The following is a 54,245-nucleotide window of genomic DNA, read 5'->3' on the forward strand; positions in this document are numbered from 1 at the left end:
GCGGATACCGGAGCCCGATCGACTACGAACACGACCACCGAGCCAACTCCGCCCTGGGGCTGGCCGCATAGAAGATCTCCACAGTTCGAGGGGATTGACATTCGGCTTGGCGATGATCGGCGGTGGCGTACGGATGCTGCCGGAGAACACCCTCCTGTTCGAGCGGCTGGTCAACGTCCTCACCGAGGCGGCGCCCGGGATCCGGCTGTGCTTCAACACGAGGCCGGAGGACACGGTCGAGGCGCTGAGGCGGTGGATCCAGGCGTAGGCGACGTGGCCGACGGGGAAGCGTCGGCGGTGGGAACATCGGCTCGCTCGAGTTGGGCTGTGAGTCCCCTGAGGTGGGCTGTGAGTCCACGATTTCCTGAATTCAGGATTTCATGTACTGTCGTGCTGTGCTGACTGTTGCCTCCGACATCGACGTGCTGGCCCGCTTCGGGCGCGCGCTCGCCGACCCGATTCGCTGCCGTGTCCTGCTCGCCCTGCGCGATGCCCCGGCCTACCCCGCAGACCTCGCCGACGCCCTGGGCATCTCGCGGACCCGGCTGTCCAACCACCTCGCGTGCCTGCGCGACTGCGGTCTGGTCGTCGCCGTGCCCGACGGCCGCCGCACCCGCTACGAGCTCGCCGACGAGCGCCTCGGTCACGCGCTCGACGACCTGCGCACCGCCGTGGTGGCCGTCGAGACCGACCGCACCTGCGTCGACGCCGACGAAAAGGGGTGCTGCTGATGACCGCGATATCCCTCGGCCCACCCCCGGCCCGCCGTGACGTGCTCGCCCGTCGGATACGTCTGCTGGTGGCGACGACCATCGCCTACAACGTGATCGAGGCGATCGTCGCCATCACCGCCGGCACCCTCGCCTCGTCCACCGCCCTGGTCGGCTTCGGCCTGGACTCCGTCATCGAGGTCTCCTCGGCCGCCGCCGTCGCCTGGCAGTTCTCCGCCCGCGAGCACGCCGTGCTCGAGGCCCGGGAGAGGACGACCCTGCGAGTCATCGCGGTGTCGTTCTTCGCGCTAGCCGCCTACGTCACCCTTGACGCCGTACGCGCCCTGGCAGGCACCGGCGAGGCCGAACGCTCCATCCCCGGCATCGTGCTGGCCGCTCTCTCCCTCGCGGTCATGCCGTTCCTGTCCGCCGCCCAGCGCCGCGCGGGCCGCGAACTGGGCTCCGCCAGCGCGGTCGCCGACTCCAAGCAGACGCTGCTGTGTACGTACCTTTCGGCTGTGCTCCTGGTCGGCCTGGTCCTCAACGCCACGCTCGGCTGGTCCTGGGCCGACCCCATCGCCGCCCTCGTCATAGCCGCCATAGCCACCAAGGAAGGCCGCGACGCCTGGCGGGGCAAGGGCTGCTGCGCCCCCTCCACCGCAACGGTCCCGGCCGCCAACACGGAGACGAGCGACGCGTGCGGCTGCCGTCCCGGCTGTGACTGCTGCAACTGACCGAACCTCAGTCGACGGACAGGAAGTAGCGCCGTTTCTCCTTCGCTTGGGCACCCAGCCGGTCGTAGAACCTGATCGCGTCCTTGTCCCAAGGTGGCGGAAGCATGAGCGCGAACCTTCCTACTTGTCGGGCTGTCGACGCACCATCTCGGTGATCCAGATGGGCGCGAACGGAGACGTGCAGCCCGCCGGAGTCGGGTAGTCCTTGAGCACCTCCAGGCGCTCACCGATGTCGATTGCACGGGTGCGGTGCTCGGCGTGCTCGATCCCGATCTGAGCAAGGCAGTGGTTCATCGCCCACTGCAGGCGATCCGGGGCGTCTTTCATCTCCGCCTCGATGACGTCGAGCAGGCCGGCGAGGTCGAGGTCCTCGGGCTTCTTCGTCACGCGTTCGGTGGTCAGTGCCCAGCCGGCACTCGCGACCACTGGATCCCGATCCGCGGACCAGGCCAGGCGCAGCTCTTCGGAGTGCGGGTTCTTCTTCACCACGTAGTTCACGAGCCAGTCGTGCACCTTGGGTGTGCGCGCCCCGCGCAACATGACGTCCAACTCGTCACGCTCGAACGCCTTCGGGCGGCAGATCAGGATCGCCAGCAGTCTCGCCGCGGTGTCATCCGTCGCCCAGAGCCGGCACGCGAGTTCCTGCTGCGTCTTCAGCCGCTTCGCGAGCGCGCGCAGCTTGCTTAGGTTCACGCCGTGATCGTCACCGTGTTTCTCGTTCACCGCGCGTGTCTTCGGGTCCTCGAGCTCGGCCAGCTCGGCCATCACCTCGGCGACCGCCGTCTCGGCCGGCGTCGTCTCGGTCACCTCAGCCTCCTGTCCATCACGTGCGAGATGCAGCCTACGAGGGGAGTCGGCCTCCTGTCGTACACGCCGGTCCGGCGGCGGCCAGCGGCACGAAATCCCGCGCTTTTACAAATCTGTGTCAGTTCTTGTCGGCGCTGACGCCCACCGACGGCGGTGTGACTGAGCGCTTTGGCGGGTGATTGCTTGAGCTGGTGGGGCTGAGCGTTTCAGCCGGCGGGCAGGTGCGTCTGAGCGCTTCAATCGGCCAACTTGTCGCTCAGACCATCCTTGATGTGCTTGGCAAGTTGGCGGCAGTACGCCAGGAGCGGATCCTACGCCCCCGTGTAGAACCCGATCGTGGCCGCTGTGGTGGCTGCTACGACCTCCGTGTCCGCGCCTGAGGCGGCATACGCGGCGCCCCACGCCTCGGCCGACCGCGTGATGAACTCCTTCCCTTCGGGTGACGTCTGCCAGGCCTCGGCGTCCTCCTTGCTGATCTTGCCGCCCGCGAGGTGCTTGCCCAGCCCGAGGAACATCAGGTCCCAGCCGACCCCGACCGCCCCCGGCCCGAACGGCCCCCAGAACTCCTCCGGCACCACGGCCACGTGTTCCAGCTCGAATACCGTCCGCGCCTCGCCCTCCGGCGCGAGGCGCACCTCGACCTCGCTGAACCCCGGATCCGGTCCCATCAGCCAGCTCACTCGCAGCCGTGTCGGCTCCACGCACTCGAGGATCTCGCCTCCGGCGTTCCCCTCCAGCTGGTACCGCCCGCCGACCTTGAACTCCCCGCTGACCGGCAGGAACCACCGCCCAATCCGCTCGGGCGAGGTCACGGCGTCCCATACGTCGGCGACCTCGGCGTCATAGCTACGCCGCATCAGCAGCGTACGAGCCTCACTTGCCTCGACCTGCCGCACTCCGACTTCCCGGTGCAGACGGTTGATCTCATCGACGATCTCGCTCATTGCCGCTTGTTTCCTCTCTCAGTCTGCGCTCGCGCTTTCCCCGCGCGAGCTCCGTCCCAAGTGCGTCGAGCCGCTGCTCCCAGAACCCTCGGAACCTCTCCAACCACGCGTCCACCTCCCGCAGTGGCCCGGCCTCGACGACATACAGCCGTCGGGTCCCCTCCGCCCGCACGGACGCGAAGCCGCTCTCCCGCAACACCCGAAGGTGCTGCGACACGGCCGGCTGAGAGATCCCGAACTCGTCCCGGATCACGGAACTGATCTCCCCCGACGCCTGCTCGCCCGATGCGAGTAGCTCCAATATCCGGCGCCTGACCGGATCCCCTAGAACGTCGAAGGCGTGCACGCATCGGACTATGCCAGCACCCAGTTATATAAGGCAAGTCTTAAACATGGCGGCTATGCCTACCGGACACGCGGCCCCCCGGGGGGCGATCACGTCGGGATTGAACGCCAACTGAGTCGCTCAGCCCCGCCAACTCAAGTCTCACTCGCCCGGTGAAGCGCTCAGTCACAGCCGGGGTCCCACTGGCGCGGGTGCGGGAACTTCGGCTGCAGATCAGGAATCGGTGACGGTCACGCCTGGTGCAACGGATCACGCATCATCGCGGCGAACACGGGTGAGTCGGAGAACGGCTGCTGCTCACCGATCTTCTCGTAGCCCCAACGCTCGTATACGGCCTGGACCTTGCCGTCTCCTGCCTTCGGGTTGACCAGCAGCGTGACCCGCTCTTCGCCTCTGCCCACCAGGAGTTCTTCGTGGATTCGGTGAGCGAGGCCGGTCCCGCGCCACGGGCGTCGGACGACGATCTCGTTCAGCGCAAGCGTGCGCTTGCCCGTCTCGGCCGTGTATCCGTCGGGCAGCAGGGTGGCCATGGCCTTCCACCAGCGGGTGTCGGGGCCGAGCGGGGTGGCGTACGCGAAGCCGGCGGGCTCGGTCCCGTCGTAGGCGATGACGGATTCCCAGCCGGGTGCCGAACGGTGGCTTGTCAAGCGCTCGTTGAAGCGTTCGGCGGTGTAGAAGGGCCCGGTGAGGCCCAAGTCGCGCTGACGGACCTCGACATGGATGTCCACGATCATCTGCCGTACGGGCTCGATGTTGGTGTAGTGCCGCAGATCAAGGCTCACAGAAGCTCCCTTTCCAAAGATCCCGCTCGTCGGCCGGGAAGTCACCCCACATTCACCGACTCTGCTCAGCGGCTCGGCACCGCAATCCGGCCCGTCATCAGAACGTCGTGATTCGCGAAGAGCGCGTCGAGTTTGAAGCGTCGGCGAATGTGCGCCGTCCACCTGGCAACCCACAAGTCCTCGTACGCATTGACCATTCGGGCGCGGCTTGCCTGGGTGAGGATCCATCGGGCCAGGTCTCCGTCGTTGGTGCGGCCACCGACGTCTCGCGCCAGGCGCCACAGCTCGTCACCGTCGCTTCGCTCGTCGACGACGGCGACGAGCCCGGCCGGGAGAGCGGGCCGACCCAGGGGTAGGCTGGCCCGCCCTGTCGGGGGCGGACTTCAGGGAGGTGTTGTGATGCCGTCGAACGTGCCAACGGCGTTCACTGACCTGCTCGCCGGCTGCACACGCTCCGCCGTCCACCTGGAGATGCGCGACTCCTACGCGGTCGACTAGATGTACACGGAGTGGCGCCACAAGATCCGCAGTGGTCTGAAGCAACTACAGTACAGCGCCGCCCAGTTTGGGCTGCGGAGGAAGCTGCCTTGATCGCCGCCCACGGTGAGCCGATGCAGGCGAGCGCGCCGCCAGACATCGCCGAAGAGTTCCGCACGGTGCTCAAGGCGATCGATACCTCGGTGAGCAATCTGAAACCGGGCGCCAACGCGAATGATGTCCTGGATCCGGTGTACGGCGAGCGCAACCGTCCCGCCTTCGACGCCGTGGAGAACTATGACTGCGGGGGCGGGGACGGGTGACCCTTGTTGGCAGCGTGGCGTACATGCGTGCCAGGCCGCTCGCGGTGCAGAGACGAATGTATACCCGCAGTCATAATTCCAGCATTTTGCGCAGATCCTCGGCGAATACGGCACATCTAAAACCGGTGTCATCGTCGAGCATTTCCGCGGAGGCGTCGTTAAAAACAGCGGGAGTCACCCGAGGGAATGGACTTGTCCAAGCTCCTGCCTTGAGTTCATGCCGGCCCGACTCGGAGAGCGTCGAAGTCCACTCCCACGCATTACCGCACATGTCATAGACGCCATATGGGCTGACTCCGCTGTGATACCTGGTCACCGGGGTGGTCGAGCCAATGCCGCTCTCGCGAGTATTGCATTTGGCCGGAGTCTGCTGACTGCCCCATGGGTAGGTATCGCCCCGGGTTCCTCGGGCCGCTTTCTCCCACTGTTGTGAGTTCGGCAGTTCCTTGCCAGCCCAGGAGGCGTAAGCGACAGCATCGCCCCAAGTGACGAATGCCACAGGGTGATCGAATATGTTTTCCGGACATCGGCCCTTGGGCCAGTGCTGGGGTGATGCGTGTCCCGTTGCGGCGACAAATCGCTCATAGTCCGAGTTCGTTACGGGGTAGACGTCGATATAGAAGGCTGGCAGCCAGACAGGATTGTTGCCAGCTCCCGACAAGTACACGCCCGCGTCGACGAGCGCCATCTTCTTGCCGTCGTTGGGGTGCCTGACCTGATGCTGCCTCGGAAGGGCCGAGCCTTCCTCTGCCCGCTGGTCGGCGAGCACCGAATCTAACGAGCTTGTGAGTTTCACGAACCTGGCATGTACCTCCGGCGAGGATGCCGCCAGAGCTGTGTCCAGCGCCGCTTGATTCACCGGACGGATCTTGATCGTCTCACCGCGGGCCTCCCACTTGGAGACCATGCGATCACTTACTCCAAGGTGCGCAGCAAACGCCTCGATGCTCATCCTTTGTGCCTCACGCAGCGCCCGGACCTCCAGCCCGGTCCACCTCTCAACTGTGGCCACCCGAGACTCCTTTGGTGAATCAACGGAGCCCAGCGTAGTCACGTGATCGGCAGTCCGTGTTCGCTACAGCGGATCTGATGGCACCTCCATGTACGCCTTGCGGAGAGTGTCAATGATTGGGTGGGTATCGGTCAGGGCGATGTCGTCGACCCCGCTCACCGCGCGAACCCCGATCGCTGCGTTGGTTGCGAAGACGGCCTGCATGTCTGCGATGTCCGCAAGCCTGATCGGAATCTCGTCGTAGGTGTGGGCGTCCTTGAGGAGTTGCATCGTCACGCCCACAAGACAGTCCGCCTCCGGCCAGATCACCCGATCCTGGTCGAAGAATCCGATGTTCCAGGTGCCGCCTTCCGAGACGAGTGACTGCTCGTCGACGAACAGCGCATCGTCGAAGCCGTCAAGTTGGGCAGCCCGTCGATGCAGGAGCGTGCCGAACAGTCCGACGCTCTTCACACCCGGCAGGTCTCGGACGTACTTCCTGGCCTGCACGCGGAGCGGTGGCAGCGGGAGGTTCCCCGTCGGCCTCGTAGTCACCAGAACTTGTGGGTCCGCCTTGGCGCCTGGGTGGCCCATGTCGAACTTCGGGTCGAAGATCGTCACCCGCACGACACACGCACCCGCAGTCGGGGCTACGCGCCGCACCAGGTCCCGCACGCGCTCCGGGTCCAGTTCGGCGTCGAAGAGAGCTCGGCAGTCCCTTACGAGTCGGTCCTGATGTAGCGACAGCCCACGAACACGACCGTCCTCCACACGCATGGATGTGAAGTGTCCGTAGCCGGTGAGGGCCAGGGTTTTGAGCTGATCCACGCTGATTGGTTCGCCATTCAATTCAGCCATGTCACCAGCATGGCACCGCCATCACGAGCGCTGACGACAAAGGCCCTGGTAGGCGCTCTAAGTTCGGTGAAAGTTCGGTGCCAAGGCAGTGGGAGGACGTTCCGATCCCCTTGTGCCCTGGGCGAATCTTGTCCTGTCACCGTGGCCCGCTAGCACCGCGACGACCACCCACCTTTTCTTCCCTGCCGGGCTCACCGACGCCTGCGCTGGGCCTCCCTGCCGTCCCTGAGATGGGAGTTCGCCATGCCCCGAACGAGCATGACTTTCGGCAAGAGTCACTTGGTCATCGAGACCGGAACCCACGAACACTCTGGAACAACCATCGTCGAACGCAAGGGACTTGGGCACCCCGATACCCTCGCCGACCACCTCGCCGAAAGGCTGTCGCGAGCGTACAGCCAGTACACCGTGCAGCACTTCGGCGCCGTGCTGCACCACAACTTCGACAAGCTCGCCCTCCTGGGCGGGGCGAGCGAAGTCCGTTACGGCGGCGGCAAGATGACGGCCCCTGTGCGGGTTCTGGTCAACGGGCGGGCCGCACCGATCTGCGGCGGAGCGCGCATACCCGTCCTGGAGATCGTCGAGGCGGAGGTCCGGGAGTTCTTCGCCGAGCGCCTTCCTGAGGTCCTGGGTCACCTCGACATCTCGTTCAACATCACGAGCAATTCGAGCCCCGGCGCCGTGCTGACCGGCGATGCGGTTCCGGACCGGACCCGATGGTTCAACCCCCGGTCCGTCGACGACCTTCGGGAGCGCCTGGTGCGGTTCTCGAACGACACATCACTCGGCACGGGCTGGGCGCCGGAAAACTCCTTCGAATCGTTCGTCCGCGAGCTGGTGAACCACTTCTCCGGACAGAGTGACTTCACCCAGTCCCATGCCTGGTGCGGCTCGGACGTCAAGCTCATGGGCTACTGGGACGGTGAGAGCGCGGACATCGTGCTGTGCGTGCCGCAGAAGTCGCGGCACGTCGGCAGCAGGGCGGACTACATCCGCAACACCGAGACCGTCCTTGCCGAGTGCCATCGGCTCGCCGGCCTTCGGTTGCCCGGCGCCGAGGCCCGATTCCGGCTCAACGCTCGCGACATGCCGGAGAAGGACGAGCTCTACCTCACCTACACGGGCAGCTCGATCGAGTCGGGTGACGAGGGAGTCGTGGGCCGGGGCAACCGCATCAACGGCCTCATTACGCCCCTGCGCCCGATGAACCTGGAGGGCGCCAACGGGAAGAACCCCGTCTACCACGTCGGCAAGCTTTACAACATCGCGGCACAGCGCCTCGCGGAACGCCTGCACGAGACGACCGACGGGCACGCGGAGGTCCACCTCGTCAGCACCACGGGGCAGCGGCTCGACCAGCCCTGGCGCATCCTGGTCCGGCTGTCCTCGCCGGACGTGGAGGTCGACAAGGTTCTAGCGCTCGTCTCCGAGGCCCTCGACGGGTTCCCGGCCCTCACCGATGAGCTGGTCTCGGACGGGATGGTGCTGAGCTGATGACCGCGCAGACGCTCGGAGAAGTGCCGCCGGGTTGCCGACGGCGCCTCCTCGACCACTACGGCCCGTCGGCGGAAGCATGGCTGAGTGCCACCCCCTCCCTTCTGGACGAGGCAGCAGCTCGCTGGAAGCTCTCGCTGAAGGGCTACCACGACGCGGGGCATTCCTCTGCAGTCGCGTGGGCTGCCACGCCGGACGGGACTCCCGTGATCCTCAAGGCCTGGTACGAACCGCTCCGCTACCGACACGAGACGGCCGCGCTGCGCATGTGGGCAGGCGGGCCGACCGCCGACCTGATCGAGGCAGCGGACGACCTGTCAGTGGCCGCCCTGGAACTGGTGGGCGGCCGACCTGGCGGCGCCGCCTCCACCGGATGCGAGAGACAGATGGTGGCCGCCGCAATCCACGGACTGCACTCTTTGGGCCAGAGCAGGCTCCGGCCGGATGTGCCGAGCCTGGACCACTTCCGCCAGGAAGTGATGATGCCGCGCATCCGTCAGCGAGCAGAGAACCTCGGTCTTGGCGCTCGCAGGTCGCTCGTGGAGGAGGCCTGCGCAGGACTCCCCTTTCTACGGGAAGACGCCACTCGTACCACGGTCCTGCACGCCGATCTGTACCGGGAGAACGTGATCTTCGACAGTGCAGGGCATCCCCGCCTGATCGATCCGCACCCCTTGGTTGGAGACGCAGCATTCGACTGGGCCTTCTGGACGGTCTACTACGACCTCGAATACGAGGTGCGCGACCGATTGGCCACGGCCGCGCGCATCTCCCGCATTCCCCTGCCGGAGATCACCCCGTGGTGCAGGGCACTCGCACTCGACGGGTTCCTCTACTACATGGAGATCGACGATCCAGCGAAGCCCAAGATCGAGAAGGTCCTGTCCTCGTTCATGACCTCCGACCTGGAGGTCGACCGATGACGACGTACATCCTCCGCCACGGCCAAACCGACTACAGCAAGCAGCACCTCGTCAACGGAGACCCGTCTCATGCCGTCCTACTGAACGAAGAGGGCGTGCGCTCATGCGGACAGCCGTGGGCCGTGCTCCCACTCCACAGCGTGCGCACCTGGCTGGCGAGCGAGTTCCCCCGCGCCCGGCAGACGGCTTCCCTGCTCATGGGAGTGCCGGCGCCGGAGGAACTCGTCGTGGACGGACGCCTCAATGAACTCGACTACGGGAAATTCGAGGGTGGACCGTTCTTGGAGTACGCCTCATGGCTCGACGCACACGAGGGATCGCAACGCCCGCCTGACGCCCGGGAGTCTCAGCGAGACGGCATCCGGAGGATGCTCTCGGGCGTACGCGCGGCACTGGCATACCCGGGGCCCCGCGTCCTGGTCGGGCATGGCCTGCTCGTGTCGGTCCTCCTCTGGCACCGAGACCGCTCCCCAGACGAGGCCATGCCTTTGTTCTTTCCGGAAGCGCCCTGCATCGAGCCCCTCATGGTTCCCGATGAGGTACTCCCCGACTGGATTGGAACCCTTCTGACCGATCTCGACGCGGACGAACCACTAGATCCTGAGGCACGTGGCAGCGCCGTGATATTGGAGATCGGACAGGCCACGGCGGTTGCTACCTTCGACGCTGTAGTCCACTCGCCGGAGAAAAAGGACCCTCCTCATGCATGATGCCCGCGCCCTACTCGAAATGGGTGCCGAAGCGGTTCGTCGCCTCGCTCGCCGCGGATACTCGCTGGACCTGTCCGCGCTGGAGAGTCTCCAGTCTCGGCGCAACCAGAACATCCGCTCGGCCGACGAGCTGCGGGCAGAGTCCAAGCGGGTGGCAAGCGAGGTCCAGCAGACCGCGAAGCAGGGCGGGGACATCTCCAAGCTGAAGGAGCGGGCTCGCGAGATCAAGGAACAGATCCGCGAGATCGAGGCTGATCAGGAGAAGGTGCAGGAGGAGCTGCGTACGCTCCTTCTCACCATCCCGAACCTTCCTGACGACAGGTCGCCCGATGGCGACTCCGAGGAATTCGCGGTTGAGGTCCGCCGGGTAGGGACACCGCCCTCGTTCTCGTTCACCCCGAAAGATCACGTCGATCTCGGCGAGGCCACCGGCATCCTCGACTTCGCTCGGGCCACGAAACTGTCGGGCCCCCGCTTCGCCGTCTCACGAGGAGCAGGCGCCGCCCTTGAGCGCGCGCTCACTACCCTCTTCCTCGACCTTCACACGCGCCGACACGACTACGTCGAGCACTCGGTGCCGTTCCTGGTCACGCGCAAGACGATGACCGGCACGGGCCAACTGCCCAAGTTCGAGGAGGACTTGTTCAAGACCGGCGTCGCGGACCGCGAGCTGTTCCTGATCCCGACGGCCGAGGTCCCGCTCACCAACCTCTACGCCGACGAGATCATCCCGCCCGCGGAGCTGCCGCTCGCGCTCACCGCGCAGACCCCGTGCTTCCGCTCCGAGGCCGGATCGTACGGCCGCGACACCCGCGGTCTGATCCGCCAACACCAATTCACCAAGGTGGAGATGGTGCGGATCTGCGACCCCGAGGCGGCCGACGCCGAGCTGGAGAAGATGATCGGCCACGCCGAAGCATGCCTGAGGGAGCTGGGCCTCGCCTATCGCGTGGTCACCCTCGCCGCAGGTGACACGGGCTTCTCCGCCCAGCTCACCTACGACCTGGAGGTGTGGATCCCGAGCCAGAACACCTACCGCGAGATTTCGTCGGTCTCGAACTTCGGCACTTTCCAGGCACGACGCGCGAACATCCGCACCCGCGGTGCGGACGGAAAGCCCAAGCTCGTCGCCACGCTCAACGGCTCGGGTCTCCCGGTCGGACGCACCCTGGCCGCGCTGCTCGAACAGGGCCAGCAAGAGGACGGCTCGATCGTCCTGCCTGAACCACTCGTCCCGTACCTCGGCTTCCGCCGTATCTCGGCGGACGGAACACCGGAGGCATAGTGCTCGTCGGCGTCTGCGACTTTCCCGGCAGCTACGCTTTCCCCCCTGCCGGATACGGCGGAATCGAACGATGGCTTTGGGCGGTCGCAGTGGGCGCCCGCGCCGCAGGCGCCGACGTACACCTCTTGGGTCCGGGATGGCTCCCGGACCTGGAACCTGAATGGGTCCGCAAGCCCGTCCGTCTCGAAGAGGTCACCGCGGGCTCGCCGGCCGAGCGTGAGCTCAAAGCCGCTGGCTACGACCTGTTGGTCGTCGGCCACGAGTACCCGTCGTTACCTGCCTGGGTACGAACCTGGAGTGAGCTGGAGTGCGAGGTGGCGACGTTCCAGCACTCCCCGGTGTTCCGGCACACCGACTCCGCATTCGACGGCAAGCGGTCACGGCTCTACTGCTACTCGCCCGAGATGATCGCGCGATACGCCGCCCACCAGCCCATCCCGGAACTGGCCGTTCACCTCGGCCTCAACGAGAAAGAGCCCCCGGCCACCCAGGGGCGTGACCTGGTGTGGCTCGGCCGCATAGACGAGGAGAAGGCCCCTCACCTCGCGGCACGAGCGGCTCAACTCCTCGGTTGCCGCATCCGCTTCGTCGGCCCCGTCTTCAGCGAGGACTACGTACGGCACCACGAAAAGCTCTTCTCCGCAGACCACGTGGAGTGGGTCGGCGAACTCGGCGGACCAGCCAAGACGGCCGCCATCCGGGACGCCTCGGTATTCGTCTACACCTACGCGCGTACCTACGTGGAAGCCGGTGCCGCCGTCTTCGGGGAGTCCGTACGGGCGGGAACCCCCATGGCCGCGCTGACCTGGCGTGATGGAACCTGCGCCCAAGCGGCGCTCTGCGACCGCACGGGCGTGACGGCCGTCGTGCCGCCCGAGGCGGACGACGAGACTGCAGCACAGGTCCTCGCGGAATCGATCGAGCGCGCTGCCGACCTCGATCACACCGAAGTCCAAGCCATTGGCCAGCATCGCTTCGACCCGACGCGGCACTTCGAAGCCATGGCAGCCCCGTCATGCTGACCGGATCGCCCGCGCTTCGGGCGTCAACCGCCCTGCGTCAAGTACTCGGGCGAAGCTGGGAGTTCACGATCGAGGGCGCGAATCTGGAGATCCGCCACCGCGACCGGGGTTCGCCATATGCCCCGCCGCGTCGGCCGCCTTCGTGGGCAGAGCTCCTGAGGACGTTGGAGGACGCCTTCGCCGCTCGCGGTGTTCCTCGCGACGCGTGCATTCCACTTCGGTGGGGGCGCGAAACCGATCTGGCCATCTCGGCGGTTCAGGCGCTCGATCCGTTCCTGAAGGACGGTCGCTCGGTGACGTACCGCAGCGGGTTCCTGCCCCAGCCGGTGGTCCGGTTCACTGGCGAGCGGGACAGCAACGGGGAGCTCCTCGACGGTTTCCTGACGTCCTTCGTCAACGTGTCGCGTGTCCAGCCGATCCAGAGCATCGACGAGTACGCCGCCGTCCTGGATGACTGGCTCTACGTCCTTTCCAGGCTCGGCTTCCACGCCCGACACATAAGTGTCTACGGTCAGTTGAAGGTCTGGCACCGCCGAGAGGTGGCTGGAGTGACCCTGATGTTCCGCCACCTGGACCTCACGCTCGGCGACATCGTGCTCCTGTGGAACGTCGAGAACCCTCAGCGCATGGCCGTTGATCTCGGCACGGGCCTTGAACGCTTGGCTTGGGCCCGGACACTCCGAAACTGGAACGACCTCATCTTTGGACCTTTGGCCGGAGCGGCCCCGAGTTCCGCCTTGGACGCTATCCGCACGGCAACACTCCTACTCGGCAACGGCATCACCCCCGCAGGGCGAGGTGCAGGTGGCATAACCCGCAGGGTGCTTGGCACGCTTGCGCCCGAGTCTGTGGGCCTTGGAGCGAGCGCCGCGGTCCGAGCGTCGCATCGGTACTGGTCGACGATCGCAGCGCTTCGCACGCCATGGCCCGTCATTGCCACTGGCATCGAGCAGGAGCTCACCCGTCGATAGCCGCCTCGATCTTCGGTGGCGACTGAAGTTCGCCCGTCATCCCGCGAGATGTTCCACGTCTACGACGACAAGCTCGTATCGGTAGAACTCGTCTCCGCACAGGTAAGGATCACTCAGCCGTCCGAGATCGCGCTGTACCTGAAGGCGTTCGAGCAGCTGAGGAGCATGGCGATTTACGGGGCGGATGCGCGGGCCTTGACCCTCAGGGCGATCGAGGCGTTGAGCTGACCAGGCGTTGCCGTCAGCCTTCCCGCTCCGCCGCGCTCAGCGCCCGTACGAAGACCTCCCACGCGCCCGCACGGATGGCGACCACAGGTCCACCGGCGTTCTTGGAATCCCGCACGAGGGCGCCGTCCACGCTGTGGGCGCACTCGACGCATTCGCCCCCCGCACCGTTGCTGTAGGAGGACTTGAACCACGGAAAGGTGTGGTCGGGAGTGGGCTCTGAAGCGTTCATGTTGCGTATTCCTTCACGATGGACTTGATCAGTTGGGCGGAACGCTGCGGGCTCAACGCGGCTGCCCGCAACCCGTCGAAGGCCCTCGTGTACTCGCGCACATGATGCTCGCCTTCGAGATAGACGGCGTCGGTGATGCCGTCCCGGTACACGATGTCCGGGTCCTCGGGATCGGGGAAGCCGAGCATGGTGAACGACCCCGTGGTCGGGTAGGTGCCGGAGTCGAATGGGAGGACCTGCACGGTGACGCTCGGCAACTCCGATGATTCCAGGACCCGTTCGAGCTGCTCCCTCATCAACGGCCGATCTCCGATGACGTTGTGGAGAGCAGCTTCGTTGACGACGAACCAGGCGTCCGGGGCCTGGGGCCCCGTCAGCATGGCCTGGCGTTCCACGCGGACATTTACAGCCCGGTCGATGTCCTTGGCGGGTACGTGCGCGCCCGTCTTGTGAAGTTCGCGGGCGTACGCCGGGGTCTGCATGAGGCCGGGAAGTACCTCGCACTGGTACTGGCGGAAGGTGGAGGCGTCCTGCTCCAGACCGATGTAGATGGAGAACCACGTCGGCACCGCATTCGAGCCGTGCACCTGCCACCAGCCGCGTGTCTTGGCCTGCCTGGCAAGGGACTTGAGGAACTCGCGTAGCTCATCGCCTGTGTCGTAGAAGCGACACAGGGCGTCGATGTCGGACGGCTGGACTCTGCCGGTGCCCGTCTCCATCCGGTTGACCTTGGAGCCGCTCCAGTCCAGCGCCGCACCGACCTGGGCACAGGTCAGGGCATTCGCCTCGCGCAGCTTCTTCAGTTCGATCGAGAGGCGACGACGGCGTGCCGTCGGTGAACCTGCCATCCCCAAACACCCTTCTCGTAACCAGGGTTCAGTCTCCGCGCCAAGGGGCGTGCTTGCCAATCACTCGATAGTGGGAATCCCGCTGTGCACATTGCACGACAGGATGCGCCGCCTCCATTCTTACGAGCATCGCCACTCTGCGTGTGGCGTGGATAACTCCGTGAGAGGGGCGAGTGTGATCCAGACAATGTGCATGCCGCGAAAGCCGTGGGACCTCCACTTCACGGCCGAGCCCGAGGAAGTGGCCGCCCTGCGCCGGATCATGCGTCTGCACCTGGGGACTTGGGGACTGCACGAGATCGTCGACGTCGCCCAACTCTGCGTCAGCGAGCTCGTCGCCAACGTCATCACGCACGTCGGCCTCGGCACTCCGACCTCGCTCGCGGTGTCGATGAGCGGTACGTACCTGCGTATCGAGGTCCACGACCCCGATACGCGCGCATTGCCCACCCTCGTCCACGCGGGCTCCGACTCCGAGGGCGGACGAGGCATGGCCCTCGTCGACGCCATCGCCGACCGCTGGGGTGTTCAACTCCATGGCGATCGGAAGGTGACCTGGTGCGAGCTGGCGACCGGGCTGTCATCCGCTGACGGGCATTGCGGCGGTGCGCGTGTGACGAGAGCCGAAGCCATGCTCGGGCTCTACGGCGCCGCTCGACTCCCGCGCACGGCAGCCCCGAGCACGTTGAGCGTGGCTGTGGCGGAGGAGGCCGCAATCGATGTGATCGCAGATGTCCTCCACTGGTTGCGCGCGCATGGCTGTGATCCGGACGAGGCGCTGGACCGGGCTCAGGTGCACTACGAGGCCGACGCATTGGGCGTGCAGGCGTAAAGGGAGTTATACCCGGCCCTGAGCGATGAACAATTACCCAGTCGCGATAGCGGAGTACGTCCACACGCCCGCGGGGATTTCGTGCGCCAGCTTCCACGTAATCGCCATTGGGTTGCTCCCCTTGTGCTCCACGTACTCGGCCGGGCCAAGCAGCATCCACGGTTGAGCTCCACCGATGTCAGTGGTCTTGAAGCGGCGGACGAAGAGCAGGATGTGGCTGCCCCCAGCCGCATGGTGCTGGTAGCGCTGGCCGGTGGCAGACGTATCTGAGGTCTGGTTCTGGGACTCCCAGTGGAAGAGGGTCTCGCTCAAGGCGTAGTCGTGGTAGCGAGTCTGGGGGGAAAAGTCCTTCTCATCCTTGTTCAGAGTGATCAGTAGGGCATCGGTCTTCACTGATTCGCACCACCTCACGCCCTCGCGGAAATCACCAGGCATGAAGCCACCGATGTACGACTGGCCGAGCGCGGGGAGGATTTCCTCTCTGCTGTAGGAGGCGTGGACAGTCAGTGGGGCACCGGCTTGCTCCCCGATTCCCGACAAGGGGATCGGGATGTGTTCGGTATGGGCGAGGTTGTACTTCAGTACCTGGCGAATCTCGCTGCGTACGGCGTCCTGGTTTCGAAGTGTTGTGAACCCAGCGTCGTAATCTTTGAAACCCTTGCGGATACTGCCTCCTAGTGGCCAGATCTGGAAGAAGAGCATCCGGGCGTATGCTTGTCCCTGCTCATCGAGCTCACCGTAGGAAGGGGCGTCATCCTCCAACATGCGGGTATACGCCTCGACTCGCAGCGGATCGTCGACATGGAGGAAGGCCGGCACACGCTTGAGAAGGGCTGCTTCGCCCTCCGGAGGCTCTTTCTTGAGGAGCCCCGCACGTCGTAGCAGTCCCGTCCAGGAGTTGCCATTGCCACGGTACAGCTCCTTCAACTCCCGACCGCTCTCATAGAGATAGGAGCTCAGCCGAGGTTCGGCATAGGCCGCGACCTCGCGGGCTAGCGCGGTGACATTGACACCGATCTGTTCCTTGATGTTGTCGATGACCGCCTTCTTGGCCTTCTCCTCAAGCATGATCTGGCAGCCGGAGGGAAGCTGTGGGAAGCCATGCTCAATATTGTCCAGGAGCCGTTTGCGGGTGAGGTTCGTCAGGGCCCTGAACTGGTTCTCGAAGCGGAACTCCTTGCGGTGCTGCCCGATGAAATCGAGCACGGTGAGCACCGCTTTGTTCTCGTTCCGACGTAGGCCTCGACCGAGTTGTTGGAGGAATACGGTTGCACTGGACGTAGGCCGCAGCAGTAGGAGGGTGTCTACGTCGGGGACGTCGAGTCCCTCATTGAAGAGGTCTACAGAGAAGATCACTTGCAGAGCACCGGATTTGAGATCAGCGAGGGCTTGCCTACGTTGCTCAGCGCCCGTCTCTCCTGAGAGGGCGAGGGCGTTCAGACCGGCGGCGCGGAAGTACCTGGCCATGAAGTGGGCATGCGCGACCGAGACACAGAAACCCAACGCCCGCATCGCACCCGGATCGAGGATCTTCTCCTTGATGGCCTTCACAATGAGCCGTGCCCGCGCGTCGTTGCCGGTCAGCACGTTACTCAGGGCGGTCTCGTCGTAGGCCCCGCGCTTCCACTCCACCGTGCTCAAGTCGGTGTTGTCGCTAATCCCGAAGTAGTGGAAGGGGCTGAGTAGTTCGTTCTCCAGCGCCTCCCACAGTCGCATCTCGGCAGAAATGCGTCCGCCGAAGAATTCGTCCTGGACGTTCCGGCCGTCCATGCGCTCAGGTGTTGCCGTCAGCCCCAGCAGCTCCAGCGGCCGGAAGTGCTCGACGATCTTTCGGTACGTTGGTGACGTGCCGTGGTGGAATTCGTCGATCACGATCACGTCGAAGTGATCAGCGTCGAGCTGATCTAGCGCTCGAGCGTTGAGCGACTGCACGCTGGCAAAGACGTGGGTCCAGCGCCCGGGAATCTCCCCGCTGTAGAGAGCCTCGCCGAAGTTTGCGTCTACCAGGACGTCTTGGTAGGTCCGCATTGACTGCTGAAGGATCTCTTTGCGGTGCGCGACGAACAGCAGTCGTAGATCACGACCGTGCTTCTTGCGTAGATGCTTGTAGTCAAGGGCAGCCATCACGGTCTTCCCTGTCCCCGTCGCGGCAACAAGAAGGTTCCGGTGCCGGTCATGGACGTCGCGTTCCACTTCCAGCCGCTCAAGCATGTCGCGCTGGTGAGGGTACGGACGTACCTCAAGACCGGACAGGGTGATCCGACGATCCGAGGCTGCGATGGACGACGTCCCGCCCGCAATGGCCAACGCCTCCTGAAGCCGGGTGCCGTCGGCGTCAGGGTCGTACGTCTCGAATGACGGATCGTTCCAGTACGCATCGAAGGTCGCATCGAACTTCCGCAGCACGTCAGGGGTGGCTATGGAAGACAGCCGGACGTTCCACTCCAAGCCTTCGAGCAACGCGGCTTTGGAGAGGTTGGAGCTGCCGACGTAGGCCGTGTCGTATCCGCTGTTACGGCGGAAGAGCCATGCCTTGGCATGGAGACGTGTCGTCCGGGTCTCGTAGTTGACCTTCACCTTTGCGTTGAACTCTTGCACCAGTCGGTCAAGCGCCCGCCGCTCTGTTGCACCGATGTAGGTCGTCGTGATGACGCGTATGGGGACGCCTCGTTCATGAGCCGCTCTCAGGGACTGCTCGATGATCCGCAGCCCGTGCCACTTGACGAAGGCGCAAAGCAAGTCCACGCGGTCGGCTGTAGCGAGCTCGGCGCGAAGCTCGAAGCCGAGGCTGGGATCTTCTGGGGAGTTGGTGATTAGAGCTGTATCGGAGAGTGGGGTGACTGGGCGGACCGAGAAGACACCAGGCGCCTCTTGCCTTGTGAGAGCGAGGAGTTGGCGAGGTCCTGCGGCCACGAGATCCACCCACTCGCGCGCTCCATCGAGAGTGCTTATGGACTCAAGGATGTGATTCGCGGCGTACACCCGATCCTCGGCTGGCAGGCCTTGCAGCACACGCTTCACTGTGCTGGCGACATGGCTTGTCAGTACGTGTGGAACGGATTCGTCCCCCACCGCGTTGCTGATCGGATGCCAGCCTTGATCGGTGAGCACCTTGAGCTGCTGCTCGAAGCGCAGCGTGATGAGCTGCTCGTACAAGCCCGCGACAGGTTGTGACAGATCCGTCGGCTCGGACACGCAGTGGCTCCCTTGATCGCTCAGACGGCTGTGCCATGTCTAACAGAGGCCACTGACACGGATGCGGTGGGTGGTTTGATCTGGCAGCTCCATGCGCCATTATCGGTCAATTCTGAATACAGGTTTGACTTGAGTGATCGACTTTGCATCACTATGGATGCATGGAAATCGAACGAGTCATCGGTCATATCGAGGGTGTCACTCCGGGGGCGGTCTTCCATCGGCGGGCAGACGTGCTGCGAGCCAAGCTGCACCGAACCAACCAGAACGGCATCTCCTGGCTCATAGACGAGGACGGCAGCAAGGTCGGGGACGCCATCGTGCTGCACGGCGGGTACGAGGATGACGAGGACCACGGAACGTGGATCCGCTACACGGGTGCCTCGCCTGGCAAGGACAAGAGCGAGGACAAGAAGCTTCTGCGTAGCCAGTCGTGGACATATGAGGACAATGCGGCTCTCAAGCTCAGCTATGAGCGCAAGTACCCCATTCGTGTTATCCGTGGCTATAAAGGGGATCCGCGGTACTCACTGCCAAATGATTACAGGTATGACGGACTTTACGAGATCACGGCAATCCGTACAGCGGTTTCTAAGTCGCTCGCGCCAGATGGCTCGGAAATCAAGATTTGCCAGTTCGACCTCGAGCGCCTGCCTGACTCTTCCCAGGGGTAGACTCTGTAGAGCTCATCTAGAATATTTCCCTCTCTATGTGACGCCGAAACCATAGGATGATAGAAAACGCCGTGTTCGAAGACGAACAAGAGAAGGCGATCGATTTAGCGATGGCGGCATTCAAAGCGGGTTTGCTGCGCCATGCTAAACCTTTGTCGGTGGTGCGTGAGTTCATCACTCATGGCCCTTGTGTCGTAATCAGCCAAGAGCAGCATGCTGAACTCAGGGAACGGGTTGGTGTTGAACTTGGCATACATCCCAACCGTGATGTATATACGGTTGGCTCTGCCAAGCTCGGTTTCAGCATTAAGCCCGCACGCCGCTACGGACGTTTCAATGACCACTCGGACATTGATGTGGCTGTAGTATCCCCTGAGCTGTATAGTCAGATATGGCTCGAAGTGAGAGAGTTTGTTGCCTCGAAAGAGCCGTGGTCCGTAAGTAAAATGGAGGATTTTAAAAGGGAGCACTTGGCTGGTCGCATAAGCCCTAAGAATATCCACAAGGCTTCGCCTCTAATTCCAACTGCGACTCGACTGTGGGATATTGGTCGCCAGCTTCAGTTGGACCGGGTGGCCGGCCCTTATCAAGTAACCTTCGCGGTCTGGTATGACATGGATGCCCTGGAGGGCTACCAGTCCAATGCGGTCGCAGAATGTCAGAAGATTGAGGCCCTATGAAGACCACGGCAACAAACAAGAAGGTTCGCGAGCTTATGACGATGCTGGCCAATGAAACTCTCGTTGCGCAGCCTGAATTTCAGCGAAGGCTCGTATGGACGAACCGTCATAAGCAGTTGTTCATTGAGACTGTGTTGGATGGAATGCCTTTTCCGGAAATTTTCTTCTGTGACGGGTCTGTCGACCTAAATACGGGAGCCGGGACCACTTTGCTTGTCGACGGTCAGCAACGCGTGACGACCTTGTATCAGTACTTCACCGGCTCAGATCAGTTCAAGCCGGGCGAGTCCATCAGGCCTTATATGGACCTCGAACCAGAGGAGAAGGCTGCTTTTCTCAATTATGACGTGGTGGTGAGAGATCTCGGCTCACTAAGCATGGACCAGGTTCGGGAAGTATTTCGGCGCATGAATTCGACGAATTATAGCCTAAATGCGATGGAGGTGAATAATGCTAGATTCGATGGTGCCTTGAAGAAGGCTGCCGAGGAAATGAGCGGATGGAGCGTCTTCGAGGATCATCGCGTATTTACTGCGGTCGATGTGCGACGGATGGGTGATGTACGATGGTGCCTTGATGTAATGATCACTGTAATTTCGGGATATTTCAGTCGAAGTGATAGTCACGAGGACTATCTCGAGCGCTACAATGATGAATTCCCGGAAGGGGGGAAAGTTAGGGCTGAGCTCAATGATTGCTTGGCGCTCTTGTCTGGACTGAATGTGGACAGCAAAAGCAGAGTATGGCAGAAGAATGATCTCTTTACTCTGACCGTTGAAATATATCGACTCGGGTCAAAGAATTGCATCGATCCGGATGGTCTTGCCGCGACCTTGAAGGAATTTTTCGCCGATGTCGAGACTATAACTGCGGGTGGGTCCCCAGAGAAATATCCCAAGGCTATTCAGTACCGCGATGATGTAATCTCCGGTACGAATGAAAGGGCCCGTCGGGTTCGTCGTGGTGAGATGATCCGAAACCTCATCTCACCGTTCTTCGCGGGTTCGTGACTGGTTAGCACATGTCTGTCGGCCAGTCCTCCTGGCGTCGATCGGGCATCGCGGCCTGGCCCTGTGGTTCGGGGCGTCGTGCCTCTCGACGCGGTGGTGGTCACGGTGCTGCGTGCTGCTGAATGAGTGCCTTCACTGTGTGGTCGTCTGTAGCAGTCGGCCGTACGGGCTAGGTCTTCCGTGCGTCGGCAAGCCTGTCCAGCTCGCGCATTGCCTGGGCGTGGGCGCTGATTCGGAGGGACACGCTGCCGTTCGTGAAGAGCGCCACGCCGACTACCGACACCGGCACGGACAGGCCGAGTACGGCCAGGGCCTCGGGCCAGTCATGTTCGTTCTGACACGAATCCCCCTGAGCAGGCCCTCGTTGGCCGTACCGCGCTCCGTGAACAACCGTGACTCGCACTCCTGGGGGTATTGGTCGTCGGGCTCCTCGTCGACCTCGTACGGCGTGAGCAGCAACAGGAAACACCATGTCCACAGGAGCGCCGCGAGGGACAACAGGGCCGATACCCCAGGAGTGTATGCGACTAGCCCGGTCGCGAAAGTCGAGGTCGAACTCACGTGAGCGCATGGCGGACGAATCTAGCAGCGCCGATCACACGCTCAACGAGGCCTTGGCCCGTCTCGAGCTCCTCCCTGTCAGGCGCCGCCCCCATGACACCCCTCATAAACCCGCCCCGACCCACACCAACACTCCGCCCCCCGCTGAGGCGGCCAAGCCACAGCCCGCCCCCGCGCCGCCAACGTCGTCGCATACTGCGGCAACAGCGACGCCTCCGCAGGCGAAGCCAGCTCCGACGCCGCGAACGCCTCGTAAGACGGCACGGTCCCCGGCACGATCCCCAAGTTCCCCGTGCCCGAGGCTGCCAGCTCCCTCAGCGACGTCTCTATCGTCGCCAGGTGCTCCTCATGCGACGGGTACTCCGACTCCAACGACGGGTACGCGGCGACCAGTTCGGCCAGTTCGTCCGCCGGCCAGTGCAGTATCGCCACCGGGAAAGGGCGCGAGAGCGCCTCCCTCGCCGTCGTCAGTTCGGACTGGAGACGCGCGATCTCCGCCTGGAGTTCCGCCGGGTTGTCCGAGCCCAGGGACCACACCCGCTTCGGGTCGTGGAGTTCGTCCAAGGAGACCGGGGCCTTGTGCAGGGTGTCCGCGCGGGTGTCCCAGGAGTCGTGGGGCATGCCGAGCATGCGGCGGACTCGGTGGCGGCCGAAGAGCAGGGGATGGGTGGCGTACGGGGGGTCCGTTACGTCGGTCAGCAATAGCGTCGCGCCCTCCGTGAATGTCTCCTGCGCCGCCTCCAGCTCGTCGTGCGACTCCAGCGACTCCGCCACGATCACCCAGGGGGCCGGGTCGCGGGGGGACGCGGCTCGTACGCCGTCGATGATCGCTCTCGCTTCCGCCTCGTGGCCGTACTCCCAGAGGTTGGCCGCCTTGAGGGCCCGTACGAGATGGGGGTTCTCCAGCGAGGTCGACGACAGCAGGCGGTCGTAGAGGGTCGTGGCCCGGGGGCGGTCGTCGGCCAGTTCGAGGTGGGCCGCGGCCTGCAGCAGCAGGTGCTCGGCGTCCTCGGGGTGGAGGCCGGCGGTCCGCTCAAGGCGTGCTGCTTCGGCGTTGTGGTCGACGTGTTCGGCAGACGTATCGGGGCGCATGGGGGACACCGTACTGCCGTTCCCCTGGCGAGTTGCGGGGGTAGCCCCTATCGTGCGTCCGCGATGGCAGGGCAGGGCAGGACAGGGCAGGGCAGGAGGGCCGGGGCAGGGAGGCGTACGCATGCGGGTTCCCGTCACCAGTCGGCGGAGCCTGCGGCGGCGTGCTCTGGCGGCGCGCGTCCTCTGGAACGGTGCCGAGCTTCTCGTCACCCTCGGTGTCGTCCTCATGCTCCTCGTCGTCCATCAGCTGTGGTGGACCAATCGGCAGGCCCGGGAGGGCGCCGAGAGGAAGGTCCAGGCCCTGGAGAGGGAGTGGGAGGGCAGCCGCCATACCGGGGTCGGTGGCGGTGATCCTCCCGACGCGGGCGGCGGCTCCAGCGCTCCCGGCAGTTCCAGTGGCTCAAGCGGCTCAAGCGGTGGCGGCGGGTCCTCCCGCTCCGGCCAGCGACCGGGCTCTCCAGCCAGTTCCACCACGCCCGTTCAGCAACCCCGCTGGGATCAGGCGTACGCCATCCTCACCATCCCCCGCCTCGGGCTCCGCGTCCCCGTCGCGGAAGGCATCAGCAAGCCGAACGTCCTCAACAAGGGTTACGTCGGCCACTACCCGGACACCGCTCAGCCGGGCCAGGCCGGGAACTTCGCGGTCGCGGGGCACCGGAACACGCACGGCGAGCCCTTCCGGTACATCAACCGGCTGCGGGAAGGGGACCGGATCGAGGTCGAGACCCGTACGGCCGGATATATGTACGTCGTCGACCGGACCCTGCCGCAGACCGCCCCGCGCGACGGCGGGGTGATTCGCGAGGTCCCGCGCAGCCTCGTCCACCCGCGGTACGGCTACTCCGACCCCGGCTACTACCTCACCCTCACCACTTGCACCCCGGAGTACACCTCCAAGTACCGCCTGGTCGTCTGGGGGAAGCTCGCCTCCATGCGGCCTCGTTGACCGGATCAACCCGATTCGGCGGCCCGGTTAGGATGAGGCAGTACGCGCGACGACGCGAGGAAGGAAGGGAGGACAGCTGATGGGCACGCCCGTCGCCGCCAAGCCGCGGCCCCTCGCCTTCCTCTTCCTGTTCCTCATCCTCGTCGAGGTGGCGCTCCTCGACTCCGGCAGCCTCGTCGGCGCCGTCGCCTTCGCCGCGACCGCCGCGGCCGGGTCCGCGCTCGCCGCCTGTTCCGTCATCGCCTCGCGGCTCGCGCCCGCCGTGCCCCGTACACGGGTGCGTACGGCCATCCGCGACCGTGAGCGACGTACGGCGTTCCTGCCGCAGCGCGATCCAGACGCCTCCGGGCGTACGCGTCCTCGAGCACCCGGCCGTCTCCTCCTGACGGCCGCGTAGGGGAATCGCAGCAGCACCTGACAGCAGCAGCCCCTCGCGGGTCGTCATGCCGACGTAGATCTCTCATCTCCCGGTACGACGAGACCCCCGGAGGGCTCACCCATGTCCGCTTTCATGTCCCTGTTCGCCAGCCTCGTCGAAGGGCTGGCCGATCTCCTCTCGCCCTTGTTCCAGGCGTCCGCGGCGGCTGCGGCGATCGTTCTCTTCACTGCGTTCGTACGACTCCTCGTGCACCCTCTCTCCCGGGCCGCGGCGCGTGGGCAGCGGGAGCGGGCCAAGCTCCAGCCGCAGATCGCCGCGCTGCGGAAGAAGCACGGGAAGAACCCCGAGAAGCTCCAGAAGGCCGTCATGGAGCTGCATGCGAAGGAGAAGGTCTCGCCGCTGTCCGGCTGTCTGCCGAGTCTGTTCCAGCTGCCGGCCTTCTTCCTGCTCTACCACCTGTTCTCGAACTCGACGATCGGCGGCGAGGCGAACGCCCTGCTCGCGCACAAGCTGTTCGCCGCGCCGCTCGGCGGACGGTGGATGGACGCGCTGGGGGAGGGCGGTGTGTTCGGGGTGCAGGGGCTCGTCTATCTCGGGCTGTTCGCCGTCGTCACCGTCGTCGCCACCTTCAACTACCGACGTACGAAGCGGCAGATGGGCGCCGCGCCCGTGGTGGCCGCGGGAACGGGTGACCAACAGGTGCCGGGGATGGGAGCGGTCCTGAAGTTCATGCCGCTGATGTCGTTCATGACGCTGTTCACGGTCGCCTTCGTGCCGCTGGCCGCCGCGTTGTACGTGGTGACCAGTACGACGTGGAGTGCCGTCGAGCGGGCTGTGCTGTACCGGGACATGCCGGGGGCCTCGCCGTTGGCGGCTGCCACAGGGTGACGGTCCAGGTGGTGAACCGGGTCTTGCGGAGTGGACGTACAGCTTGGAGGATCGACCAGTCCTCCGATGGCTGTGCCCTATGAATCTGGGTCGGGCCCTGCCCGTCGGAGGGTGCCCGCGATCGAGGGAGATGGGGATCATGAAGCTGCTGCGAGTCGGAACGGCTGGGACGGAGCGGCCCGCGCTGCTCGACGCCGAGGGGGTCCTGCGGGATCTGTCGGGCGTCGTCTCGGACATCGACGGGGCGCTGCTCGCCGACGACGCGGCGCTCGGCCGGATCCGGAGCGCGGCCGAGGCGGGGGAGCTGCCCGTGCTGGATGACGCGGGGCTGCGTGTTGGGCCGCCGCTCGCCCGGATCGGCAAGGTCGTCTGCATCGGCCTCAACTACCACGACCACGCCACCGAGACGGGCGCCGAGCCACCCGCCGAGCCGGTCATCTTCTTCAAGGCGGCGGACACGGTCGTCGGGCCGTACGACACCGTGCTCGTGCCGCGCAAGTCGGAGAAGACCGACTGGGAGGTCGAGCTGGCGGTCGTCATCGGGCGTACGGCGCGGTATCTCGGCTCGCACGAGGAGGCGCTCGCGCATGTCGCCGGGTACGCGGTGGCGCACGACGTCTCCGAGCGCGCCTTCCAGATCGAGCGGGGCGGGACCTGGGACAAGGGCAAGAACTGCGAGACGTTCAACCCGCTCGGGCCGTGGCTCGTGACGGCGGACGAGGTGCCGGATCCGCAGCAGCTGTCGCTGAAGCTGTGGGTCAACGGAGAGCTGAAGCAGGACGGCAACACGTCCGACCAGATCTTTCCCGTTGCCGAAGTGGTGCGGTACGTAAGTCAGTTCATGACCCTTTACCCCGGGGACGTCATCAACACGGGTACGCCGGCGGGGGTGGCGATGGGGCAGCCGGAGCCCAAGCCGTTCTTGCGGGCGGGGGATGTGGTGGAGCTGGAGATCGGGGGGCTGGGGAGGCAGCGGCAGGAGCTCAAGGACGCGTAGGCGTTCCACTGGGTTGAGCGGGGAACTGCCTGTGGTTTGTCGGATGCGGGTCCGTTGTGGCTGGTCGCGCCCACGCGGCGGAGCCGCAAATTGATACAGCCCCACGCCCCTAAAGGGGCGCTCCCCTCATCCGGCGGTGAACCGCTCCAACGCCTCTACCACCATCGCGTGATCCTCCAGCTGTGGCAGCCCCGACACCACCACTGCGCCGATGACGCCCGCGCCCTCGACCGTGATCGGGAAGGCGCCGCCGTGGGCCGCGTACACGTCCGGGTCCAGGCGGGAGTCGTCCTCGAACGTGCTGCCCTTGGCGCGGAAGCGGGTGCCGATGAGGAGGGAGGAGGCGGCGTAGCGCTCGACGACCCGGCGTTTGCGGGCGATCCAGGCGTCGTTGTCGGGGGTGGAGCCGGGGAGGGCGGCGTGGAAGAGCTGTTGGCCGGAGCGGGTGATGTCGATCGCCACCGGGGCGCCCCGCTCCCGCGCGAGGTCGACGAGGAGCGTGCCCAGTGTCCAGGCGTCGTCGTACGTGAAGCGGGAGAGCGTCAACCGGCGTTCCTGGACCTCGAGTTCGGCGATGGTGGGGGCGTCGGTGGGTGCCTTGGGGGTCACAGGGTCACCGCCACTCCGTCGCGGGCCGAGCGGCGCGCGGCTTCCAGTACGTCCAGGGCGGCGGCCGCTTCCAGGGCGGTGACCGGGTTTTGGCCGGTGCCTTGGAGGGCGGCGGCGATGGCGGCGTAGTAGGCGGGGTACGCGCCCGGGAGGGTCGGGACGGGGTGACCGCCGCCGGTCAGGGGGGACTCGCCGGAGCCAAGGCGGCCCCACAGGTTCTCGGGCTCAACTCCCCACCCTTTGCCCGGCATTGGGCGTTCGCCCTCGCGCAGGGCGTCTTCCTGGGGATCCAGGCCGTACTTCACGTAGCCGGCCTTCGAGCCCAGCACCCGGAAGCGCGGGCCGAGTTGGGCGGTGGTGGCGGAGACGTAGAGGTGGGTGCGGACGCCGCTCGTGTGCGTGAGCGCGATGAACGTGTCGTCGTCCGCCTCGGCGCCGGGGCGGCGTACGTCCGACTCCGCGTACACCGAGGCCACGGCGCCGAAGAGGACCAGGGTCTGGTCGACGACGTGGCTGCCGAGGTCGTACAGCAGACCTCCGACCTCTGCCGGGTCACCGGACTCGCGCCAGCCGCCCTTGAGTTGGGGGCGCCAGCGCTCGAAGCGGGACTCGAAGCGGTAGACGTCGCCGAGTTCGCCGTCGGCGAGCAGCTTCTGGAGGGTCAGGAAGTCGTGGTCCCAGCGGCGGTTCTGGAAGACGGAGAGGAGCAGTCCGCGTTCGTCGGCCAACGCGGCCAACTCGTGTGCCTGCGCAGCCGTGCCCGCGATCGGCTTGTCGACCACGACCGGGAGGCCCGCCTTGAGGGCGGCGGTGGCGAGCGGGACGTGGGTCTTGTTCGGGGACGCGATGACGATCAGGTCCAACTCGTCGGCGCGGGCCCAGAGTTCCTCGGGCGTCGCCGCGATCCGTACGTCCGGGAACTCGGTCCTCGCCTGCTGCTGCCGCTCCGGGTTCGCGGTGACGATCGTGTCGAGGGCGAGGCCCTCGGTGGCGGCGATCAGGGGGGCGTGGAAGACGGAGCCTGCGAGGCCGTAGCCGATGAGGCCTACGCGGGAGGGGGCGACAGGGGGTATGTCGGTCATGTTCTCCACCATGCCACCCACTTAAGCAACGCTGTTGCCGAAGGGCAAGCTGGGGGACAATGGGTTCGTGAACAGGACCAACGGCGGAGGCGGCGCGAATCTGTACGCACTGCGCGGCTACAACGCCGCGCTGGTGCTCGATCTGCTGCGCAGCGCAGGGCGTGCGGGCATCAGCCGGCCTGAGCTCGCCGAGCGTACGGGACTGACGCCGCAGGCCGTCAGCAAGATCACCGCGCGGTTGCGGGACGACGGGCTGGTGGTGGAGGCGGGGCGGCAGGCCTCAACGGGGGGTAAGCCGCGGACCTCGCTCCGCCTCGTACCGGAGGCCGGGCACGCGGTGGGCCTGCATCTCGAACGGGATGAGCTGCGGGTGGTGATCGTCGATCTGACCGGGGCGGTCGCGGGGCAGCGGCGAGGGCCGCTGGATCTGGGGGCGGGGGCGGAACCCGTGGTGGCGGTGGTTGCGGGTGAGGTCGAGCGGCTGGTCAGAGGGTTGGACGGGGAGCTCGGGGCGGTTCTGGGGGTCGGGGTTGCCATGCCTGGCCCGCTTGACCACACGCACGGTGTGCTGCACCGGGTGACCGGGTTTCCCGAGTGGGACGGGTTTCCGTTGCGGGATGCGCTGGCCCGGCGGCTGGGCATGCCGGTCGTACTGGACAAGGACACCAACGCCGCTGCGCTCGGGCTCGCGGTGGAGGGCGAGGTCGGGTCCTTCGCGTATCTGCATCTTGGTACGGGGCTGGGGGCCGGGCTGGTGCTGGGTGGGGCCGTGCATCGGGGGGCGCATACCGGGGCGGGGGAGTTCGGGCATCAGGTGATCCAGCTGGACGGGCCGGTGTGTTCGTGTGGGGATCGTGGGTGCATCGAGGTGCTGTGCCTGGGGGCTGTGGCCCGAGGGGATGTGGACGAGGCGGCTCGGGTGCTTGGCGCCGGCGCTGCGAATCTGGTGGGGCTCCTCGATATCGATCTTGTGCTGCTGGGTGGGCGGATTGTTGCTGCTGAGCCTGAGCGGTTTGTGTGGGGGGTTGGGGCGGTGCTCGATGCCCGGGCTCAGCGGGAGGGGGCCAGTAGTCCTGTGCCGGTGCGGATTGCCTCCGGCGGGGAGTGGGGGGTGGCTGAGGGGGCGGCTCAGTTGTTGTTGGCGCCGTTGTTTGGAAGGGCTGAAGGGTGAGCGCTCCGCTGGGGGCCGGTTTGAAGCGTGAGCGCTCCGCTGGAAGGCCGGTTTGAAGCTGCGGGTTCGTCGTGGCTTGTCGCGCAGTTCCCCGCGCCCCTGAAGGGGCGCCCTCGCTGAGCCGGCGCAGAGCCGTGCCCGGCGGATGGCCCCCTGCTGCGCCGACCTGCTGAACCCGCCCCCCGAACGGAGCCCACCGGAAGCCTCCCGACTGCCTGACCACGCGGCCCCTGGCAGGCTCCCATGTCCATGCGACTGTGTACCTCTTTGTCCGTTTCCTTCCTCGCTCTCTCCCTAGCCGCCGCCCTCGCCCCCTCGCCCGCGCAAGCCCTCGCCCCTGCGCCCAACTGCTCAGCCGGGTCCGGAAGTCAGGCGTTTCCTGTTCGTACCCGAATCCACGGTGGGCCCTCCGTGTATGAGGCCGGAGGGGGATATCAGAGCTGGTATCTCGATCTCACCAACACCACCGGCGAGACCTGCCGGAGCATCCACCCCGTCATCGTGCTCGTGGATCAGAAGCGGGTGCTGGAGGGCGGGCAGGTGCGGCTCGGGTTCTACGAGGCGGAGGGCGCCGGGGCGCGGCCGTCTCCCGTCCGCTTCGAGCGGAGTGGGGAGGACGAGAACATCGGAGTGTTCGACGACGGGGACGGGGGGTTTCCGGGGTTCAGCGTGGGGGCGGGGAAGACGCTGTCCGTCAGGGTTCGGCTTGCTGTCGCCGAGGACGCCGTGCCCAACGATGTCGTCGCCAACGCGGCCGTTGTGCAGCGGCATGACGATGGCGACGACGGGGACTGGGTGGGGCAGTCGAACGACTACCGGTTTCGCATCGTCGAGGAGGGCACGCCTCAAGTGCCCGAAGATCCAAGCCAGTTGCCCCAGGATCCTCAAGACCTTCAAGACCTTCAAGATCCTCAAGAGTCTCCAGACGGGGCCACCCCCGAACCCGTACCCGAGAAGGGGCTGCCGTTCCCCGACGAGCTGGCCGCGACCGGCCCCGCCTCGCGGCGCGGGCTGCTCGGAACGGCAGCCGGAGGGCTGCTGCTCATCGGTACCGGAGTCGCGGCCATGCTCATGGCCCGACGCCGACGCTGAGCCCCGAAGAGCCCACAGGGCGGACGCACCTCCGCCATGATCCGGCCGCTGGCTACCCTGAGACGCTGGTACACGCGTACGTCAGGAGACGGCACATGGCAGAGCGCAAGCCCATCGAGTCGTGGCTCACCGACATGGACGGTGTACTCATCCACGAGGGCGTGCCCATCCCCGGCGCCGACGCCTTCATCAAGAAGCTCCGGGAGTCCGGGCGGCCCTTCCTGGTGCTCACCAACAACTCCATCTACACCGCCCGCGACCTGCACGCCCGCCTCCAGCGCATGGGCTTGGACGTACCCGTCGAGAACATCTGGACCTCCGCCCTGGCCACCGCCCAGTTCCTGGACGACCAGCGGCCGGGCGGCACCGCGTACGTCATAGGTGAGGCGGGCATGACCACGGCGCTGCACGACATCGGGTACGTCCTCACCGACCACGAGCCCGACTACGTGGTCCTCGGCGAGACCCGTACGTATTCCTTCGAGGCCATGACCAAGGCGGTCCGGCTGATCAACGGCGGGGCCCGTTTCATCTGCACCAACCCCGACGAGACCGGGCCGTCCGCCGAGGGCCCGCTGCCCGCCACCGGCGCCGTGGCGGCGCTGATCACCAAGGCGACCGGAAAGAAGCCGTACTTCGCGGGCAAGCCGAACCCGTTGATGATGCGTACGGGGCTCAATGCCATCGGCGCGCACTCCGAGACCAGCGCGATGATCGGCGACCGGATGGACACGGACGTACTCGCCGGGCTCGAGGCGGGGATGATGACGTTCCTGGTGCTGACCGGGCTGACCTCGCCCGAGGACGTCGAGCGGTACCCGTACCGGCCGTCCAAGGTCGTCGACTCGATCGCGGATCTCGTCGACCGGGTGTGAGCCGGACGGCTCCTCTTGGCGGCACCCGAATTGTCGGTACCCGAACGGACCAGCCGAGGCCCCTCCCCACGTGCGTTCACGCGCCCGGGAGAGGAGTCTCCCTGTATCTGGAGGTTCACGATGGGCTCACTGCGACTGACTCTCTGTGCCGGTGCCGTGGTCACCGCCGCGCTCACCCCTGTGTCCGCCCCCATCCCCGCCTCCGCCCTCGCCATGGACGCGGGTGTCTCCGTCACACCGTCGAACCCGACCCCGGGCAGCGACATCCAGGTACGGGCGCGGGGCTGCACGACGGGGACGTCGGGCACCGCTGCCGCATCCCGGGCGTTCGTCGCGGACGCCCTGCTGGCCGGGCGAACCGGCGAACTCGTCGGCGAGACACGGATCCGCTCGACGCTCACCCCGGGTACGTATGCCATCAAGGTCACCTGCGGCGGCCTCGGCGACAAAGCTGCCAAGGCCGACAAGGCCACGGGCACTCTCACCGTCGTGAAGAAGCCCTCTGCGCATCAGTCCCCCACCGCCCCCGTGAGCGCCGGTGGCGGTGGGACCGCGCAGCTGTCCGCCGTCCAGGAGCGGGCCGAGGGGCCCGGCACCCTGCACACCGTGATCGGTCTGGTCCTGGCGGGCGCCGCCGCGGTGGCCGTGGCGGTGCGCAGTGCGCGCCGGGGACGCGGCAGGTGAGGGCCCGCCATGTCCGACCGGGAACGTACCTCCGGAGCCGGCCGCCTGACGATGGGCGTCGTCTGGGTGGTGCTGCTGCTCGGGCTGTGGCTGTGGGGCCGCGAAGTGACCGACGTACGCCTTGGGACGTCCGCGCCGACCACGGGTGACGTGGCGGCGGTGGGACGGCCGCTCCGTGTCCAACTGCCGCCCGCCATCGAGCCGTTGGAAGGCAGTGCACGGCCGGAGCGGCTCGTCGTCCCCTCGCTCGGGGTGCGGGCGCCCGTGATGGTCCGCGGGCTCGATGCGCGCGGGGCGATCGCAGCGCCGCCGTATGCCCGGGCGGGGGCCGTGGGGTGGTACGCGGCCGGTGCGCGCCCCGGCGCCGAAGGGGCCGCGCTGCTCGCGGGGCATGTCGACACCGAGTCCAGGCCCGCGGTCTTCCGCCGCCTCAGCGAACTGCGGCCGGGCGACAAGGCCCGGGTGATCCGCGACGACGGCACGGTCGCCGAGTTCACCGTGGACGACGTACAGGTCCTCGCGCGTGACCGCTTCGATGCCCAACAGGCGTACGGTGTACGGCAGTCGGGGCGCGCCGAGCTGCGGCTGATCACCTGCGGCGGCAGCTTCGACCCGGACAGCCGTACGTACACGGCGAACGTGGTGGTGTCGGCGTATCTGACCAAGTACCTCCCCGGAGAACACACCTAGCCCGGCCGACGGCCGCTCCCCCTGAGCCGCCGGCCGGACTGGTCCTCGACCACGCGCGCACGGGCTGCGGGAGTAACCCGGCGTCGGCGCGGGAGGCCTCGGAGCGTCGATGGAGCGTCGATGGAACGTCGATGTTGTCGATGTCGAAGTCCGGAACGACTCTAGAACGGATGAGCGTTTAGGCCTAGGGAAGTTACGGCGCCTTTGCGGGCCGGCGGAAGCCGGTCGGAGCCGCTGTAACAGGTGTCCGACAAGGGTCGGCCGCCCTCAGTGCCGCACAGGCACGTATGTCAGGATTGGTACTTCGAACAGTGCGCCATGGGGGGAGCTGGATGTACGAGCGCAGGGGGGCCGGAGCCAGAGCGTCCGTGGCGGTGGCCGGAGCGGTGCTGCTGCTCGCGGGGTGTTTCTCCTCCGGGGACGATGGCAACGGGGCGAACGAGCCGGGGGGCGAGGTCAGCCAGCAGCCCAAGGGCGACGACCCGTTCTGGGTCAACCCCGACGGGAACGCGGCCGAACAGGTGAGCGCGTTCACGGAGGAGGGGAAGAAGGAAGAAGCCGATCTGATCAAGAAGATCGCCGCGCACCCCACAGGCGAGTGGATCACTCCGGAGAGCGCGGAGGACGAGGCGCGTGGCTTCACCGAGGCGGCCGAGAAGGCCGACCGGGACGCGCTGCTCGTCGTATACAACATTCCGCACCGCGACTGCGGCCAGTTCTCGCAGGGCGGCGCCGCGGACGGCAATGCCTACCGGGAGTTCATCGACCAGGTCGCCGACGGCATCGGCGACCGGAACGCCACGGTGATCCTGGAGCCGGACGCGCTGCTGCACGTGGTGGACGGCTGCACGGCCGAGGAGTTCCACCAGGAGCGTCTCGACCTGCTCAAGGGCGCCGTCGAGAAGCTCTCGTCCCTGGAGAACACGAAGGTCTACCTGGACGCGGGCAACGCGGGCAGCAACCCGAGCGATCTCTACGATCCGCTCAAGCGGGCGGGCATCGACCAGGCCGACGGCTTCTCGGTGAACGTGTCGAACTTCTACACCACCGAGGACAGCACGCAGTACGGCAAGGAACTGTCGGCGAAGATCGGCAACAAGCCCTTCGTGATCGACACCAGCCGCAACGGCAACGGCCCGTACACCGAAGGCAAGGACCCCTGGTGCAACCCGCCGGGCCGCGCGCTCGGCGAAGAGCCCACGACGAAGACCGGCGACGACCTCGTCGACGCCTACCTGTGGGTCAAGCGCCCCGGCGAGTCCGACGGCACCTGCAGGGGAGGCCCGAAGGCGGGCGAGTGGTGGCCGAAGTACGCGCTGGACCTGGCGAAGGCCAGCCAGCAGTAGCAGCAGGCAGTACGTGACTGGGGGCGCCCTCCTTGGTGGAGGGCGCCCCCAGTCACGTAATTCTCGATACGTCCAACTCTCAACGCATCAGGGAACCTTGACCCATTGAGCCTTGCTCGGCGTGCCCTGATCGTCCGTCACGAACAGCATGTACCAGCCCGACTGGACGAGGTTGCGGTTCTTCGGGACGGTGACCTCGATGCCGTCGTCCGTTTTCTCCATGTCCAGGGCGATGGACCGCTGGTCGATGTCGGTGACGTGCGTCGTGGCGCTCGGCCGGATCAGGCGGGCCGTCTTGATGGACGAGGCGTGCTCGGACTTGAACGTCGCAGACTCGCCGCGCTCGATGGTCTTCGGGCCGCCGGAGAGCGTGGGCTGCGCGTCGCCGTAGAGGTACGGCGGCGTGTAGATCTCGATGCGTTGCTCGAACTTGCCGGGTTTGGTGTTGGCCTTGTCGGCGTAGAGCGAGTCCGAGCCGAAGAACATCACGCGGCCGTCGGGCAGCAGGATCGAGCCCGAGTGGTAGTTGCGGCCCACGAGCGGGTCGGCGACGCGTTTCATCTTGTTGGTCTTCGCGTCGTAGAGCCGCGCCTGGAAGATGTTGGAGTCGCCGCGGCCGCGGTAGTCCTCGGAGCCGCCGGACACCAGCACGCTGTCGTCGGGCAGGATCGAGTACTGCGGGTAGCGGGTGCCCTTCTCCAACTCGGGCCCGTCCACGAACTTCGGGTCGTCCGCCAGCAGGTCGACGATGCGGGTCTTCTTGCTGGACTGCTTGGACTCGCCGACTCCGCCGCCGCCGATCACCATGTACTTCTCGTCCTGCGCGGGCGGCAGCAGCACCGTGCCCGCGGTCTCCAGGAGCTTGGGGTCGGACATACCGGGGATCTTGTCGAACTTGTTCGACTTCAGGTCCCAGATGCCCGGATCACGGCCGACGTCGTCCGGTCCGTAGCCGGCGTTCGCGCCCGAGTAGAACAGCTTGCCGTTCTTCATCAGGGAGATCGCCGGGTACGTCGGGAACTGCCGCTCCTTCGCGGTGTATGTCCACTCCTTGGTCTTCGGGTCGTAGACCTCGTTCTTGCCCGGCACCAGCTGGCCGATCTCGTCCAGGCCGGAGAGGCTGAGGATCTTGCCGTCCGACAGCGTGGTGAGCGTCGGGTACCAGCGGGCCTCCTTCATCGGGTCGACCTTGATGTACTTCTCGGCCACCGGGTCGAACTCGAAGGCGTCCCTGATGCCCTGGAAGTCCTTCTTGTCGAGGGCCAGCTTCTGCGCGATGCCGTACGTGTTACGCGCGTCGGTGCCCTTCAGGCCCAGGATCGTGTAGTTGTCCTCCGTGCCGGTCTCGTACTTGGCGCCACGCTTCTGCGCCTCGACGTAGATACGGCCGAGGCCCGGCTCGTTGCCCGTGAACTCGCCGGTCTCCTTGTCGAACGTCTTCTTCGCGCGCTCGACGACGACCGGGTCCTTCGACACGAAGGTCTTGCCGTTCTCCTTGCCCTTGAACTTGGTGCCCGCGGGGATGGTGATCGGCTTGTCCGGGTTCTCGTTGTGGACGATCATCAGGCCGCCGGCCTTGGTGACGTCACCCTTGAGTTTCTCGTACCGCTTGGTACCGCCCGCGATCAGCAGATTGCCGTTGGCGAGCTGGGTGTGGCCCGTGCAGAAGAGGTCCTTCGGAGTCGGGATCTTCTTGATCGTGCCCTTGACCGGGTCCCAGATGCGGGTATCGAACTTCTTCGCGTCGAAGTTGTCCTGGTTGTTTCCCGAGCCCGCGACCATCAGGATCTTGCCGGTGCGCAGGAGAGCCGCGTGGATGGTGTTCTGCCGGTACTCCTCCGGGAACTCGACGATCTCCCACTTGCCGTTCGCGGCCTTGTACTCGGGCTGATTGATCTTGTAGTCGTGGTATTTGGCCGAACCGAAGCGGTAGAGCGCCGGCCCGTTCATCCCCGCCAGCGCCACCACCACCGCCGCGCCTATCGCTATGCGCCGGACGCGGCGGTGGCGGCTGGAGCGGTCTTTCATTTCTTGCGTCCCCCAAGAGCGATTTGCACTGTCTGGTCACTGCCCCCGTCCGCCGCCCAGCTCGGTTTGTGCTGTGCGTGCGGGGCGTACTGATGGGTGGGCAGAGGCTGTGGTGTCGTCACCGCGCCCTGCGGCTCCGGCGGCGCGGCCGGCGGCTTCTTCGCGTCCTGGCGCATCTGATAACGCCAGGCGAACATCGGCGAGGCGGTGATCAGAAGCGCGAACGACGCCCAGATGATCATTGCCGGGTGCGCGTTGCCGTAGTAGAAGCCGGCACCGATCGAACCGCCGAAGATCAGGATGAAGTACCAGTGGTAACGGAAGGTCCCGAACCAGGTGTCCGGGCTCGCCGAGTCACCCTTGGGGGTCACCACGAACTTGCTCTTGCGGCGCAGCATGGAGTCGATCAGCGCCTTCGCGTAGAGCGGCGCCGACAGCGCGGACATGATCATGCCTGCCACACCGCCGGAGCCCTCCGGCTCGTGCGGAGAGATGTTGTGGCGCCGGTTCCAGACGTACAGGCCGATCTGCAGCGCCGAGGCGTTGCCGTACAGCATCAGCCAGATCGCCGGGTCGATGTTCACACCCGAGGCGCCCAGGCCCAGGAACAGCGCACAACTCAGCGCTGCCAGGATCCAGTTGAGGGCCGACATCGGGTAGAAGATGATCATCATCGTGTAGTTGAAGAGCTTGCTCGGCGGCAGCGAGTACCAGCCCTTCCAGTACTGCTTGAGGATCGTCTCGTACGTGCCTCGCGACCAGCGCATCTGCTGGGTGAAGAAGTCCGTCCAGGCGTTGGGGCCCTCACCGACCGCGAGCACGTCGGGGGTGTAGACCGAGCGCCACTTCTTGCCCGTCGCCGGGTTCTTGTGACGGTGGATCTCGAAGCCCGTCGCCATGTCCTCGGTGATCGAGTCGTACAGACCGCCGATCTGCTTGAGTGCCTTGATCCGTACGGCATTTGACGTGCCGACGAACATGGGGGAGCCGTACCTGTTGCCCGCGCGCTGGATCAGCGCGTGGAACAGGAACTGCTGCGACTCGGCGGACTTGGTGATGGGGTTGTCGTAGTTGCCGTACACCTGCGGGCCGATGACGAAGCCGACGTCCGGGTCGCGGAAGAAACCGAGCATCCGCTCCAGGTAGTTGGGCAGCGGCACGTGGTCGGTGTCGACCGAGGCGAAGAAGTCGTAGTCGTCGCCGTGCGCGTCCAGCCAGGCGTTGTAGTTGCCGTGCTTGGTCTTGGCGCGGTGCGGGCCCTTCTTCTGGTTCCACTTCGCGACGCCCTTGCGGGAGAAGTGGTGCACACCGAGGCGCGCGCAGACTTCCTTGACCTCGGGGTCGTCGCCCTCGTCCAGCAACCAGACGTGCATGAGGCCTCGGTGGCGGATCTTCACCGCGGCCTCAAGCGTCTTCGTCACCATCTCCAGCGGCTCCTTGCCGGGCACGAAGGAGGTGAGGAAGGCCACTCTGGTGCCGGTCTCGGGCACCACCGGGATCGGGTCGCGGGCGACCAGTGTGGCGTGCGCGTTGGACAGCACGTTCATACAGCGGAAGAACTCGATCAGACCGATCGAGACGAGCATGACGACGTCGAGCGCGGGCAGGAAGTCGTAGGCCGGGTAGTCGCGTTCGGTCCAGTGGGTGGGCTGCAGCAGCCAGGCGAGCAGCACCAGCGACAGCACCGGCGCGGCTATCAGCATCAGGGCGACCCGGATGCGGTGCGGCTCCTGCGAGATCAGCGAGCGGTACTTGACCTTGTACGGTTTGTGCGGATCGGGCTGGGTGAGAGGACCCGCGAGCCTGCTGTAGTGCTCGTAGTCGTATCTCGGCAGCGTCTTCTTGATTCTGCGGAAACTGCCCGTCGTCGTCTGTGACGGCACCCTGAGCTGGGTCGTCTGAGACGGGTCAGAGTTCTGCCGGCCGCCAGTAGGCGTCGACGTCATGAGTCATCCCCCCACACGCAGTGCATCGCGTGCTCCTTGTTCCGTTCGCCTGCGAGGTCCCCCTCGACGTTCACAGGCGTATCAATAACAGGCCCCCGTCACCACACCATCCACACCCTATAGACATGGAACGGCGTGCCTCCGGTTGCATGATGCCCCCCTCGACATCGGGCTCTGAACGGGGCCCCTCCTCCCCGCTTCCTGTGCAACCGCTTCCCCGGCCCCCAACTGCCAGGTCACCGCAGCCTCTTGTAGCCCAGGCTTCAGGGTTCTACGACGATCATCATGATCGCAAGACGCGAAACGCGGTGTTTACCGGTCATTCGCGCTAATTAGGAGGACTGATGGTCTCATGCGGTGCGGTAACGGTCAGCCGTGTTCGAATGTGACCAAAGTGTTCTCTTATTGCATCCTCCGCCCGTCGCGCATCACCCGTGCGGACCGCGTCGAGGATCTCCCGATGCTGCCGGCACGTGACCTTCGGATCCTGCGGCGGTTCGACGAGATCCGTGCGTACGCGGTGGAAGGCGTCCCAGAACGCCTCAAGGACCTCGCCCAGCAGAAGGTTGCCGAGGCCCCGGTACAGCGTGGCGTGAAAGGCCCGGTCGGTCTCCGCGAGGCCTGCCCCTTCGGCGGCCTGACTCTCCATACGGTCGACTAGGGCGTCCAGTTCAACGAGGTCCGCCTCCGGGATTCGGCCCGCGAGCCGCGAGATGAGCCCGGTCTCCAGGGCCTCGCGCAGTTCCAGCAGCTGGACCAGGGAGTCTTCCCCGCGGTAGTGCCCGGCGACCGTGCGGAAGGCGAGTCCTTCGATCATCGGTGCCATCGACATCGGGCCCACGTACGTCCCGAAGCCGTGCCGGATCTCGACGATGCCCATCGCCTGGAGGGCCTTCAGCGCCTCGCGCACGGAGTTCCGGCTGGCGCCGAGAAGCTCCATCAGCTCGGGCTCGGTCGGCAGCGAGGCCCCCGAGGGCAGCCGACGGTCGATGATGAGCTTCTTGATCCGCTCCTGCAGGTCACGCGCCATGGCGAGAGAGTAGCGGGTGGGCCTGGGAGGGGCCCCGGCTCCTTGGGTCCCCCCGGGCCCGTCCATCGTTCGGACCGTCAGCATGCGGCACCCGGCGACGGTTGAGAAACTGACGAATGTACGCAGGCGCGGACATCTCCATCTGAAGGGGGCGCCCGATGAGTACGACGACTTCGGAGTCGGAGCAGGGGCCCGAAGGGCCCCGGGTGCCGCGACTGATCCACAACGAGGCGACCACCGAGATCCCCGTACACCTGCTGTTCCGGCCCGCCGAGGCCGGTCAGGCCGGGCCGGCCGGGCAGTTCGGTCCGCGGCGGGGGACGGGGGAGCAGCCGCGGGTGCCGCGACGCGAGCCGGTGCCGTCGCCGGTCGTCGATCCCGAGCTGGTGGAGCGGCCGGCGCGGGTGCTGCCGAGCGCGGTGGGCGTGCTGGCCGGGGGCGGCGGGGTCGCCGGGTGCGTGATGGCGGCCTGGTGGGCCGGTGTCCTGCCGCCTCTCGCCGGGGAGTTGACGGGGCTGCCCGCGTACGCGGGTGCCGGGCTCGGCGCTCCCCAGTGGGCGGCGCTCGCCGCGTCCGGGGCGGTCGGGCTCTTCGGGTTCGGCGGGCTGGCCCGGGGGCGGACCGGGCGCGCCTGGGTGCTCGGGCTCTTCGGGCGCTACCGCGGCACCGTCCGGCGTACCGGGCTGATGTGGGTGAACCCGCTGCTGCTGCGGCACCGGATCGACGTACGCCTGCGGCACTGGCGCAGCGAGCCGATGCCCGTGGTTGACGCGCATGGGCTCGCCCTGCGCGTCGTCGTGTTGGTGATCTGGCGGGTCAGGGACACCGCTCGCGCCGTGCTCGGCGTCGAGGACTACGAGCGGTATCTGCGCGAGTGTGTGGAGGCGGCGCTTGCCCGGCTTCCGGCCGACACGGAGGGGGTCCGCGAGAAGCTGACCCGCTCCGTGGCGGCGGACGCGGCGGTGGCCGGCCTTCAGGTGTTCTCCGTGCAGCCGGTCAGGACCGAGTACGCGCCTGAGGTTGCCGCAGCGATACAGCGCCGCCGGTTGGCGGCCCTGGATGCCCAGGATGGGGACTGAGCGGTCCGCTGGAGGGGCGGTTCGAAGCGGATTCGTGTGAAGCTGCGGGTTCGTCGTGGCTGGTCGCTCCCCCACTCTCGGCTTCTCCCTCACTCTCGGCTTCGCTCGAGCGGGGGGACCCCCATCGCGGCAGAGCCGCATATGTCACAGCCCCGCGCTCCTGACGGGGCGCTGTAGTGCACCGGACTTCGGCAAGTCCCCTTTGCTCACGCCAGAGCCTCTGGCGGAGGGCCCGGCGCTGGCGTTCCATACAGGGCATGGAGATCGATGACCGCCCCGCACTCGCCGGCCTCGCCGCCGACGCCTGGCACCTGACCGCCCGACTGCCGCGCGCCGTACTTGGCCTCGCGGGCCCGCCCGGCGCCGGGAAGTCCACCCTTGCCCGCGCCCTGGTCGCGCACCTCGGCGAGCGGGCCGCCTACCTTCCCCTCGACGGATTCCACCTCTCCAACCGCCAGTTGGAACGGCTCGGCCTGACCTCCCGCAAGGGCTCGGAACCCAGCTTCGACGTGTGGGGCTACGTCGCGCTGCTGCGCCGGGTACTGGAGGACACCGGCGCCGACATCTACGTACCGGACTACGACCGCACCATCGACGAGCCCATCGCCGCACGCCACCTGGTGCCGCCCGCCGCCCGGCTGATCGTCACCGAGGGGAACTACCTGGCCTGCGATCTGCCGGGCTGGCGTGATGCGTACGGGCTCATGGGGGAGTGCTGGTATGTGGAGGCGCCCGGCGACGTACGCCAGACCCGGCTGGTGGAGCGGCAGTTGGCCGGCGGGCGGAGTGAGGGGCAGGCGCGGAACTGGGTCGCGACGAACGATGACCCGAACGGGGAGGTGGTGGAGAAGTCGCGGGACCGGTGTCCTCGGATCGTTTCGACGATTGGTATGGACGTTTCCGCGATTGGTATGGACATGTTCAAGGGGTCGCAATAATCTGAACTTGGTCTAGACCTGAACCATCGCTCCACGCATCGCGATGCGCACGCACAGCTCACGGAAATCCCCCACGTTCTCCAGGAGCGGCAGCATGCGCAAAAGCATCGGCAAGAAGATCAAGAAGAGGACCAAGTGGTCCGTGGTCGTGGTCGGCCTCGCCACCACGGGAGCGTTCGTGCTCTCCACCGGTGGCGCCAGCGGTCACGGCTACACCGACCTCCCCATCAGCCGGCAGAAACTCTGCGCGAACGGCACCGTGACCAACTGCGGTGCCATCCAGTGGGAGCCCCAGAGCGTCGAGGGCCCCAAGGGCTTCCCGTCGGCCGGACCTGCGGACGGTCGGATCTGTTCCGCGGGCCATGGCAACTTCAGCGCGCTCGACCAGCCGAGGACCCCGTCCGGCGGCGCCTGGCCGACGACCAAGGTCACCGGCGGGCAGAGCCACACCTTCCGCTGGCAGTTCACCGCGCGGCACTCGACGACCGACTTCCGGTACTACGTCACCAGGAACGGGTGGAACGAGAACGCCCCGCTGACCCGGGCCGCCCTGGACACCACTCCGTTCCTGACCGTCCCCTACAGCGGTCAGCCGCCCGCGACGCTCTCCCACAGCGGCACCCTGCCGTCCGGCAAGAGCGGGCACCACGTGATCCTCGCGGTGTGGACGATCGCCGACACGGGCAACGCGTTCTACGCCTGCTCGGACGTCACGTTCTGAGCGTCCCTTGAGGCTCTTGCGCACCCCCCACGGGTAGGTTCACACGCACGTCGTCATGACCATGGCGGCGTGCGTGGAGCTGTACGGACATCGGGGGCGTGCGATGGACTTCATGTTTTACGTGGTGCCGGGGCTGATCTCGTCCGTGGCTCTCTTCATGGCGTACCGGGTGATCCGCCGCTCACTGGAACTCAGGCGGGCCTGGAACAGCGGGCTGACGGCGGAGGCGCGCTGTCTGCGGACGTACACGAGCACCCGCGCCGGCAGCGACGACAGTTCGATGCGTACGACGCTGCACCATGTCTACGAGTTCACGGCGCGCGACGGACGTGTCGTCCGCTTCGAGGAGCAGGGCGGGCCCGGGACGACGATCGAGGGCGACATCGTCGTGGTGCACTACGCCGACGGCGAGACGGTGAAGGCCACGGCCCACGCGCCGAGCCACGCCAAGAACGCGGCGTCGACGTTAGGCATCCTGGCGTTCGTCGCGGTGATCGTGGTGTTCAGCATCAGTTTCATGGTCTCGTTCACCGAGGCCTTCGCGTCGGACGACCCGTTCGCGGGCATGCCGTGAGCGGACATGACCGAAGGCCCCCCACTCACGTGGAGGGCCTTCGCAGTGTGCGCCGCCAGGGACTCGAACCCCGGACCCGCTGATTAAGAGTCAGCTGCTCTAACCAACTGAGCTAGCGGCGCATGACTCCCGCCTCCCGCTTGCGGCGGTCGGCGACAGAAAAATAGTACCTGGTCCGCGGGGTGCTCGTGACCACCGTCTGAGCCGGGCCGATGGCTCGGATCCGATCAGATCGCGAGGGACAGCAGTACGGGTGCCGCGCCCCGGTTCAGCGTGTCCGCCGCCGCCCGCAGCCGGTGCGCGTGCGCGACCGGGAGGGAGAGGGGCAGGCAGCCCACGGCGGAGCCGGCCGTGATGGGGACCGCCGCGCACACCGTGCCGACCGCGTACTCCTGGAGGTCGAGGACCGGCACGCTGGGCGCCTGGGCGTCGAGCCGGGACAGCAGGACCCGCTCGCTGGTGATGGTGCGCGAGGTGAGGCGGGCCATCTTGTGGCGGGCCAGGTGGTCACGGCGGCCGTTCACATCGAGCTGGCCGAGCAGGCTCTTGCCGATCGCGCTGGCGTGGGCGGAGCGCCGGAAGTCCACCCACTCGTTCACCGCGGGTGTGCTCGGGCTGTCGGCGCACTGGGTGACGCGGACCTCGCCGTCGACGTAACGGCTGATGTAGACGGCGGCGCCCACCGAGTCGCGCAGCCGGTCGAGGTTGCGCTGGACCTGCTCGCGCAGCGCCTGGTCGCGGCCGTGCGCCGAGGTCAGCCTGCTCAGGGCGGCACCGGTGACGTACGCACCGTCGGTGATCTGCTCGACGTATCCCTCGCGGCGCAGCATCCGCAGGAGCGTGGTCAGTCGCTCCGTGCCGAGGCCGGTCGCGTGGGCGAGCTCGGCGTCTGTAATACCGCCGGTCTGCCGTGCCACGGTCTCCAGTACGCGCAGAGCGTCCTGGGCCGAGTGGTACGGCGCGGCCGGCTCGTGCTTGAGCGCCACGGTTTCCCCCTGCGCTGCTTGGCCGTTCTCGGGTGGAGAGCTGCTTCCACGATAGCCGCCAAACGGCTGATGGGGAGCGGCTGTTGACGAGAAGAGTGGCGCGTTCCGGCGCCCTCAGCAGGAACGCACCACTCTGGCATATGCCACAGTCAAGCCACGGGGACTCGACCTCGGACATCACCGTTTTCACGTCTCGTCATTACGGGACTGCGTTACGCGACTGCAGTACGCGACCGCGCTACAGCACCGCGCTCAGGAACTCCCGCGTCCGCTCGTGCTCCGGGTCGCCGAAGATCTTCTCCGGTGGGCCGGATTCCAGGACGCGGCCGGAGTCGAACATCAGGACCGCGTCCGAGATGTCCCGGGCGAAGTTCATCTCATGCGTCACGCAGAGCATCGTGATGTCCGTGGTGCGGGCGATGTCCCGCAACACGTCGAGGACGCCCGCGACCAGCTCGGGGTCGAGGGCCGAGGTGACCTCGTCCAGGAGCAGCACCTTCGGCCGCATCGCCAGAGCCCGCGCGATCGCGACGCGCTGCTGCTGGCCGCCGGAGAGCTGGGTCGGGTACTTGTCGATGTGCTCGGTAAGGCCGACCAGTTCGAGGAGATCGCGGGCCCGTTCCTCGGCCGCCTCCTTGGACATGCCGAGCACGGTGACCGGCGCCTCGGTGAGATTGCGCAGCACCTTCATGTTCGGGAAGAGGTTGAACTGCTGGAAGACCATCCCGATGTTCTTGCGGACCTCGCGGATGTGCTTCTCGCCCGCCGGGACGAGCTTGCCGTTCTTCTCCTCGTGGGTGAGGTAGTCGCCGTTGACCTTGATCGTGCCTTCGTCGGCCTTGAGCAGGGTCATCAGCAGGCGCAGGATCGTCGTCTTGCCGGAGCCGGACGGGCCGATCAGCGTGACGTGTTTGCCGGAGTCCACCGAGAAGTCAAGGTTGTCGAGCACGACGTTGCTGCCGAAGCGCTTGGTGACCTTGTCGAAGCGGATCAGCTCGCTGCCGTCCACCGGCGGGTTCTCGCTGCTCTCGGGCTCTTTCTGCAAAGGGGTGTCAGCGGACAAGACGACGCTCCAGGGCTCGGATCAAGAGGGAAGCGGGGTAGGCGATGACGATGAACGCCACACCCACGACGGTGAGAGCCTCCGTGGTGAAGGTCTCGTTACTGAAGGCCTGGGCCTCGCCGAGCATGTCGAAGGCGCCGATGGTGGCGATCATCGGGGAGTCCTTGAGCATGGCGACGACGTAGTTGCCCAGCGGCGGGACGACGCGGCGGATTGCCTGCGGCAGGATCACCGCGCGCCACGTACGGCCCTTGGACAGGCTCAGCGCCGTGGCCGCCTCCCACTGGCCGACGGGTACGCCGTCGATGCCGGCGCGGTAGACCTCAGCGGTGTACGTGGAGTAGTGCAGCCCGAGGCCGATGATGCCGGTGGTGAGCGGCGACATCGAGGGGCCGAAGTTGGGCACCACATAGAACAGGAAGAACAGCTGCACCAGCAGCGGAGTGTTGCGGATGAACTCCGTGACCGCGGTGACCGGCCAGCGCACCCACATCAGCGTGGAGCGCTGCGCCATCGCCCACACCAGACCGAGGGCGAAGGCGATCAGGGTGCCGATGGCCAGGGCCTGCAGCGTGACCAGCACGCCGTCCCAGAACCGCGGCATGAAATCGTCCACGACTTGCCAGTCCCAGTTCATCCCATACCTCCCGCGGAACCCGAACCGGCCTGCAGGGTCTCGCCGCGCGCGCTGAGCTTCGCGGTGATCCCGCCCCGCTTCTCCGGCTGCTGCCCGATCCCTGCCTTGGCCTTGCGCTCCACCAGTCGCATACCGCGGGTGATGAGGAAGGCGAGTACGAAGTACAGGACCAGCAGCAGCGTGTAGATCGGGGTCGTCTCATTGGTGCCCAGCCGGAGCAGATTGCCGGCGAAGGTCATGTCGGCCACCGTGATCACGGAGACCAGGGCGGTGCCCTTCAGCAGCTCGATCAGCAGGTTGTTGAACGGCGGCACCATCTCGGGCCAGGCCTGCGGCATCTCGATCAGCCGCAGCCGCTGCCAGCGGGTGAAGTTGAGCGCGATGCCCGCCTCCTTCTGCGCCGGGGCGACGGCGGCCAGGGAACCGCGGACGATCTCGGAACCGTAGGCGCCGTAGGTGAGGCCGAGCGCGCTGACGCCGGCCCACATGGGCACCAGCTGCCAGCCGAAGAAGGGCAGGGCGAAGAACATCCAGAACATCAGCACCAGGGCCGACATCCCACGGAAGATCTCGAAATAGACCCCGGCGAGAAAACGTACGATCCAGAACTGCGAATCGCGTGCAAGACCGATCCCGAACGCGATCACCGCGCCGAGAGCAGCCGCGTACACCGTCACCTGGATGGTGATCCAGACACCCGGCAGGAACCACGTGGTGAAGAACTCCGAGCTCATCATCCGGCGCACAGCTCCTTCGCGGTGAGGTCGGTCATCTCGGCCATACCGAAACCGAAGGGCCTGACGATCTCGAGAAGCTCCTTGTAGTTGTTCTCCTTGAGCTTGAGCAGTTCCTCGTTGAACGCGTCACGGAAGTTCTGCTCGGACAGCCGGAAGGCGAATCCGCCCGCGCCATAGACGGGCTTTCCGTCGATCTCGGGCTGGAAGGGTTCGGTCGCATCGGCCCGGTTGGATCCCTTCACCGCGTCGCTGACCGTGATGCGGGTACCCGCGAAGGCGTCCACCCGCCCCTGGGCCACCGCGTCGAGGCCGGCGACCTGGTCCGGCAGGATCAGAATGTTGCCGATGCCCGCGGCCTTGGCGGAGTCGATCTGGGCGTAGGCCTTGCCCGAGGCGAGCTTGAGACCCTTCGCCTTGATGTCCTCATACCTCTTGATGCCGTGCGGATTGCCCTTCTTGACGATGAAGGCGTCCAGCATCAGGTAGTCCGGGTCGGAGAAAAGCACCTGCTCGCAGCGAGGGGGATTGATGTACATCCCGGCGGACACCACATCGAACTGGCGCGCCTTCAGTCCGGGAATGAGAGCGCCGAAGTCCACCGGCACTGGCTTGATCTCGCCGATGCCGAGCCGCTCGAAGATAACCTTGGCAATCGCGGGTGCTTCTCCGGTGGCCTGTCCGTCGTCTCCCACATAACCGAACGGCGGCTCGCTGGCGATGCCGACTTTCACCGAACCCTGACCCTTCAGGGTGTCCAGCAGGCTGCCTCCCAGCACCTTCCCTTCGTCGGGGACGCGGCTGCAGCCGGCCACCCCGAGACTTCCCGCAGCGCCCAGCGCCACCGCTCCGGTGAGCAGCGAGCGGCGGCTGAGACCTCTGTGGGATCCGTTGTCGGTTCCTGATCGGTTTGCGTGTGGTCGAGCCATGGGCGCGCGGCTACCCGAACCAACGGAAGTCATGCCAGTCCTTCCCGGTCACTGAGTCCACTCATCCCTCAATGCCCGGTATATGAGGATTGGTTGCGTGTGATGGCCCGCTGGTGCCCCCGTCGTGGGCGCGCGTTGACCCACACGCTGCATACGCCGCACAGGACCTACCCGTGGATTCCGGTCCACACCGGGGTACGGGTGTGACCATGGCCGACCGTTACATCGACGTCTCCCTGACCAAGCGCGGAGTCCACTGCACCGCAAAGCTCCTCGACGACCGCGCCCCCATCACCTGCGAGGCGGTGTGGAACGCGCTCCCGCTCGGCAGCGACGTCTACCACGCGAAGTACGCCCGCAACGAGATCTACACCCTGCTCCCCGCCTTCGCCCCCGCCGAACCCCCGCTCGAGAACCCCACCGTCACCCCCATCCCCGGCGACCTGTGCTACTTCTCCTTCTCCGGCACCCAGCTGGGCACACAGTCGTACGGCTACGGCGGGGCCTCCGGCGTCCAGGCCGGCACCCCGGTGATCGACCTGGCCCTCTTCTACGAACGCAACAACCTGCTGATCAACGCCGACGTCGGCTGGGTGCCCGGCATCGTCTGGGGCCAGGTCGTGGAGGGCCTGGAGACCATGGCGGAGGCCTGCAACGACCTGTGGCGCGCGGGTGCGCTGGGGGAGACGCTCAGCTTCCGCAGGGCGTAAGCGCCCCAGCCCTAAGCGGTGCGGCGCGGCGGGGGAGCCATATGGGCCACCCCCGCCTCGTACAGCGCATGCGCCGCTCGCAGCACCAGGTCGTCCCGATGCCGGGCGGCCACGATCTGCAGACCCACCGGCAGCCCGTCCCCGTCAAGGCCGACGGGGACGCTGGCGGCGGGCTGCTGCGACATGTTGAAGGGGTACGTGAACGGGGTCCAGCCCGTCCAGCGCCGGTACCCCGAGCCCTTCGGCACCTCCACGCCCGCCTCGAACGCGGTGATCGGCAGCGTCGGCGTGACCAGCAGGTCGTACGACTCGTGGAAGCGGCCCATTCTCCGGCCCAGGTCCATCCGTACGTCCACCGCGGCCAGATAGTCGAGCGCGCTGTAGCGGGCGCCCTGGTCGCAGATCTCCCGCAGCCCGGGATCCAGCAGCTTCCGCTGGTGCGGCCCGAGATTCTGCGTCACCCGTGCGGCTCCGCTGAACCACAGGGTGTGGAAGGCCTCTACGGGCTCGGTGAAGTCGGGGTCGGACTCCTCGACGAACGCGCCGAGGGAGGCGAGCCCCTCCACGCTCCGCCGCACGGCCGCCGCGACGCCAGGCTGTACGGGCACCTGTCCGCCGAGGGAGGGCGAGTACGCGACGCGCAGCCCCCGTACGCCGCCGTCCAGCGCGTCCGTGAACCGTCCGGCCGACGGCGCGAGCGCGGACCAGTCGCGGGCGTCCGTGCCGCTGATCACATCCAGCATCAGGGCCGCGTCGGCGGCGTCCCGCGTCATCGGTCCGACATGCGCGAGCGTCCCGAACGCGCTCGCCGGATACAGCGGCACCCGCCCGTACGTCGGCTTCAGCGCGAAGATCCCGCAGAACGCGGCGGGGATACGGACGCTGCCGCCGCCGTCCGTACCGAGGGACAGCGGACCCGCGCCCATGGCCACGGCCGCCGCACTCCCGCCGCTCGAACCGCCCGACGTACGCGACACGTCGTACGGATTCCGCGTCACCCCGGACTGCGGTGAGTCCGTGACCCCCTTCCACCCGAACTCCGGCGTTGTCGTCTTGCCCACGAAGACGGCGCCGTGCTCGCGCAGCCGGGCAACCGAGGGCGCGTCCTCGTCCCAACGCCCCTCCACGCGCACGGTGTTGGAGCCCTTCAGGGTCGGCCCGCCGCGCATCAGCAGGATGTCCTTCACCGTGACCGGCACCCCGTCCACCAGACCGGCCGGCTCACCGCGCCGCCAGCGCTCTGCCGACTCCCGCGCCCGTACGAGCGCCTCGTCAGCGGTGAGGCGCACGAAGGCGTTCACGGAGGGCTGGATCTCCTCGGCCCTGTGGAGAGCGGCCTGCACCACCTCCACGGGACTGAATTCGCCCTTGCGGTATCCGTCGACGAGTTGCAGCGCGGTCAGCTCGGTCATCCACCACTCCTAGGGTTCACACCTGCACAATCGGCTCCCTTGTGAACAGCATCCCCAGCTCAGGCGCATTCACCCGGCGGTCAGCCAATCGCAGGGCCTCCCACACCGTGACCTGATTCGCGGTGAGGACCGGCTTGGCCAGGGTCTTCTCCAGGGCGGGGAGGTGGGAGGCCGTGTGCAGGGCGGTGTCCGGGAGGAGGACGGCGTCCGCGTCCGGGTGGTCGCCCGAGCGGGCCATGGTGAGGACCTCGTCGGCACCCCACGTTCCGACCTCCGCCGCCGTGATGATGCCGCTGCCACGGACGGAGACCACCTCGATCCCCGCGTCCTTGAGGAAGGCGGAGAACATCGCGGCCACGTCCTCCGGATACGTCGCCGCGATCGCGACCCGGCGTGCGCCGATCTCACGGATCGCGTGGACGAAGGCGAAGGACGTGGAGGAGGCGGGCAGGCCGGCCGTACGGGCGAGGGCGCGGACCTGCTCATGGGCGCCCTCCCAGCCGTACACGAAGCTGCCGGACGTGCACGCCCACACCACCGCCTCCGCGCCGGACAGCCGCAGCTCCTCGACGCCGGCCGCGAGCCGGGCCGCCGAGCCCATCTCCAGCAGCGCGTCCTCGCGGTGGGCGTCCTCGCCGATGTCCGTGTGGACGAGGGTGAGGCGGATGTCGCTGCCCAGGAGCAGCTCGATGCGCGGGTAGTCGTCCTCGGCCGAGTAGCCCGGGTAGAGGAATCCGAGTGCCGTCATGCCCAACCTTCCTGTTCTTCTGGCAGTGCGGACCCCTGCGATTCAGGCACTGATCCCGGCATTGCGCCCGGCAGTGACTCCGGCAGTGCTTCCGGCGTCACCGGACGCTGCCGCGCCGAGTGGTCGATCAGCGCCTGATAGGGCCCCACCGCTCGCGTACCCAGGTGACGCAGTGCGGCCCACATCGTCACCTGGTTGGCCGAGATGACGGGAATCCGCAGCTCGGCCTCCAACTGCGGGATCACGTCGTACGTGGGGAGGTTGGTGCAGCTGATGAACAGCGCGTCCGCGGTGCCGCGCACCGCCTCGCGGGCCATGCCGACGACGTCGCGGTAGGGAACCTTCCAGATGTGCCGGGTCAGGCCGAGGGAGGAGGTGCCGATGATCTCGATACCGGCCTCGGCGAGGTACTCCTCCAGAGCCTGGGTCACGGACATGGTGTAGGGCGTGACCAGGGCGATACGGCGGGCACCCAGCTCCTGGAGGGCTTCCAGCAGCGCACCGGACGTGGTCAGGGACTGCACATCCCCGGCCCGTGTCATCGCCTCGCACATCGCCCGCTCGCCCGCGATACCGCCGACGAAACTGCCCGATGTACAGGCGTACGCGACGACCTCGGGATGCACCGCGTTCAGCGCGCGCACCGCCTCTCCGAGCGTCTCATGCTCACTGACCAGCCGCGCGAGGTCGAGGCTGACCTCGACGGGCACAAAAGGGGTGCGGGTCAGATGCAGTGAGACCTCGTCCGGCACCCAGCGCCACAGCTCCCGGTCGAGGGCGAAGTCGAAGGGAGCGACGATGCCCACACCCCGCTGCGGGTGCGGTCCACCAAGGAAGGAGACGTCCATGAGCAGGCCCCAAACTCAAGTCGAGCTAGTGGTGGAGAACCGGCCGAGGGCCGGGGGACACAAGCCGGCGCATGCCGGGACGTCGGGACAGGAAAGCGGACCGCCTACGGGTCCATGTTGACGAAGGTAGGTTCCGGTGCGAGCGTGGTCAATCCGCGCATCTCAGACGGCTCCCGCAGTTTTCCCGTCAGTGCGTCCGACTCAAGAGAAGCGGACCCTCATTGCGAAACGGTTTCTCCCCGATGACCGCTACTGACCCCGCGCACGAGGCCGAAACAATGACCGTGCTGGTGCTGGACGCTGAACCGTCGCCCCGGCTCGGCAGACTCGCCGGACGGGCCCGGATCGAATACGCCGACGAGGCGACGCTGGCCTCGCTGCTGCCGGCCGCGGATGTCCTGCTTGTGTGGAACTTCACCTCACACGCCGTGCGCCGCGCCTGGCCCGGCGAGGGCCCGCGGCCCCGCTGGGTGCACACGGCCAGCGCGGGCGTGGACCACCTGATGTGCCCGGAACTCGCCGCGTCCGACACGGTGGTGACGAACGCCCGCGGCGTCTTCGACCAGCCGATCGCCGAGTACGTGGCCGCGCTCGTCCTCGCGATGGCCAAGGATCTGCCGCGTACGTGGGAACTCCAGCGGGCGCGCCAGTGGCGGCACCGGGAGTCGCAGCGGGTCGCCGGCACGCGCGCGTGCGTGGTGGGTTCGGGGCCGATCGGGCGGGCGATCGAGCAGACCCTGAAGGCCCTCGGCATCAAGACGGCCCTGGTGGGACGTACGCCACGCACCGGCGTCCACGGCCCGGACGAACTCGACCGGCTCATGGCGCGCGCCGACTGGGTGGTGTCCGCGGCACCCCTCACCGACGAGACGCACGGAATGTTCGACGCACGGCGCTTGGGCCTGATGCAGCCCTCCGCGCGCTTCATCAACGTCGGGCGCGGACAGCTCGTGGACGAGAACGCGCTCGCGGACGCCCTGTCGAAGCACTGGATCGCAGGGGCGGCGCTCGACGTCTTCGAGCACGAGCCCCTCACTCCCGAGAGCCCCCTGTGGGAGCTTCCCGGACTGATCGTCTCGCCGCACATGAGCGGCGACACAATCGGCTGGCGGGACGAACTCGGGGCGCAGTTCGTGGAGTTGTACGAGCTGTGGGAGGCGGGCGAGCCGCTGCCGAACGTGGTCGACAAGCAGCGTGGGTACGTACCAGGCCCGTCAACTACTCAGCCCTGAAGGACCAAGTCTGTTGGCTCAGTCCCCGTATGGCTGCGTTCATTGCTTCCGACTGCCCCCTACGGCAGGGCGGTCACGGGTCACATCTACCGGTTGCGGCTATGCCGGGTCCGGATCGGGCATGTTGACGAATCCCCACGCCGAGCGTGCGCCGTTGGCGCACGTTGACCCCGGCGACGTGGTCGTCGGGCCCAGCGAGGCCGCACCGACGACAGCGGAAGTGATCCCGGGTCCGGCGGTTGCCCGCGCTCGGTGTGGCCGCAGCGCGGGCAGCGCTGCGAGGTGTAGGCCCCATCCACCTCGATGAACGGCACCCCAGCACGGCGCGCCTTGTACTCGATGAACGGTCCGGGGGCGGAGCCCCTTGGTATGGGTCGGGTAAGGGCGGCGGGGGCGGAATAACCCGCAGGCCGCCCCCCGTTACGTACGCGCGGACCCGACGTCGTACCCAGCAGGAGGCACCCCGTGGCGGCAGACGAGATACGAGGCGACACGGCAGGCACCGCACAGGTGCCGCTCTCCGTGCTGGACCTGGCAACCGTGGGCGCCGGCCACACCGCCACCGACGCCCTGCGCACCAGCGTCGAACTGGTACGCCTCGCAGAGGCCCGCGGATTCCACCGCTACTGGGTGGCCGAGCACCACTCCATGCCGGGCGTCGCCTCGACCTCCCCCGCCGTGATCCTCGCCCACCTCGCCGCCCACACGGACCGGATACGCCTCGGCTCGGGCGGAGTGATGCTGCCCAACCACGCGCCCCTCGTCATAGCGGAACAGTTCGGCACCCTCGAGGCCATGGCCCCGGGCCGCATCGACCTTGGCCTCGGCCGAGCCCCCGGCACGGACGGAGCGACGGCCGCGGCACTACGCCGCACAGACCGGCTCAACGAGGGCGCCGACGACTTTCCCCAGCAACTCGCGGAGCTCACCCGCTTTCTGGACGACGACTTCCCGGACGGCCACCCCTACGCCCGTATCCACGCGGTCCCGGGCCCCATCCAGTCCACATCCCCGGGTGGCGTACAGGACCCGCACCGGCCACCCGTCTGGCTCCTCGGCTCCTCAGGCTTCAGCGCCCGCCTCGCCGGCACCCTGGGCCTCCCGTTCGCCTTCGCGCACCATTTCTCGGCGCGGAACACGATCCCGGCCCTCGACCTCTACCGGGAGTCGTTCACACCCTCCGAAGTCCTCGACGCCCCGTACGCCCTCATCGGCGTCTCCGCCCTGGCCGCGGACGACGAGAAGGAGGCCCGCCGCCAGGTGATGGCCGCCGCCCTGAACATGATCCGCCTGCGCACCGGCCGCCCGGGACTGGTCCCCACCCCCGAGGAGGCGGAGGCGTACGAATTCAGCCCCATGGAGCGGGAGTTCATGGACGACTGGAACTCCAACGTCGTCCACGGCACCGCGGACGAGGTCCGCACCGGCCTCGACGACCTCCAAAAGCGCACGGGCGCGGACGAGTTGATGCTCACCAGCCACGCCCACAGCGGAGACGTACGCCTGCGCTCCTACGAACTGATCGCCGACGCTTACGAGTTGCCGCAGACTCGGACGGCTCAGGTCTGAGGACAGTCCGCCCCAGTCAATAGTGCGGAGATACGATCCGCCGCCACCGGCCGGGAGTAAAGCCACCCCTGGCCGGTGTCGCAGCCGATACGCCGCAGCCGGGAGGCCTGCCCGGCGGTCTCCACGCACTCGGCGGTGACCGTCAGGCCCAGCCGGTGGGCGAGTTCGATGAGAGCCTCGACGATGACCTCGTCGGCGGGGTTCGCGCGGTCGCCGGCCTCCTCGTACTGGAAGCCCCGCACGAACGAGCCGTCGAGCTTCAGCACGGAGACCGGGAGGCGGCTGAGGTAGGCGAGGTTGGAGTACCCGGTGCCGAAGTCGTCGATGGCGATGCGTACGCCCATGTCGCTGAGCGCTTGCAGGGCCTGCAGCGGGCGGCCCGCCGAGCCCATCACGGCCGACTCGGTGAGCTCCAACTGGAGGAGATGCGGGGCGAGTCCGGTCTCCGAGAGGATCGCCGCGACGTCCGCCACCAGATCCGAGTCCCAGACCTGGCGCACCGCCACGTTCACGCTGACGAAGACCGGCGGCACATCGGGGTGGTCCAACTGCCAGCGGCGCGCCTGCCGACAGGCGGCGGCCAGCACCCAGCGCCCCAACTGCACGATCGAACCGTCTTCTTCGGCCAGTCCGATGAACCGATTCGGCGTCAGTGTGCCGAACTGAGGATGGTTCCATCGCACCAGCGCCTCGACCCCCCGCACACCGCCGTCCTCCATGCCCACCAACGGCTGGTATTCCAGGGCGAATTCACCTTTCTCGATGGCGGGCCGGAGGGTGGAGGCGAGGGCCTGACGCGTCATGCGGTGGGCGTTGCGTTCCGGGTCGAAGAGCGTCCAGCGGGACTTTCCGTCGGCCTTCGCCCAGTACAGCGTCGTATCGGCGGCCTGCATCAGGGCCGTCGCGGTGGTGTCGGCCGCGTGCCGCTCCACGACCCCGATCGAGGCCGAGACCGACAGCCGCTGCCCGGAGATGTCGAAGGGCGCCTGAAGAGCCGTCAGTACGGACTTGGCGAGCTCCGCCAGCTGCTCCGTACCCGTCGAGTCCTCGACCAGCAGCGCGAACTCGTCGCCGCCGAGCCGGGCGACCAGCGGCTTGGCCGCTCGCGCGTGCCCGGCCTCGTCCGCACAGCGCGTCAGCCGCTCGGCGACGGCCGTGAGCAGCCGGTCGCCGATGCGGTGGCCGAGCGTGTCGTTGACCGCCTTGAATCCGTCAAGGTCCAGGTAGCACAGCCCGATCCGGCCGGTGCCGGACTCCTCGTACGCCTCCGCCTCCAGCGCGGCCGACAGGCGCTCGAAGAACAGGGTGCGGTTGGGCAGCCGCGTCACCGGGTCGTGCATCTGCAAGTGCCGCAGGCGCGCCTGGAGTTCACGGCGGGCGCTGATGTCGCAGACCGACACCAGCACGGCCCGCTCCTCCTCGGGCAGCGGAGAGACCGTCACCTGGGCCCAAAGGGAGTGCCCGTCGGGGTGTTTGAGCCGGCGGGTGCAGCGCAGTCTGGCCTGCCGGCCGCGGAGCACCTCGCGGTACGCGTGCCAGGTGCGGGCGTCGGAGGCGAGGTCCACCAGATCGGCGG

57 protein-coding genes, 1 tRNA gene and 3 pseudogenes (1 of these 61 running past the window's edge) are annotated in these 54,245 nt (G+C 66.9%); 34 read left to right on the forward strand and 27 right to left on the reverse strand.

From position 1 onward, the window contains the following. Positions 1 to 94 precede the first annotated feature (94 nt). From ABD357_RS04160 to ABD357_RS04170, 3 genes are all read left to right on the forward strand, one after another. Positions 95 to 268, forward strand: coding sequence for a hypothetical protein (locus ABD357_RS04160; protein ID WP_344387547.1), 174 nt, complete (start codon positions 95 to 97; stop codon positions 266 to 268). Positions 269 to 395: 127 nt separating this feature from the next. Beyond that, positions 396 to 731 (forward strand): ArsR/SmtB family transcription factor, encoded by a 336-nt coding sequence (locus ABD357_RS04165; protein WP_344387548.1) that lies wholly within the window; start codon positions 396 to 398, stop codon positions 729 to 731. Next, positions 731 to 1,444, forward strand: coding sequence for a cation efflux transmembrane domain-containing protein (locus tag ABD357_RS04170; protein ID WP_344387549.1), 714 nt, complete (start codon positions 731 to 733; stop codon positions 1,442 to 1,444). The genes ABD357_RS04165 and ABD357_RS04170 overlap by 1 nt, the downstream gene beginning before the upstream one ends. A gap of 120 nt (positions 1,445 to 1,564) precedes the next feature. On the opposite strand, the gene ABD357_RS04175 is transcribed toward ABD357_RS04170, so the two are convergent. The 4 genes from ABD357_RS04175 to ABD357_RS04190 form a co-directional block, all read right to left on the reverse strand. Continuing rightward, positions 1,565 to 2,209: a DNA alkylation repair protein gene (locus tag ABD357_RS04175; RefSeq protein WP_344387636.1), complete on the reverse strand. Its 645-nt coding sequence runs from the start codon at positions 2,207 to 2,209 to the stop codon at positions 1,565 to 1,567. A gap of 353 nt (positions 2,210 to 2,562) precedes the next feature. After that, positions 2,563 to 3,195, reverse strand: a complete 633-nt coding sequence (locus ABD357_RS04180; RefSeq protein ID WP_344387550.1) for an SRPBCC family protein — start codon at positions 3,193 to 3,195, stop codon at positions 2,563 to 2,565. Beyond that, positions 3,176 to 3,541 (reverse strand): ArsR/SmtB family transcription factor, encoded by a 366-nt coding sequence (locus ABD357_RS04185; RefSeq protein ID WP_344387551.1) that lies wholly within the window; start codon positions 3,539 to 3,541, stop codon positions 3,176 to 3,178. Before ABD357_RS04185 ends, ABD357_RS04180 begins: the two co-directional genes overlap by 20 nt. A 230-nt stretch (positions 3,542 to 3,771) precedes the next feature. Further along, entirely contained in the window at positions 3,772 to 4,323 is a 552-nt protein-coding gene (locus ABD357_RS04190; protein WP_344387552.1) for a GNAT family N-acetyltransferase, read from the reverse strand. 107 nt (positions 4,324 to 4,430) lie between these two features. Between ABD357_RS04190 and ABD357_RS04195 the strand changes: the two genes are divergently transcribed. The 3 genes and pseudogenes from ABD357_RS04195 to ABD357_RS04200 all read left to right on the forward strand — a co-directional run bounded on the left by ABD357_RS04195 (position 4,431) and on the right by ABD357_RS04200 (position 5,123). Then, positions 4,431 to 4,679: a hypothetical protein gene (locus tag ABD357_RS04195; protein WP_344387553.1), complete on the forward strand. Its 249-nt coding sequence runs from the start codon at positions 4,431 to 4,433 to the stop codon at positions 4,677 to 4,679. 43 nt (positions 4,680 to 4,722) lie between these two features. After that, a pseudogene (locus tag ABD357_RS44540) lies at positions 4,723 to 4,818 on the forward strand (DUF6879 family protein); the annotation flags it as partial. 92 nt (positions 4,819 to 4,910) lie between these two features. Beyond that, positions 4,911 to 5,123 (forward strand): hypothetical protein, encoded by a 213-nt coding sequence (locus tag ABD357_RS04200; protein WP_344387554.1) that lies wholly within the window; start codon positions 4,911 to 4,913, stop codon positions 5,121 to 5,123. 70 nt (positions 5,124 to 5,193) lie between these two features. Here the strand turns inward: ABD357_RS04200 and ABD357_RS04205 are convergent, their stop codons facing one another. Next, positions 5,194 to 6,135 carry an SUMF1/EgtB/PvdO family nonheme iron enzyme gene (locus ABD357_RS04205; RefSeq protein WP_344387555.1) on the reverse strand — a complete coding sequence of 314 codons (942 nt, stop codon included), beginning with the start codon at positions 6,133 to 6,135 and terminating at the stop codon, positions 5,194 to 5,196. 63 nt (positions 6,136 to 6,198) lie between these two features. Further along, positions 6,199 to 6,972 carry an aminotransferase class IV family protein gene (locus tag ABD357_RS04210; protein WP_344387556.1) on the reverse strand — a complete coding sequence of 258 codons (774 nt, stop codon included), beginning with the start codon at positions 6,970 to 6,972 and terminating at the stop codon, positions 6,199 to 6,201. A 243-nt stretch (positions 6,973 to 7,215) separates the two neighbouring features. Between ABD357_RS04210 and ABD357_RS04215 the strand changes: the two genes are divergently transcribed. The 7 genes and pseudogenes from ABD357_RS04215 to ABD357_RS04245 all read left to right on the forward strand — a co-directional run. After that, positions 7,216 to 8,466, forward strand: coding sequence for a methionine adenosyltransferase (locus tag ABD357_RS04215; RefSeq protein ID WP_344387558.1), 1,251 nt, complete (start codon positions 7,216 to 7,218; stop codon positions 8,464 to 8,466). After that, complete coding sequence (locus ABD357_RS04220) at positions 8,466 to 9,389, forward strand: aminoglycoside phosphotransferase family protein (RefSeq protein WP_344387559.1); 924 nt, start codon at positions 8,466 to 8,468, stop codon at positions 9,387 to 9,389. Before ABD357_RS04215 ends, ABD357_RS04220 begins: the two co-directional genes overlap by 1 nt. Continuing rightward, positions 9,386 to 10,099, forward strand: coding sequence for a histidine phosphatase family protein (locus tag ABD357_RS04225; RefSeq protein WP_344387560.1), 714 nt, complete (start codon positions 9,386 to 9,388; stop codon positions 10,097 to 10,099). Before ABD357_RS04220 ends, ABD357_RS04225 begins: the two co-directional genes overlap by 4 nt. Beyond that, on the forward strand, positions 10,092 to 11,384 hold the full coding sequence (gene serS, locus ABD357_RS04230) for a serine--tRNA ligase (protein WP_344387562.1): 1,293 nt from the start codon (positions 10,092 to 10,094) through the stop codon (positions 11,382 to 11,384). Before ABD357_RS04225 ends, serS begins: the two co-directional genes overlap by 8 nt. 125 nt (positions 11,385 to 11,509) lie before the next feature. After that, on the forward strand, positions 11,510 to 12,406 hold the full coding sequence (locus ABD357_RS04235; RefSeq protein ID WP_344387563.1) for a glycosyltransferase family protein: 897 nt from the start codon (positions 11,510 to 11,512) through the stop codon (positions 12,404 to 12,406). Then, positions 12,400 to 13,377 (forward strand): hypothetical protein, encoded by a 978-nt coding sequence (locus tag ABD357_RS04240; protein ID WP_344387564.1) that lies wholly within the window; start codon positions 12,400 to 12,402, stop codon positions 13,375 to 13,377. Before ABD357_RS04235 ends, ABD357_RS04240 begins: the two co-directional genes overlap by 7 nt. Before the next feature lie 42 nt (positions 13,378 to 13,419). After that, positions 13,420 to 13,605 (forward strand): annotated as a pseudogene (locus tag ABD357_RS04245) (transcriptional regulator); the annotation flags it as partial. Positions 13,606 to 13,618: 13 nt separating this feature from the next. On the opposite strand, the gene ABD357_RS04250 reads toward ABD357_RS04245, so the two are convergent. Further along, entirely contained in the window at positions 13,619 to 13,834 is a 216-nt protein-coding gene (locus ABD357_RS04250; RefSeq protein WP_344387565.1) for a DUF397 domain-containing protein, read from the reverse strand. Then, positions 13,831 to 14,682, reverse strand: a complete 852-nt coding sequence (locus ABD357_RS04255; RefSeq protein ID WP_344387567.1) for a helix-turn-helix domain-containing protein — start codon at positions 14,680 to 14,682, stop codon at positions 13,831 to 13,833. The genes ABD357_RS04250 and ABD357_RS04255 overlap by 4 nt, the downstream gene beginning before the upstream one ends. Positions 14,683 to 14,875: 193 nt before the next feature. Here ABD357_RS04255 and ABD357_RS04260 point away from each other — a divergent pair, with 193 nt between their 5' ends. Beyond that, complete coding sequence (locus ABD357_RS04260) at positions 14,876 to 15,514, forward strand: ATP-binding protein (RefSeq protein WP_344387569.1); 639 nt, start codon at positions 14,876 to 14,878, stop codon at positions 15,512 to 15,514. 33 nt (positions 15,515 to 15,547) lie between these two features. Here ABD357_RS04260 and ABD357_RS04265 read toward each other — a convergent pair whose 3' ends face one another. Next, positions 15,548 to 18,709, reverse strand: coding sequence for a DEAD/DEAH box helicase (locus ABD357_RS04265; protein ID WP_344387570.1), 3,162 nt, complete (start codon positions 18,707 to 18,709; stop codon positions 15,548 to 15,550). Between the two features lie 161 nt (positions 18,710 to 18,870). Here ABD357_RS04265 and ABD357_RS04270 point away from each other — a divergent pair, with 161 nt between their 5' ends. From ABD357_RS04270 to ABD357_RS04280, 3 genes are all read left to right on the forward strand, one after another. Then, positions 18,871 to 19,383, forward strand: coding sequence for a YDG/SRA domain-containing protein (locus ABD357_RS04270; protein WP_344387571.1), 513 nt, complete (start codon positions 18,871 to 18,873; stop codon positions 19,381 to 19,383). 71 nt (positions 19,384 to 19,454) lie between these two features. Continuing rightward, positions 19,455 to 20,063 (forward strand): hypothetical protein, encoded by a 609-nt coding sequence (locus ABD357_RS04275; protein ID WP_344387573.1) that lies wholly within the window; start codon positions 19,455 to 19,457, stop codon positions 20,061 to 20,063. Then, positions 20,060 to 21,073 (forward strand): GmrSD restriction endonuclease domain-containing protein, encoded by a 1,014-nt coding sequence (locus tag ABD357_RS04280; RefSeq protein ID WP_344387574.1) that lies wholly within the window; start codon positions 20,060 to 20,062, stop codon positions 21,071 to 21,073. The genes ABD357_RS04275 and ABD357_RS04280 overlap by 4 nt, the downstream gene beginning before the upstream one ends. Before the next feature lie 169 nt (positions 21,074 to 21,242). On the opposite strand, the pseudogene ABD357_RS04285 reads toward ABD357_RS04280, so the two are convergent. Together ABD357_RS04285 and ABD357_RS04290 are read right to left on the reverse strand one after the other, a co-directional pair. Beyond that, positions 21,243 to 21,644, reverse strand: a pseudogene (locus ABD357_RS04285) (hypothetical protein). A 68-nt stretch (positions 21,645 to 21,712) separates the two neighbouring features. Beyond that, positions 21,713 to 22,726: an SEC-C domain-containing protein gene (locus ABD357_RS04290; protein WP_344387575.1), complete on the reverse strand. Its 1,014-nt coding sequence runs from the start codon at positions 22,724 to 22,726 to the stop codon at positions 21,713 to 21,715. Between the two features lie 121 nt (positions 22,727 to 22,847). Between ABD357_RS04290 and ABD357_RS04295 the strand changes: the two genes are divergently transcribed. The 4 genes from ABD357_RS04295 (at position 22,848) to ABD357_RS04310 (ending at position 25,936) form a co-directional block, all read left to right on the forward strand. Then, positions 22,848 to 23,672 carry a class E sortase gene (locus tag ABD357_RS04295; protein ID WP_344387577.1) on the forward strand — a complete coding sequence of 275 codons (825 nt, stop codon included), beginning with the start codon at positions 22,848 to 22,850 and terminating at the stop codon, positions 23,670 to 23,672. A 79-nt stretch (positions 23,673 to 23,751) separates the two neighbouring features. Continuing rightward, entirely contained in the window at positions 23,752 to 24,069 is a 318-nt protein-coding gene (locus ABD357_RS04300) for a DUF6412 domain-containing protein (RefSeq protein WP_344387578.1), read from the forward strand. Between the two features lie 102 nt (positions 24,070 to 24,171). Further along, positions 24,172 to 24,939: a YidC/Oxa1 family membrane protein insertase gene (locus ABD357_RS04305; protein WP_344387580.1), complete on the forward strand. Its 768-nt coding sequence runs from the start codon at positions 24,172 to 24,174 to the stop codon at positions 24,937 to 24,939. A 139-nt stretch (positions 24,940 to 25,078) separates the two neighbouring features. Continuing rightward, entirely contained in the window at positions 25,079 to 25,936 is an 858-nt protein-coding gene (locus ABD357_RS04310; RefSeq protein WP_344387582.1) for a fumarylacetoacetate hydrolase family protein, read from the forward strand. A 126-nt stretch (positions 25,937 to 26,062) separates the two neighbouring features. Here the strand turns inward: ABD357_RS04310 and ABD357_RS04315 are convergent, their stop codons facing one another. After that, positions 26,063 to 26,545, reverse strand: a complete 483-nt coding sequence (locus tag ABD357_RS04315; protein ID WP_344387583.1) for a heme-degrading domain-containing protein — start codon at positions 26,543 to 26,545, stop codon at positions 26,063 to 26,065. Continuing rightward, positions 26,542 to 27,627 carry a Gfo/Idh/MocA family oxidoreductase gene (locus ABD357_RS04320; protein ID WP_344387585.1) on the reverse strand — a complete coding sequence of 362 codons (1,086 nt, stop codon included), beginning with the start codon at positions 27,625 to 27,627 and terminating at the stop codon, positions 26,542 to 26,544. The genes ABD357_RS04315 and ABD357_RS04320 overlap by 4 nt, the downstream gene beginning before the upstream one ends. Positions 27,628 to 27,661: 34 nt before the next feature. On the opposite strand from ABD357_RS04320, the gene ABD357_RS04325 reads away from it, so the two are divergent. From ABD357_RS04325 to ABD357_RS04350, 6 genes are all read left to right on the forward strand, one after another. Further along, positions 27,662 to 28,798, forward strand: a complete 1,137-nt coding sequence (locus tag ABD357_RS04325; protein ID WP_344387586.1) for an ROK family transcriptional regulator — start codon at positions 27,662 to 27,664, stop codon at positions 28,796 to 28,798. Positions 28,799 to 29,209: 411 nt separating this feature from the next. Beyond that, complete coding sequence (locus ABD357_RS04330) at positions 29,210 to 29,890, forward strand: hypothetical protein (RefSeq protein WP_344387587.1); 681 nt, start codon at positions 29,210 to 29,212, stop codon at positions 29,888 to 29,890. A 95-nt stretch (positions 29,891 to 29,985) separates the two neighbouring features. Further along, positions 29,986 to 30,765: an HAD-IIA family hydrolase gene (locus ABD357_RS04335; RefSeq protein ID WP_165344314.1), complete on the forward strand. Its 780-nt coding sequence runs from the start codon at positions 29,986 to 29,988 to the stop codon at positions 30,763 to 30,765. A 120-nt stretch (positions 30,766 to 30,885) separates the two neighbouring features. Beyond that, positions 30,886 to 31,449 carry a hypothetical protein gene (locus ABD357_RS04340; protein ID WP_344387588.1) on the forward strand — a complete coding sequence of 188 codons (564 nt, stop codon included), beginning with the start codon at positions 30,886 to 30,888 and terminating at the stop codon, positions 31,447 to 31,449. A 9-nt stretch (positions 31,450 to 31,458) separates the two neighbouring features. After that, on the forward strand, positions 31,459 to 32,139 hold the full coding sequence (locus ABD357_RS04345) for a class F sortase (protein ID WP_344387590.1): 681 nt from the start codon (positions 31,459 to 31,461) through the stop codon (positions 32,137 to 32,139). A gap of 332 nt (positions 32,140 to 32,471) precedes the next feature. After that, a complete protein-coding gene (locus ABD357_RS04350; RefSeq protein ID WP_344387591.1) occupies positions 32,472 to 33,485 on the forward strand; it encodes a glycoside hydrolase family 6 protein in 1,014 nt (337 codons plus the stop codon). Positions 33,486 to 33,572: 87 nt separating this feature from the next. On the opposite strand, the gene glxA is transcribed toward ABD357_RS04350, so the two are convergent. The 3 genes from glxA to ABD357_RS04365 all read right to left on the reverse strand — a co-directional run bounded on the left by glxA (position 33,573) and on the right by ABD357_RS04365 (position 38,489). Next, the gene (gene glxA / locus ABD357_RS04355) at positions 33,573 to 35,513 is read right to left on the reverse strand and encodes a radical copper oxidase GlxA (protein WP_344387593.1); all 1,941 of its coding nucleotides are present in this window, start codon (positions 35,511 to 35,513) and stop codon (positions 33,573 to 33,575) included. Then, positions 35,510 to 37,459: a glycosyltransferase family 2 protein gene (locus ABD357_RS04360; RefSeq protein ID WP_344387594.1), complete on the reverse strand. Its 1,950-nt coding sequence runs from the start codon at positions 37,457 to 37,459 to the stop codon at positions 35,510 to 35,512. Before ABD357_RS04360 ends, glxA begins: the two co-directional genes overlap by 4 nt. Positions 37,460 to 37,787: 328 nt before the next feature. After that, positions 37,788 to 38,489, reverse strand: coding sequence for a FadR/GntR family transcriptional regulator (locus ABD357_RS04365; RefSeq protein ID WP_344387595.1), 702 nt, complete (start codon positions 38,487 to 38,489; stop codon positions 37,788 to 37,790). Between the two features lie 158 nt (positions 38,490 to 38,647). Here ABD357_RS04365 and ABD357_RS04370 point away from each other — a divergent pair, with 158 nt between their 5' ends. From ABD357_RS04370 to ABD357_RS04385, 4 genes are all read left to right on the forward strand, one after another. After that, the gene (locus ABD357_RS04370; protein WP_344387596.1) at positions 38,648 to 39,568 is read left to right on the forward strand and encodes an SPFH domain-containing protein; all 921 of its coding nucleotides are present in this window, start codon (positions 38,648 to 38,650) and stop codon (positions 39,566 to 39,568) included. A 257-nt stretch (positions 39,569 to 39,825) separates the two neighbouring features. Continuing rightward, on the forward strand, positions 39,826 to 40,506 hold the full coding sequence (locus ABD357_RS04375; RefSeq protein WP_344387598.1) for a nucleoside/nucleotide kinase family protein: 681 nt from the start codon (positions 39,826 to 39,828) through the stop codon (positions 40,504 to 40,506). A 118-nt stretch (positions 40,507 to 40,624) separates the two neighbouring features. Beyond that, positions 40,625 to 41,227 carry a lytic polysaccharide monooxygenase auxiliary activity family 9 protein gene (locus ABD357_RS04380; protein WP_425584738.1) on the forward strand — a complete coding sequence of 201 codons (603 nt, stop codon included), beginning with the start codon at positions 40,625 to 40,627 and terminating at the stop codon, positions 41,225 to 41,227. Positions 41,228 to 41,282: 55 nt separating this feature from the next. Then, a complete protein-coding gene (locus ABD357_RS04385) occupies positions 41,283 to 41,801 on the forward strand; it encodes a DUF3592 domain-containing protein (protein ID WP_344387602.1) in 519 nt (172 codons plus the stop codon). A gap of 48 nt (positions 41,802 to 41,849) precedes the next feature. Here ABD357_RS04385 and ABD357_RS04390 read toward each other — a convergent pair. The 6 genes from ABD357_RS04390 to ehuB all read right to left on the reverse strand — a co-directional run bounded on the left by ABD357_RS04390 (position 41,850) and on the right by ehuB (position 46,150). Then, positions 41,850 to 41,923 (reverse strand) — tRNA-Lys (locus tag ABD357_RS04390). Positions 41,924 to 42,028: 105 nt separating this feature from the next. Then, positions 42,029 to 42,787, reverse strand: a complete 759-nt coding sequence (locus ABD357_RS04395; RefSeq protein WP_344387603.1) for an IclR family transcriptional regulator — start codon at positions 42,785 to 42,787, stop codon at positions 42,029 to 42,031. Positions 42,788 to 43,025: 238 nt separating this feature from the next. Beyond that, entirely contained in the window at positions 43,026 to 43,796 is a 771-nt protein-coding gene (ehuA, locus tag ABD357_RS04400; RefSeq protein WP_393412168.1) for an ectoine/hydroxyectoine ABC transporter ATP-binding protein EhuA, read from the reverse strand. 43 nt (positions 43,797 to 43,839) lie between these two features. Next, positions 43,840 to 44,487 carry an ectoine/hydroxyectoine ABC transporter permease subunit EhuD gene (gene ehuD / locus ABD357_RS04405; protein WP_344387606.1) on the reverse strand — a complete coding sequence of 216 codons (648 nt, stop codon included), beginning with the start codon at positions 44,485 to 44,487 and terminating at the stop codon, positions 43,840 to 43,842. Then, positions 44,484 to 45,224 carry an ectoine/hydroxyectoine ABC transporter permease subunit EhuC gene (gene ehuC, locus ABD357_RS04410; protein WP_344387607.1) on the reverse strand — a complete coding sequence of 247 codons (741 nt, stop codon included), beginning with the start codon at positions 45,222 to 45,224 and terminating at the stop codon, positions 44,484 to 44,486. Before ehuC ends, ehuD begins: the two co-directional genes overlap by 4 nt. Then, entirely contained in the window at positions 45,221 to 46,150 is a 930-nt protein-coding gene (gene ehuB / locus ABD357_RS04415; RefSeq protein ID WP_344387637.1) for an ectoine/hydroxyectoine ABC transporter substrate-binding protein EhuB, read from the reverse strand. Before ehuB ends, ehuC begins: the two co-directional genes overlap by 4 nt. Positions 46,151 to 46,359: 209 nt before the next feature. Between ehuB and ABD357_RS04420 the strand changes: the two genes are divergently transcribed. Then, positions 46,360 to 46,860: a DUF3830 family protein gene (locus ABD357_RS04420; protein ID WP_344387609.1), complete on the forward strand. Its 501-nt coding sequence runs from the start codon at positions 46,360 to 46,362 to the stop codon at positions 46,858 to 46,860. Positions 46,861 to 46,871: 11 nt separating this feature from the next. Here ABD357_RS04420 and ABD357_RS04425 read toward each other — a convergent pair whose 3' ends face one another. Genes ABD357_RS04425 through ABD357_RS04435 form a run of 3 tightly spaced genes read right to left on the reverse strand, consistent with a single transcriptional unit; the run spans position 46,872 to position 49,868 of the window. After that, a complete protein-coding gene (locus ABD357_RS04425; protein ID WP_344387610.1) occupies positions 46,872 to 48,272 on the reverse strand; it encodes an amidase in 1,401 nt (466 codons plus the stop codon). A 16-nt stretch (positions 48,273 to 48,288) separates the two neighbouring features. After that, positions 48,289 to 49,020 (reverse strand): maleate cis-trans isomerase family protein, encoded by a 732-nt coding sequence (locus ABD357_RS04430; RefSeq protein ID WP_344387611.1) that lies wholly within the window; start codon positions 49,018 to 49,020, stop codon positions 48,289 to 48,291. Continuing rightward, the gene (locus ABD357_RS04435) at positions 49,017 to 49,868 is read right to left on the reverse strand and encodes a maleate cis-trans isomerase family protein (protein ID WP_344387612.1); all 852 of its coding nucleotides are present in this window, start codon (positions 49,866 to 49,868) and stop codon (positions 49,017 to 49,019) included. Before ABD357_RS04435 ends, ABD357_RS04430 begins: the two co-directional genes overlap by 4 nt. Before the next feature lie 242 nt (positions 49,869 to 50,110). Here ABD357_RS04435 and ABD357_RS04440 point away from each other — a divergent pair, with 242 nt between their 5' ends. After that, positions 50,111 to 51,100 (forward strand): D-2-hydroxyacid dehydrogenase, encoded by a 990-nt coding sequence (locus ABD357_RS04440; protein WP_344387613.1) that lies wholly within the window; start codon positions 50,111 to 50,113, stop codon positions 51,098 to 51,100. A gap of 86 nt (positions 51,101 to 51,186) precedes the next feature. Here the strand turns inward: ABD357_RS04440 and ABD357_RS04445 are convergent, their stop codons facing one another. Beyond that, a complete protein-coding gene (locus ABD357_RS04445) occupies positions 51,187 to 51,678 on the reverse strand; it encodes a zinc ribbon domain-containing protein (protein WP_344387614.1) in 492 nt (163 codons plus the stop codon). Between ABD357_RS04445 and ABD357_RS04450 the strand changes: the two genes are divergently transcribed. Continuing rightward, positions 51,566 to 52,669, forward strand: a complete 1,104-nt coding sequence (locus ABD357_RS04450) for an LLM class flavin-dependent oxidoreductase (protein WP_344387615.1) — start codon at positions 51,566 to 51,568, stop codon at positions 52,667 to 52,669. The two genes, ABD357_RS04445 and ABD357_RS04450, sit on opposite strands and share 113 nt — an antisense overlap. On the opposite strand, the gene ABD357_RS04455 is transcribed toward ABD357_RS04450, so the two are convergent. Next, positions 52,660 to 54,245, reverse strand: partial view of a putative bifunctional diguanylate cyclase/phosphodiesterase gene (locus ABD357_RS04455; protein ID WP_344387616.1) — the 3' portion only. 364 nt of this gene lie beyond the right edge of the window; the window shows 1,586 of its 1,950 coding nt (coding positions 365-1,950); the start codon falls outside the window, past its right edge; it ends in the stop codon at positions 52,660 to 52,662. The genes ABD357_RS04450 and ABD357_RS04455 overlap by 10 nt on opposite strands.

Origin of the sequence: Streptomyces vastus, assembly GCF_039532825.1 — a bacterium.
Taxonomy (GTDB): Bacteria; Actinomycetota; Actinomycetes; order Streptomycetales; family Streptomycetaceae; genus Streptomyces; species Streptomyces vastus.

What these genes read in the sequence shown, in the direction of transcription:
- ABD357_RS04385 (WP_344387602.1), top strand. Translation starts at nt 41,283, where the DNA reads ATGACCATGGCGGCGTGCGTGGAGCTGTACGGACATCGGGGGCGTGCG.
- serS (WP_344387562.1), top strand. Translation starts at nt 10,092, where the DNA reads ATGCATGATGCCCGCGCCCTACTCGAAATGGGTGCCGAAGCGGTTCGT.
- ABD357_RS04260 (WP_344387569.1), top strand. Translation starts at nt 14,876, where the DNA reads ATGCCGCGAAAGCCGTGGGACCTCCACTTCACGGCCGAGCCCGAGGAA.
- ABD357_RS04320 (WP_344387585.1), bottom strand. Translation starts at nt 27,627, where the DNA reads ATGACCGACATACCCCCTGTCGCCCCCTCCCGCGTAGGCCTCATCGGC.
- ehuC (WP_344387607.1), bottom strand. Translation starts at nt 45,224, where the DNA reads ATGATGAGCTCGGAGTTCTTCACCACGTGGTTCCTGCCGGGTGTCTGG.
- ABD357_RS04270 (WP_344387571.1), top strand. Translation starts at nt 18,871, where the DNA reads ATGGAAATCGAACGAGTCATCGGTCATATCGAGGGTGTCACTCCGGGG.
- ABD357_RS04375 (WP_344387598.1), top strand. Translation starts at nt 39,826, where the DNA reads ATGGAGATCGATGACCGCCCCGCACTCGCCGGCCTCGCCGCCGACGCC.
- ABD357_RS04175 (WP_344387636.1), bottom strand. Translation starts at nt 2,209, where the DNA reads ATGGCCGAGCTGGCCGAGCTCGAGGACCCGAAGACACGCGCGGTGAAC.
- ehuB (WP_344387637.1), bottom strand. Translation starts at nt 46,150, where the DNA reads ATGGCTCGACCACACGCAAACCGATCAGGAACCGACAACGGATCCCAC.
- ABD357_RS04370 (WP_344387596.1), top strand. Translation starts at nt 38,648, where the DNA reads ATGAGTACGACGACTTCGGAGTCGGAGCAGGGGCCCGAAGGGCCCCGG.
- ABD357_RS04170 (WP_344387549.1), top strand. Translation starts at nt 731, where the DNA reads ATGACCGCGATATCCCTCGGCCCACCCCCGGCCCGCCGTGACGTGCTC.
- ehuD (WP_344387606.1), bottom strand. Translation starts at nt 44,487, where the DNA reads ATGAACTGGGACTGGCAAGTCGTGGACGATTTCATGCCGCGGTTCTGG.
- ABD357_RS04180 (WP_344387550.1), bottom strand. Translation starts at nt 3,195, where the DNA reads ATGAGCGAGATCGTCGATGAGATCAACCGTCTGCACCGGGAAGTCGGA.
- ABD357_RS04310 (WP_344387582.1), top strand. Translation starts at nt 25,079, where the DNA reads ATGAAGCTGCTGCGAGTCGGAACGGCTGGGACGGAGCGGCCCGCGCTG.
- ABD357_RS04280 (WP_344387574.1), top strand. Translation starts at nt 20,060, where the DNA reads ATGAAGACCACGGCAACAAACAAGAAGGTTCGCGAGCTTATGACGATG.
- ABD357_RS04335 (WP_165344314.1), top strand. Translation starts at nt 29,986, where the DNA reads ATGGCAGAGCGCAAGCCCATCGAGTCGTGGCTCACCGACATGGACGGT.
- ABD357_RS04250 (WP_344387565.1), bottom strand. Translation starts at nt 13,834, where the DNA reads ATGAACGCTTCAGAGCCCACTCCCGACCACACCTTTCCGTGGTTCAAG.
- ABD357_RS04210 (WP_344387556.1), bottom strand. Translation starts at nt 6,972, where the DNA reads ATGGCTGAATTGAATGGCGAACCAATCAGCGTGGATCAGCTCAAAACC.
- glxA (WP_344387593.1), bottom strand. Translation starts at nt 35,513, where the DNA reads ATGAAAGACCGCTCCAGCCGCCACCGCCGCGTCCGGCGCATAGCGATA.
- ABD357_RS04360 (WP_344387594.1), bottom strand. Translation starts at nt 37,459, where the DNA reads ATGACGTCGACGCCTACTGGCGGCCGGCAGAACTCTGACCCGTCTCAG.
- ABD357_RS04240 (WP_344387564.1), top strand. Translation starts at nt 12,400, where the DNA reads ATGCTGACCGGATCGCCCGCGCTTCGGGCGTCAACCGCCCTGCGTCAA.
- ABD357_RS04440 (WP_344387613.1), top strand. Translation starts at nt 50,111, where the DNA reads ATGACCGCTACTGACCCCGCGCACGAGGCCGAAACAATGACCGTGCTG.
- ABD357_RS04435 (WP_344387612.1), bottom strand. Translation starts at nt 49,868, where the DNA reads ATGGACGTCTCCTTCCTTGGTGGACCGCACCCGCAGCGGGGTGTGGGC.
- ABD357_RS04295 (WP_344387577.1), top strand. Translation starts at nt 22,848, where the DNA reads ATGCGGGTTCCCGTCACCAGTCGGCGGAGCCTGCGGCGGCGTGCTCTG.
- ABD357_RS04345 (WP_344387590.1), top strand. Translation starts at nt 31,459, where the DNA reads ATGTCCGACCGGGAACGTACCTCCGGAGCCGGCCGCCTGACGATGGGC.
- ABD357_RS04340 (WP_344387588.1), top strand. Translation starts at nt 30,886, where the DNA reads ATGGGCTCACTGCGACTGACTCTCTGTGCCGGTGCCGTGGTCACCGCC.
- ABD357_RS04420 (WP_344387609.1), top strand. Translation starts at nt 46,360, where the DNA reads ATGGCCGACCGTTACATCGACGTCTCCCTGACCAAGCGCGGAGTCCAC.
- ABD357_RS04215 (WP_344387558.1), top strand. Translation starts at nt 7,216, where the DNA reads ATGCCCCGAACGAGCATGACTTTCGGCAAGAGTCACTTGGTCATCGAG.
- ABD357_RS04220 (WP_344387559.1), top strand. Translation starts at nt 8,466, where the DNA reads ATGACCGCGCAGACGCTCGGAGAAGTGCCGCCGGGTTGCCGACGGCGC.
- ABD357_RS04430 (WP_344387611.1), bottom strand. Translation starts at nt 49,020, where the DNA reads ATGACGGCACTCGGATTCCTCTACCCGGGCTACTCGGCCGAGGACGAC.
- ABD357_RS04350 (WP_344387591.1), top strand. Translation starts at nt 32,472, where the DNA reads ATGTACGAGCGCAGGGGGGCCGGAGCCAGAGCGTCCGTGGCGGTGGCC.
- ABD357_RS04365 (WP_344387595.1), bottom strand. Translation starts at nt 38,489, where the DNA reads ATGGCGCGTGACCTGCAGGAGCGGATCAAGAAGCTCATCATCGACCGT.
- ABD357_RS04225 (WP_344387560.1), top strand. Translation starts at nt 9,386, where the DNA reads ATGACGACGTACATCCTCCGCCACGGCCAAACCGACTACAGCAAGCAG.
- ABD357_RS04305 (WP_344387580.1), top strand. Translation starts at nt 24,172, where the DNA reads ATGTCCGCTTTCATGTCCCTGTTCGCCAGCCTCGTCGAAGGGCTGGCC.
- ABD357_RS04290 (WP_344387575.1), bottom strand. Translation starts at nt 22,726, where the DNA reads ATGCGCCCCGATACGTCTGCCGAACACGTCGACCACAACGCCGAAGCA.
- ABD357_RS04425 (WP_344387610.1), bottom strand. Translation starts at nt 48,272, where the DNA reads ATGACCGAGCTGACCGCGCTGCAACTCGTCGACGGATACCGCAAGGGC.
- ABD357_RS04255 (WP_344387567.1), bottom strand. Translation starts at nt 14,682, where the DNA reads ATGGCAGGTTCACCGACGGCACGCCGTCGTCGCCTCTCGATCGAACTG.
- ABD357_RS04300 (WP_344387578.1), top strand. Translation starts at nt 23,752, where the DNA reads ATGGGCACGCCCGTCGCCGCCAAGCCGCGGCCCCTCGCCTTCCTCTTC.